55 protein-coding genes (1 of these 55 running past the window's edge) are annotated in these 57,671 nt (G+C 51.6%); 11 read left to right on the plus strand and 44 right to left on the minus strand.

What is annotated here, in order from left to right; all coding sequences use genetic code 11:
* Positions 1–114: 114 nt before the first annotated feature.
* Both QOR82_RS02645 and QOR82_RS02650 read right to left on the minus strand, forming a co-directional pair.
* The gene (locus QOR82_RS02645) at positions 115–321 is read right to left on the minus strand and encodes a hypothetical protein (protein WP_283583221.1); all 207 of its coding nucleotides are present in this window, start codon (positions 319–321) and stop codon (positions 115–117) included.
* Between the two features lie 106 nt (positions 322–427).
* Positions 428–1,165, minus strand: a complete 738-nt coding sequence (locus QOR82_RS02650; RefSeq protein WP_283583222.1) for a hypothetical protein — start codon at positions 1,163–1,165, stop codon at positions 428–430.
* A gap of 197 nt (positions 1,166–1,362) precedes the next feature.
* Between QOR82_RS02650 and QOR82_RS02655 the strand changes: the two genes are divergently transcribed.
* Entirely contained in the window at positions 1,363–1,926 is a 564-nt protein-coding gene (locus tag QOR82_RS02655; RefSeq protein ID WP_283583223.1) for a sigma-70 family RNA polymerase sigma factor, read from the plus strand.
* A 49-nt stretch (positions 1,927–1,975) separates the two neighbouring features.
* Here QOR82_RS02655 and QOR82_RS02660 read toward each other — a convergent pair whose 3' ends face one another.
* From QOR82_RS02660 to QOR82_RS02770, 23 genes are all read right to left on the minus strand, one after another.
* Complete coding sequence (locus QOR82_RS02660) at positions 1,976–3,202, minus strand: NRAMP family divalent metal transporter (RefSeq protein ID WP_283583224.1); 1,227 nt, start codon at positions 3,200–3,202, stop codon at positions 1,976–1,978.
* A gap of 23 nt (positions 3,203–3,225) precedes the next feature.
* The gene (locus QOR82_RS02665; protein WP_283583225.1) at positions 3,226–3,975 is read right to left on the minus strand and encodes a LamB/YcsF family protein; all 750 of its coding nucleotides are present in this window, start codon (positions 3,973–3,975) and stop codon (positions 3,226–3,228) included.
* 1 nt (position 3,976) lies between these two features.
* Positions 3,977–5,338, minus strand: a complete 1,362-nt coding sequence (locus QOR82_RS02670; RefSeq protein ID WP_283583226.1) for an acetyl-CoA carboxylase biotin carboxylase subunit — start codon at positions 5,336–5,338, stop codon at positions 3,977–3,979.
* Positions 5,310–5,741, minus strand: a complete 432-nt coding sequence (locus QOR82_RS02675; protein WP_283583227.1) for an acetyl-CoA carboxylase — start codon at positions 5,739–5,741, stop codon at positions 5,310–5,312. The genes QOR82_RS02670 and QOR82_RS02675 overlap by 29 nt, the downstream gene beginning before the upstream one ends.
* Positions 5,742–5,754: 13 nt before the next feature.
* Positions 5,755–6,765, minus strand: a complete 1,011-nt coding sequence (locus QOR82_RS02680) for a 5-oxoprolinase subunit C family protein (protein WP_283583228.1) — start codon at positions 6,763–6,765, stop codon at positions 5,755–5,757.
* Positions 6,752–7,483 carry a 5-oxoprolinase subunit PxpB gene (pxpB, locus tag QOR82_RS02685; RefSeq protein WP_283583229.1) on the minus strand — a complete coding sequence of 244 codons (732 nt, stop codon included), beginning with the start codon at positions 7,481–7,483 and terminating at the stop codon, positions 6,752–6,754. The genes QOR82_RS02680 and pxpB overlap by 14 nt, the downstream gene beginning before the upstream one ends.
* 258 nt (positions 7,484–7,741) lie before the next feature.
* Positions 7,742–8,506, minus strand: a complete 765-nt coding sequence (fabI, locus tag QOR82_RS02690; protein ID WP_283583230.1) for an enoyl-ACP reductase FabI — start codon at positions 8,504–8,506, stop codon at positions 7,742–7,744.
* Between the two features lie 11 nt (positions 8,507–8,517).
* Complete coding sequence (gene accA / locus QOR82_RS02695; protein ID WP_283583231.1) at positions 8,518–9,291, minus strand: acetyl-CoA carboxylase carboxyltransferase subunit alpha; 774 nt, start codon at positions 9,289–9,291, stop codon at positions 8,518–8,520.
* Positions 9,284–10,132, minus strand: a complete 849-nt coding sequence (locus QOR82_RS02700; RefSeq protein WP_283583232.1) for an acetyl-CoA carboxylase carboxyltransferase subunit beta — start codon at positions 10,130–10,132, stop codon at positions 9,284–9,286. Before QOR82_RS02700 ends, accA begins: the two co-directional genes overlap by 8 nt.
* The gene (accC, locus tag QOR82_RS02705) at positions 10,110–11,504 is read right to left on the minus strand and encodes an acetyl-CoA carboxylase biotin carboxylase subunit (RefSeq protein ID WP_283583233.1); all 1,395 of its coding nucleotides are present in this window, start codon (positions 11,502–11,504) and stop codon (positions 10,110–10,112) included. Before accC ends, QOR82_RS02700 begins: the two co-directional genes overlap by 23 nt.
* Positions 11,505–11,513: 9 nt before the next feature.
* Complete coding sequence (gene fabZ, locus QOR82_RS02710) at positions 11,514–11,948, minus strand: 3-hydroxyacyl-ACP dehydratase FabZ (protein WP_283583272.1); 435 nt, start codon at positions 11,946–11,948, stop codon at positions 11,514–11,516.
* Between the two features lie 2 nt (positions 11,949–11,950).
* Positions 11,951–12,391 carry an acetyl-CoA carboxylase biotin carboxyl carrier protein gene (accB, locus tag QOR82_RS02715; RefSeq protein ID WP_283583234.1) on the minus strand — a complete coding sequence of 147 codons (441 nt, stop codon included), beginning with the start codon at positions 12,389–12,391 and terminating at the stop codon, positions 11,951–11,953.
* A 4-nt stretch (positions 12,392–12,395) separates the two neighbouring features.
* The gene (gene fabF / locus QOR82_RS02720) at positions 12,396–13,625 is read right to left on the minus strand and encodes a beta-ketoacyl-ACP synthase II (RefSeq protein ID WP_283583235.1); all 1,230 of its coding nucleotides are present in this window, start codon (positions 13,623–13,625) and stop codon (positions 12,396–12,398) included.
* 11 nt (positions 13,626–13,636) lie between these two features.
* Positions 13,637–14,371 (minus strand): 3-oxoacyl-ACP reductase family protein, encoded by a 735-nt coding sequence (locus QOR82_RS02725; RefSeq protein WP_283583236.1) that lies wholly within the window; start codon positions 14,369–14,371, stop codon positions 13,637–13,639.
* Positions 14,362–15,294, minus strand: a complete 933-nt coding sequence (locus QOR82_RS02730; RefSeq protein ID WP_283583237.1) for an ACP S-malonyltransferase — start codon at positions 15,292–15,294, stop codon at positions 14,362–14,364. The genes QOR82_RS02725 and QOR82_RS02730 overlap by 10 nt, the downstream gene beginning before the upstream one ends.
* The gene (locus QOR82_RS02735; RefSeq protein ID WP_283583238.1) at positions 15,295–15,549 is read right to left on the minus strand and encodes an acyl carrier protein; all 255 of its coding nucleotides are present in this window, start codon (positions 15,547–15,549) and stop codon (positions 15,295–15,297) included.
* Between the two features lie 26 nt (positions 15,550–15,575).
* Positions 15,576–16,544, minus strand: a complete 969-nt coding sequence (locus tag QOR82_RS02740; RefSeq protein ID WP_408612906.1) for a beta-ketoacyl-ACP synthase III — start codon at positions 16,542–16,544, stop codon at positions 15,576–15,578.
* A gap of 19 nt (positions 16,545–16,563) precedes the next feature.
* Positions 16,564–17,004 carry a MarR family winged helix-turn-helix transcriptional regulator gene (locus QOR82_RS02745; protein ID WP_283583240.1) on the minus strand — a complete coding sequence of 147 codons (441 nt, stop codon included), beginning with the start codon at positions 17,002–17,004 and terminating at the stop codon, positions 16,564–16,566.
* Positions 17,005–17,076: 72 nt separating this feature from the next.
* Entirely contained in the window at positions 17,077–17,523 is a 447-nt protein-coding gene (gene fabZ, locus QOR82_RS02750; protein WP_283583241.1) for a 3-hydroxyacyl-ACP dehydratase FabZ, read from the minus strand.
* Positions 17,524–17,846: 323 nt separating this feature from the next.
* Complete coding sequence (locus QOR82_RS02755; protein WP_283583242.1) at positions 17,847–22,211, minus strand: SEC10/PgrA surface exclusion domain-containing protein; 4,365 nt, start codon at positions 22,209–22,211, stop codon at positions 17,847–17,849.
* Positions 22,212–22,285: 74 nt separating this feature from the next.
* Positions 22,286–24,034, minus strand: a complete 1,749-nt coding sequence (locus QOR82_RS02760) for an SEC10/PgrA surface exclusion domain-containing protein (RefSeq protein ID WP_283583273.1) — start codon at positions 24,032–24,034, stop codon at positions 22,286–22,288.
* A gap of 15 nt (positions 24,035–24,049) precedes the next feature.
* A complete protein-coding gene (locus QOR82_RS02765; RefSeq protein WP_283583274.1) occupies positions 24,050–24,430 on the minus strand; it encodes a YSIRK-type signal peptide-containing protein in 381 nt (126 codons plus the stop codon).
* 211 nt (positions 24,431–24,641) lie between these two features.
* Complete coding sequence (locus QOR82_RS02770; protein WP_283583243.1) at positions 24,642–25,394, minus strand: NADPH-dependent oxidoreductase; 753 nt, start codon at positions 25,392–25,394, stop codon at positions 24,642–24,644.
* A 213-nt stretch (positions 25,395–25,607) separates the two neighbouring features.
* On the opposite strand from QOR82_RS02770, the gene QOR82_RS02775 reads away from it, so the two are divergent.
* The gene (locus tag QOR82_RS02775; RefSeq protein WP_283583244.1) at positions 25,608–26,984 is read left to right on the plus strand and encodes an NAD-dependent succinate-semialdehyde dehydrogenase; all 1,377 of its coding nucleotides are present in this window, start codon (positions 25,608–25,610) and stop codon (positions 26,982–26,984) included.
* A gap of 84 nt (positions 26,985–27,068) precedes the next feature.
* Here QOR82_RS02775 and QOR82_RS02780 read toward each other — a convergent pair whose 3' ends face one another.
* Positions 27,069–28,007, minus strand: coding sequence for a 2-dehydropantoate 2-reductase (locus tag QOR82_RS02780; RefSeq protein WP_283583245.1), 939 nt, complete (start codon positions 28,005–28,007; stop codon positions 27,069–27,071).
* Positions 28,008–28,836: 829 nt separating this feature from the next.
* On the opposite strand from QOR82_RS02780, the gene brnQ reads away from it, so the two are divergent.
* Positions 28,837–30,225 (plus strand): branched-chain amino acid transport system II carrier protein, encoded by a 1,389-nt coding sequence (brnQ, locus tag QOR82_RS02785; RefSeq protein WP_283583246.1) that lies wholly within the window; start codon positions 28,837–28,839, stop codon positions 30,223–30,225.
* Between the two features lie 44 nt (positions 30,226–30,269).
* On the opposite strand, the gene QOR82_RS02790 is transcribed toward brnQ, so the two are convergent.
* The 11 genes from QOR82_RS02790 to QOR82_RS02840 all read right to left on the minus strand — a co-directional run bounded on the left by QOR82_RS02790 (position 30,270) and on the right by QOR82_RS02840 (position 41,245).
* The gene (locus tag QOR82_RS02790) at positions 30,270–31,628 is read right to left on the minus strand and encodes a Fic family protein (protein ID WP_283583247.1); all 1,359 of its coding nucleotides are present in this window, start codon (positions 31,626–31,628) and stop codon (positions 30,270–30,272) included.
* A 165-nt stretch (positions 31,629–31,793) separates the two neighbouring features.
* Positions 31,794–33,077 carry a class II D-tagatose-bisphosphate aldolase non-catalytic subunit gene (locus tag QOR82_RS02795; protein ID WP_283583248.1) on the minus strand — a complete coding sequence of 428 codons (1,284 nt, stop codon included), beginning with the start codon at positions 33,075–33,077 and terminating at the stop codon, positions 31,794–31,796.
* A gap of 78 nt (positions 33,078–33,155) precedes the next feature.
* A complete protein-coding gene (locus QOR82_RS02800; RefSeq protein ID WP_283583249.1) occupies positions 33,156–33,464 on the minus strand; it encodes a PTS fructose transporter subunit IIB in 309 nt (102 codons plus the stop codon).
* Between the two features lie 36 nt (positions 33,465–33,500).
* Positions 33,501–34,580 (minus strand): fructose-specific PTS transporter subunit EIIC, encoded by a 1,080-nt coding sequence (locus QOR82_RS02805; RefSeq protein WP_283583250.1) that lies wholly within the window; start codon positions 34,578–34,580, stop codon positions 33,501–33,503.
* Complete coding sequence (locus tag QOR82_RS02810; RefSeq protein ID WP_283583251.1) at positions 34,573–35,049, minus strand: PTS sugar transporter subunit IIA; 477 nt, start codon at positions 35,047–35,049, stop codon at positions 34,573–34,575. Before QOR82_RS02810 ends, QOR82_RS02805 begins: the two co-directional genes overlap by 8 nt.
* Positions 35,050–35,054: 5 nt before the next feature.
* Positions 35,055–35,486: a PTS sugar transporter subunit IIA gene (locus tag QOR82_RS02815; RefSeq protein ID WP_283583252.1), complete on the minus strand. Its 432-nt coding sequence runs from the start codon at positions 35,484–35,486 to the stop codon at positions 35,055–35,057.
* A 179-nt stretch (positions 35,487–35,665) separates the two neighbouring features.
* On the minus strand, positions 35,666–37,165 hold the full coding sequence (locus QOR82_RS02820) for a BglG family transcription antiterminator (protein WP_283583253.1): 1,500 nt from the start codon (positions 37,163–37,165) through the stop codon (positions 35,666–35,668).
* 300 nt (positions 37,166–37,465) lie between these two features.
* Positions 37,466–38,497, minus strand: coding sequence for a zinc-binding dehydrogenase (locus QOR82_RS02825; protein ID WP_283583254.1), 1,032 nt, complete (start codon positions 38,495–38,497; stop codon positions 37,466–37,468).
* Between the two features lie 139 nt (positions 38,498–38,636).
* Complete coding sequence (locus tag QOR82_RS02830) at positions 38,637–39,443, minus strand: EAL domain-containing protein (protein WP_283583255.1); 807 nt, start codon at positions 39,441–39,443, stop codon at positions 38,637–38,639.
* On the minus strand, positions 39,436–40,758 hold the full coding sequence (locus QOR82_RS02835; protein WP_283583275.1) for a glycosyltransferase family 2 protein: 1,323 nt from the start codon (positions 40,756–40,758) through the stop codon (positions 39,436–39,438). The genes QOR82_RS02830 and QOR82_RS02835 overlap by 8 nt, the downstream gene beginning before the upstream one ends.
* Positions 40,748–41,245: an ABC transporter permease gene (locus QOR82_RS02840; RefSeq protein ID WP_283583256.1), complete on the minus strand. Its 498-nt coding sequence runs from the start codon at positions 41,243–41,245 to the stop codon at positions 40,748–40,750. The genes QOR82_RS02835 and QOR82_RS02840 overlap by 11 nt, the downstream gene beginning before the upstream one ends.
* A 168-nt stretch (positions 41,246–41,413) precedes the next feature.
* Between QOR82_RS02840 and QOR82_RS02845 the strand changes: the two genes are divergently transcribed.
* Together QOR82_RS02845 and QOR82_RS02850 are read left to right on the plus strand one after the other, a co-directional pair.
* Positions 41,414–42,550 (plus strand): GGDEF domain-containing protein, encoded by a 1,137-nt coding sequence (locus QOR82_RS02845; protein WP_283583257.1) that lies wholly within the window; start codon positions 41,414–41,416, stop codon positions 42,548–42,550.
* 38 nt (positions 42,551–42,588) lie between these two features.
* The gene (locus tag QOR82_RS02850; RefSeq protein ID WP_283583258.1) at positions 42,589–43,263 is read left to right on the plus strand and encodes an EAL domain-containing protein; all 675 of its coding nucleotides are present in this window, start codon (positions 42,589–42,591) and stop codon (positions 43,261–43,263) included.
* A gap of 511 nt (positions 43,264–43,774) precedes the next feature.
* Here the strand turns inward: QOR82_RS02850 and QOR82_RS02855 are convergent.
* From QOR82_RS02855 to QOR82_RS02880, 6 genes are all read right to left on the minus strand, one after another.
* Positions 43,775–45,601 carry a Cna B-type domain-containing protein gene (locus QOR82_RS02855; protein WP_283583259.1) on the minus strand — a complete coding sequence of 609 codons (1,827 nt, stop codon included), beginning with the start codon at positions 45,599–45,601 and terminating at the stop codon, positions 43,775–43,777.
* Between the two features lie 102 nt (positions 45,602–45,703).
* Entirely contained in the window at positions 45,704–45,856 is a 153-nt protein-coding gene (locus QOR82_RS02860) for a hypothetical protein (protein ID WP_283583260.1), read from the minus strand.
* 244 nt (positions 45,857–46,100) lie between these two features.
* Positions 46,101–46,634 carry a biotin transporter BioY gene (locus tag QOR82_RS02865; protein WP_283583261.1) on the minus strand — a complete coding sequence of 178 codons (534 nt, stop codon included), beginning with the start codon at positions 46,632–46,634 and terminating at the stop codon, positions 46,101–46,103.
* Between the two features lie 102 nt (positions 46,635–46,736).
* Entirely contained in the window at positions 46,737–48,614 is a 1,878-nt protein-coding gene (locus QOR82_RS02870; RefSeq protein ID WP_283583262.1) for a collagen-binding domain-containing protein, read from the minus strand.
* Positions 48,615–48,854: 240 nt separating this feature from the next.
* On the minus strand, positions 48,855–49,175 hold the full coding sequence (locus QOR82_RS02875; protein WP_408612905.1) for a DMT family transporter: 321 nt from the start codon (positions 49,173–49,175) through the stop codon (positions 48,855–48,857).
* A 207-nt stretch (positions 49,176–49,382) separates the two neighbouring features.
* Complete coding sequence (locus QOR82_RS02880; protein WP_283583263.1) at positions 49,383–50,216, minus strand: alpha/beta hydrolase; 834 nt, start codon at positions 50,214–50,216, stop codon at positions 49,383–49,385.
* A 285-nt stretch (positions 50,217–50,501) separates the two neighbouring features.
* Between QOR82_RS02880 and QOR82_RS02885 the strand changes: the two genes are divergently transcribed.
* Together QOR82_RS02885 and QOR82_RS02890 are read left to right on the plus strand one after the other, a co-directional pair.
* Entirely contained in the window at positions 50,502–51,929 is a 1,428-nt protein-coding gene (locus tag QOR82_RS02885; RefSeq protein ID WP_283583264.1) for a KxYKxGKxW signal peptide domain-containing protein, read from the plus strand.
* A 236-nt stretch (positions 51,930–52,165) separates the two neighbouring features.
* Entirely contained in the window at positions 52,166–53,767 is a 1,602-nt protein-coding gene (locus QOR82_RS02890; RefSeq protein ID WP_283583265.1) for an APC family permease, read from the plus strand.
* Between the two features lie 81 nt (positions 53,768–53,848).
* Here the strand turns inward: QOR82_RS02890 and QOR82_RS02895 are convergent, their stop codons facing one another.
* A complete protein-coding gene (locus QOR82_RS02895; RefSeq protein ID WP_283583266.1) occupies positions 53,849–54,823 on the minus strand; it encodes an Lreu_0056 family protein in 975 nt (324 codons plus the stop codon).
* 207 nt (positions 54,824–55,030) lie between these two features.
* On the opposite strand from QOR82_RS02895, the gene QOR82_RS02900 reads away from it, so the two are divergent.
* The 4 genes from QOR82_RS02900 to QOR82_RS02915 all read left to right on the plus strand — a co-directional run.
* Positions 55,031–55,891 (plus strand): alpha/beta fold hydrolase, encoded by an 861-nt coding sequence (locus QOR82_RS02900; RefSeq protein WP_283583267.1) that lies wholly within the window; start codon positions 55,031–55,033, stop codon positions 55,889–55,891.
* Between the two features lie 126 nt (positions 55,892–56,017).
* The gene (locus QOR82_RS02905) at positions 56,018–56,647 is read left to right on the plus strand and encodes an FMN-dependent NADH-azoreductase (RefSeq protein WP_283583268.1); all 630 of its coding nucleotides are present in this window, start codon (positions 56,018–56,020) and stop codon (positions 56,645–56,647) included.
* A 22-nt stretch (positions 56,648–56,669) separates the two neighbouring features.
* Positions 56,670–57,158, plus strand: coding sequence for a MarR family winged helix-turn-helix transcriptional regulator (locus tag QOR82_RS02910; RefSeq protein WP_283583269.1), 489 nt, complete (start codon positions 56,670–56,672; stop codon positions 57,156–57,158).
* Positions 57,159–57,304: 146 nt separating this feature from the next.
* Positions 57,305–57,671, plus strand: partial view of an SDR family NAD(P)-dependent oxidoreductase gene (locus tag QOR82_RS02915; RefSeq protein ID WP_283583270.1) — the 5' portion only. The gene runs 374 nt beyond the window's last position; the window shows 367 of its 741 coding nt (coding positions 1–367); the start codon lies at positions 57,305–57,307; its stop codon lies off the right edge, out of view.

Genomic DNA, 57,671 nt, shown 5'->3' on the forward strand with positions numbered 1-57,671 from the left:
TCTAGTTGCCTAGAAAAAATATTTATTCAATTATCAAGCCAGAATATTCAACTTCCAACTTTTTGGGTACACGTCAGGGGAGCCGGATCCGCATTTTAATTATTTCGTGTTAGTTTAAGCTGCCGTTGCAAACAAATCATTTACTGAGTTAACGATCTCCTTGCCCGTCATTTGATCCTGGACAACGTGGTCATCAATCCGTAGATCATAGCCCTTGCCGGCGTCATTGATCTTCGTAAGGTCAACTGGCTTATCATCAGCATCAGTCACGTCGAAGTGGTACTTCTCCATGTTCTTGATTGTGTCATTTTGTACTGTCATAATCAGTGACCTCCTTTCACCTTCCGTTATAGTCCTTTTCCCGCCATTGTTAAGCTATTGGCGCTAATCATTTCAAAATGTTTCACAAAAGTGTTACACCACCCGGTCAGTAGGGCGAAAAAGAGGTAAAGGTTCGCTTTAATTCCTGCTCCAAGGCCGTCGACAGGTCTTCCCCGTAGACATGGCGGTAATAGCGGTTGAAACGCCGCCGCTGGTAAATAAAGTCGTAGCGCTCGCGTTGCTGATGCAGCTGCAATAGTCTGGCATAGTCGATCGGCTGCAATGTCGTCGTGGAACAGCCCGCCAGGTACTGGTCGTACTCGATCATCGCCAGCTGGAAAGCACCGACCATGTCAGCGGCCGCCAAATTATTCTTCAACTTCTGGTAAGAAGAATCGATCAGCACCTGGAGTCGCGAATGGGTCGCGTGCTGCCGGCGGAAAATCAGCAGCGATCCCCGGCAGTGGGCATGAAACGAAGTCAGCTGATGAGCCATCACCCAGCACACCTGGTGACTCCGCGGCGCACACGTCGGTACCAAGCGGTAGCGTCCCGCCACGGCCGAGCGGGACCGCCTGTTCAAGGCAAAGAATTGGTAATAAGCCCAGTTATGATCATCATCCAGGCACTGGCTCGCAAAAAACTCGCGGAGCAGCCCCCGCAACGGGCGCTTGACCACCAGCAGATTTCCCCGAACCGTTAACAGCAAGGTCTGTGCGTGACGTGCTCCCGGCCGCTCCATCAACAGCAAAAAATTTTCCCAAGTGAGCTGGTAATCCAAGAGCTCTTCGCTGATCAAATTCGCGTTGAACCGCGTCGCATCAAGGAAATTGTTAATTTCCATAATTGTCCCCCATCTTTTCTACTCTCCCACCAATTTAAAGAGAATTATTTCCAATTCCAAGTTACAGGAGAAAAACGGTCTTGTAAATCTTTTTTTGGAATCTTTTTGGCGAAAATAGAATTCGGAAGGCGATTACATTTTCTTTATCATAAACTCATCCGCGGCCACGGAAATAATGCCAAATGTGAGTGATTTTGATGACCAGAAAACGCAGCCTCAGCGAAGGCTTAGAATTTTTACTGCATAACGACCGCCAGCGTCTCATCCACGGAGTCTTAAAAGGCCTCTACCTGCGCCCCAGCGACTCCTTGTACGATGATTATTTCCAGGACGCCTGCCTGCTCTTTGCGACAGCCTACGTCGATTTCGACCGTGAACCGCTGACGGATACCGAAGACTTCCTGCACTTTGCCTACCAGCGCATCCGCTGGCGCCTCCTGGATCGCATCCGCCGGGCCCGCTGGCAAGCCGACAACAACGAGCTCTCCCTGGACAATCCCCTCCTCAGCGAAACCCAAAAGGAGATCCTGACGATTGATCCCCATTCGGCCGACCCCGCTGCCGGGGCCGCACATAAGGAAGTAATTCGCCAGCTCAAGCAGGTGGCGACCCCCAAGCAGCGTCGCTACCTCCACGCTGTCTTCGATCTCGGACTATCCGATAGCGAGATTGCCCGCCGTTATCACGAATCACGGCAGACCGTCTACGCCTGGCGCCAAGGAGTGATCAAGCGCGCCCGCGCAAACCAAATTCTGCCATAACAAAATGGGATTAGTCAGATGCTGTCTGATTAATCCCATTTTGTTGTTATTAGAACATGTTGATAACCGTTTCAACGCTCGCGTAAGCCATGAAAATCACGACTACCCAGCCGGTGATACTCAGCCAGAGCGGGTGCTTGTAAGTTGCCCTCATGATCTTGCTCCGGTAGGTCGCCAGCAGCAGGATAGCCAGGGCAATCGGTAAAATGAACCCGTTGAGGGCCCCGACGACAACCAGCACTTTGGCCGGCTGGCCGATAAAGTAAAAGACAATCGTCGAGAAGATGATAAAGCCCATCGTCAGATAACGCTGCAGCTTTTCAAAACGCTCTGAGGAGTTGTTCGATACCGCGTAGTTGAGGAAGGATACTGATGTGAAAGTCGAACCGAGAGTGGATGACAGACCCGAAGCCAGCAACAGCAAACCGAAGAACTTGTAACCGAAGTTGCCGGCCGCGTATTTGAAGATCGAGGCTGCCGGGTTGCTAGGATCCAGCTTGTAACCGGCGACGATCACGGCCAGACCAGCCAAGAACAGCATTACCCGAATCACGGAAGCCAGGCCGATCCCGGTGAGGGCCCCTTCGTTAACGTATTTGATGTCGCCTTCCCCTTTAGCGCCACCGGCCAACAACCGGTGCCCACCAGCAAAGGAGATGTAGCCGCCGACGGTCCCGCCGACGATCGTCACGATCGAATAGAAGTTGATCTTGGTCGGCACAAAAGTGTGCTGAACCGCCATTCCATAAGGCACCTTCATGATGCACAAAATATAAACTAAAATCGCAATTTTGATGACCGCCAGCACTTGAACGGTCCGGTCAACCGCGGCCAGAGCATTCTTGATGATCAAGACGATAATGGCAAAGATCCCGACGATGATCGCCCCGTCCCGGGCCGGGATGCCGAAAAGCACGTTGAGCCCGAGCCCGGCCCCGCCGATGTTCCCAATGTTGAAGAACAGTCCGCCGATCGCCACGAGGGCCGACAGCAGGTAACCCAGTCCCGGGAAGACTTCATTAGCGATCACCTGGGCCCGTTTCCCAGCCACAATGATGATTCGCCAGATATTCAGCTGAACGACAATGTCCACTAAAATACAAATCAGAATCGCAAAACCGAAGTTCGCCCCCATCTGACTGGTGAAGGTCGCCGTTTGGGTCAAAAAGCCCGGCCCTACCGCCGACATCGCCATCAGGAAGGCCCCGCCGATCGCGGCGGCCCGGAGTTTATTGTTGTGCGATTGATTTAACTGACTCTTTCCCTCTTCTTTCATTCAAATCCCACCCCTCTTTTTTATCAGCACGCTCGCAGAGCAATGCTGTCTGCTTTCAGCGTTTTGCGCAGTTCCTTGACAATTGCCAGGGCAGCGGCGTTGTCCCCGTGGACACACAGCGAATCCACCTTGAGTGCTACTTTCTCGCCGGTAATGGCCGTCACCGCCTGGTCCTTGATCATCCGGACAGCCCGCTCAGCCACTTCCTGTGGATCCGTCAGTACCGCTCCGGCTTGGGAGCGCGGCACCAAACTGCCATCCGCCTGGTAGGCCCGGTCAGCAAAGGCTTCTGAACGTGACGGAATCCCGACCTCTGCGGCGGCCTTAATCAGATTGCTGCCAGACAGGCCGTAAATCGGCAACTGCGCGTCGACGCGCTTAATCCCCTTGCAGATCGCAATTGCCAGGGCCAGATCCTTCCCGGCTGCGTTGTACAGGGCTCCGTGCGGCTTGACGTGGTGCAGACGGTGCCCTGCCGTAAAGGCTGCCAGGGCGCCGACCTGGTAAGTGATCATATTGGTCACGTCATCTGGATCCATCGCCATCTTGCGCCGACCGAAGCCGTTTAGGTCAGGGTAGCCGGGATGAGCCCCGACAGCCACCTGATTTTCCTGGGCGATGGCAACCGTCTTGGCCATCACACTCGGGTCCCCGGCGTGAAAACCGCAGGCCACGTTAGCCGAAGTGATCAGCGGCAAGACCTGTTCGTCGTTGCCGATCGTGTAACGGCCGAAGCTTTCGCCTAAATCACTATTTAAATCAACTGTTAACACCTTATGATCTCCCTTCTAAGTCATCCAGCCAGTTGACAGTCGTCGTCAGCCGTTGGAAATCCGGTTCCTGCAGGATCTGGACCAGCAGATCCAGGTTGGTTTGAATACCGCCGATCACCGTCTCATCGAGTACAGCCTGCATCTGTTGCAAAACCCGTTGCCGCCGGTCGCCGTAGACGATGATCTTGGCAATCATACCGTCGTAGTTTCCCGGCACCGTATAGCCCTGGTAGAGGGCGGTATCGACCCGCACCCCCTGGCCGCCCGGCAGGTGCAGAGCGGTGATCTTGCCCGGCGTCAATGCGTTCACCCGGCATTCAAGAGCGAAGCAGCGTGTCTGAACATGGCGCTTGCTCAATTCCGCCCCGGCCGCGATCCGCAACTGCAATTCGACCAGGTCAGCCCCGGTCACCAGTTCGGTAATCGGGTGTTCGACCTGGATTCGGGTATTCATCTCCATGAAGTAGTAGCTGCCGTCCCGGTTGTAGAGAAATTCAATCGTCCCGGCGCCCTCATAATGCAGCTGAGCGACGGCCCGTTCCGTCCGCCGCAGCATCTCATCGCGGGTCTTTGGCGGTACCACCAGGGCCGGTGCTTCTTCGATGACCTTCTGGTGACGCGCTTGAATCGTGCAATCCCGTTCCCCGAGGGCGACCACGTTGCCGTACTGGTCAGCGACGATCTGCACCTCAATGTGGCGCGGTTTTGCTAGATACTGTTCCAGATACATTTCGTTACTGTCAAAGGACGCCATGGCCTCTTCCTGGGCCGTCCCGAACTTGGCTTTCATCTCTTCAGGGGAGTTGATGATCCGCATCCCCTTGCCGCCACCACCGGCACTCGCCTTCAGCATCAACGGGTAGCCGATCTCTTCGGCCTGCTCTAGGGCGTCCGACAGGGTCGTGATAGTGTGGGCACTGCCCCGGACGACCGGGAGGCCAGCCTGCTTCATCGTCAGCCGCGACTGCTCCTTGTCGCCCAGCAGCCGGATTACGGCTGAACTCGCCCCGATCAGCTTGATCTGGTGCGTTTCGCACGCCTGGGCAAAGTCGGCACTTTCGGACAGGAAACCGTAACCGGGGTGGATCGCTTCGGCACCGGTCAGTTCGGCCGCCGTGATAATCGCGGAAATGTTGAGGTAGCTGCTGTTAGCGTTGGCTGGCCCGATGCAAACAGCTTCGTCCGCCAGCTTCACGTGAAGGGCGTCACGGTCCGCTTCCGAATAAACCGCCACCGTCTTCAGACCCAGGATGCGGCAAGTACGGATGATCCGCACGGCAATTTCCCCTCGGTTAGCGATCAGCACCTTGTGAAAGGGCCACTTGCTGAGCGAGCTACTTAAGCTGAATAAGTGGTTGTCCATATTCGACCCCCTCTTCGTTATTGACGAGGACCTTCTCTACCGTCCCTTCCCGGTCAGCGACAACGTCTGTAAAGGCCTTCATCACTTCGATGACCCCGACGACGTCTCCCTTCTTGACCTGGTCACCGACCTTGACATAGGGCGGCTCCTGAGGTGACTTGGCAGTGTAAAAGACCCCGACGCTCGGTGCGTTAATCGTGTTATTGTTCGCAACTGTGGCCTTGGGTGCCATGACTGCCTGCTTAGCATCAGCCTGCGCTGGTGCTGGCTGAACATTAAGAGTATTGACATGCGGGTTGAGGGACCGCAATTTGATGTGTTCGTCCTTGTTGGAATATTCGAGTTCAGCAAGGTTGTTGTCTTTCAACAGCTTAATCAGGGCTTCAATATTATCAGTTTTCACGAGAATTCACTTCCTAAAATAATTCTGCCAGCCGTTGACTAGCGGTGCGTTCGATACCGTAAGGACGTTGGTAGCGGGCGTGGCGGATTTGTTGCGCCAGCGCCCCTAACTGCTGTTTTTGCTTTTTCAACAGCTGATTGGCATCTGCCAACTCAACCAGCTGAAACTTGATCTTTTGACCGGGCCGTGACTGGACCAGTTTTGGTAAGTCGACCCCGGCCACTACCGCAATCAGGGGGTAGCCGCCCGTCGTCTGCCGGTCGGCCATCAACACGATCGGTTGACCGCTAGACGTCAGCTGCACCGCTCCCCGAACGGTCGCGGCCGAGAGCATACTTGGCAGCTTGCTGGTTAGCGCTTGACCCGTCAAACGGTAGCCCATTCGGTCGACGTTTTTGGTTACCGTGTATTCCTGAGTGCTAAAGCGCTGTTGGTCTTCCTGGGAAAACTCATCCCATTGGGGCCCTTGCAACACCCGGATCGTCGTCACCTGATCGGGAGCGGGCAAAGCCGGTCCCTGCGTGCGTCGGTGATAGTAAGCGGACAGCAACCAGGATGGCTGGTAGCTAAGCTGATCACCGGCCTGCAAGGCACGACCGTGGAAACCGCCGAGGTGCAGTCGCAGGATCGTCGAGGCACTGTCCATCAAGCGCGGCACCTGAAAGCCGCCCCGGATGGCGAGATAACCAAACATTCCCGCCGCGGCCTGGCCGATCACCAGCCGGTCGCCGGCCTGGACGTGCAGACAGCGGTAATTTGGCACTGCCTTGCCGTTCAGCTGGACGTTGAAATTCCCGCCGGTCACTGCCACAAAGGTGGGTTGGTCAAAGCGAATCGTCGGCCCGGCGATCACAAATTCCATCACCGGGGCCGTCAAGGCGTTGCCGACGAGGAGGTTGGCCATTTGCAGGGCCGGCTGGTCCATCCCTCCCGCTTCCGGGAAGCCGTTGATTTGGTGTTGGGGCCGGCCACCATCCTGGATCGTCGTCTGAGCCCCCGGCTTTTCGATATTAAGCATTGCCATCGTCTGTCACCGCCTTCACTTGGTACGTTCCCGCCTTCACCGCTTGGCGAATGGCACGATACTCTTCTTCGCCGATCGCGACAAAGCGCACCTGATCGCCCGCTGCATAAAAACTTTGCGGGTGGTCGGGACGATAGAGATCAACCGGCGTCCGCCCAATGATTTGCCAGCCACCAGGGGAAGCCACCGGATAAAAGCCCGTCTGCTTGCCAGCAATGCCAACGCTACGGGCCGCAATCTTCAGACGCGGCTTGGCTAAGCGGGGCATTGCGATCTGGTCAGCCACGCTCGCCATATAGGCAAAACCGGGCAGGAAGCCCAGAAAATAGATCAGGTAATCCCGCCCCGTGTGGAGCTGGACCGCCTCTTTTTTGCTGACGTGGGCGAAGTCGGCCAGCTTGCCGAGGTCGGGACCGTACTCGCCCCCATAGCAAACCGGAATCAACCAGGTTTTGGCCGGCGCGGCCTTGGTCTTCAGCGCTTGCTGCACCAATTTCTGGATTGGGGCCTTTAATTCGTTAAAGTCGGTCTGACTGCCATCAAACAGGACCGTTAGGGTGTGGTAGGCCGGCACCACCGTTTGGACAGCGGGGAGGTGGGCTCTCAGGATCAGTCCTCCCAGCTGGTGGATCTGTTGGTTAATCTGCGGATTAATTTCGTTGGCAAAACTGATCTCCAGCGCCTGGTCCCCGACCGGCACAATTTGATAATGATTCATCGACCACACCCCTTATCGTATTAAGTTAAAATTAAAGAATAATTAAATGATAATGAAAATAAGCCCTGGTGTCAATCGTTACCACCCGGCATCAGTGGGTGCTTTTGCAATAATCTTAGCAAGCTTCACCGCTGTCGAAGCTTGACTTAAGATTAGCAAGTTGGCACCCAATCAGGGTTTCGAAAAGAAGAAATTACTAAAAAAAGCCAGCGCAATCATGCACTGGTTTTTTTCTCATTATTTTCCAATTTGGAGAAACTAAATCAAATGAACCCCTTTGTCAACATAGATCACATCACCGACTACTCCGGTGGAAAGATCGCTCATCAAGAAGGCGCAAGTGCCACCAATTTCCGGCAGGGTCACCGACTGATCGTCAACCGTCCGGGACTTGGACATCTTCAGCAGGTCAGCATGGCCGCTAATGCCGGTCACGGCGAGAGTCTTCATTGCCCCGGCAGAGATCGCGTTGACCCGGACCCCGAATTCACCCATGTCACGAGCGAGGTAACGGACGTTCGCTTCCAGGGCCGCCTTGGCAACCCCCATCACGTTGTAACTTGGAATAGCCCGTTCGGAGCCGAAGTAGGTCAGGGTCACGATACTAGCGGGACGCTTCAACAAGTCGAGCTGGTGAGCCGCTTTGGCAACCGCCAGCAGCGAATATGCGGAGACGTCCTGGGCGAGAGCGTAGCCATCCCGGGTCGTATCGAGAATCGAACCAGCCAGTTCCTCCTTGCGGGCGTAGGCGATGGCGTGAACGAGCCCGTCCAGCTGACCAAAGCGCTCCTTGATCGTCGTGAAGGCCCGGTTGATGCTCTCGTCGCTGGCCACGTCGCATTCGATCAGCCGCTGATCATCCTCGGCCAGGCGGGCAACGCTCTTTTTCATCCGTTCATTCTGGTAAGTATAGATAATCGTTGCACCCTGCTTGGCCATTTCTTGGGCACATCCCCAGGCGATGGAGCGCTTGTTGGCAACCCCCATTACCAGGATTTTCTTATCTGCTAAAATTCCTTCCATGATTAGCTCCTTTAAAATTTTCGATATCGTTGTCGGCGGGCTGCTAGTAGCTCCGCCGGTGTTTGCGAACACAACTTGTCCAGCTGGGGCTGCAAAACCGCATCGATGGCTGCCAGCACTGCCCGGTGGTCGTCTGGCTCGTCGATGATCCCTTCGATCACCCGCTGTTTCAGCAATTGTTTGGGCGTCAGCTGCATCAATTCAGCCGCTTCGTCCGCCCGCCGGCTGTCTTTCCAAAGGATCGAAGCAAAACCTTCCGGCGACAAAATGGAATAGGTACTCTTGGCCATCATCCACACCTGGTCACCACAGGCTAGGGCCAAAGCCCCGCCACTGCCGCCTTCACCGTAAATCACCGTGATGATCGGTGTCGGCAATTGGGCGATCTGCAGGAGGTTGGCCGCGATTGCGGCTCCCTGTCCGTTCTCTTCGGCTCTCTGTCCCGGATAGGCCCCCGGTGTGTCGACAAAAAAGATGACCGGCCGCTGGAATTTGGCCGCCTGTTTAGCGAGGCGCAGCGCCTTACGATAACCGCCCGGTGTCGGGCAGCCAAAATGGGTTGCCAGCCGGTCCTTGACGTCTGCTCCCCGGTCGGTGCCAATCACTGTCACTGGCCGTTGATGGAAGAAGGCCAGACCGCCGACGATGGCCGGGTCGTCACTGCCCGCATGATCACCATGCAGTTCAATAAAATGATCGAATAATTGCTGGGTAATTTCGGCCATGGTAATCTTCTGCGTACTCCGGGCCGCAGCGACGATCGCTCCCGCGTCTTCCTTAGTCATGCTGCCCACCTCCGTATTGCAATAATTGCCAGATGGTTGTTTTTTCATCCTGTCGGCGGACGATGCGGTCGACAAAGCCGTGCCTCAACAGGTTCTCGGCATCCTGCAAATCCGCCGGAATCTTCTGGTGAATCGTCTGCTCGATCACCCGTCGCCCGGCAAAACCGACCAGGGCGTGCGGTTCAGCGAGGGTGATATCCCCCTGCATGGCGAAACTAGCGGTGACTCCGCCCGTCGTCGGGTCGGTCAGGATCACCAGGTAGAGCAACCCCGCGGCCGCGTGCTGGGCCACAGCGTTGCTGATCTTGGCCATCTGCATCAGCGAATTAATTCCTTCCTGCATTCGGGCCCCACCCGAAGCAGTGCAGAGGACCACCGGCAACCGCTCTTGCGTCGCTCGTTCGAACAGCCGGGTGATCTTCTCGCCAGTGGCGGTTCCTAGCGAACCCATAATGAAGGTCGGGTCCATAATTCCCAGGGCAAAGTGTTGGCCGCGGATCCGAGCCCGTCCCGTCAGGACTGCGTCGTTCAAACCCGTTTTTCCCTGAGCCTGTTTGAGCTTAGCCGGGTACCCGGGAAAGTTCAGCGGATCGTTGCTTGACAGCTCGGAATCCTGTTCGTCAAAATCGTCGACCAGCCAACCGAGGCGTTGACGGGCGCTGATTCGAAAGCCGTAATGACAGTGTGGGCAGGTAGCGTACTGGTCGAATTCCTTGGTCAGAATCGTTGTCCCACACTTGGGGCACTTGCGCCATAAGTCACTGGGCACCTTCGCATCGGCCTGGCGGTCCGACTTGATGTGGTTGGCCGTCAATGTTTTAAGACGTTTGTACAGCTGCATGTCGTTGTTGCACCCCTTTCCGCCACCGTGGCAGGAATGACCGTTCCAAGTAGGCCGTCGTAAAGCGGCCGCTCAAAAACTGCGGGTCATTCAAAATTGCCAGGTGGAAATTCTGATTCGTCTGGATTCCGACGATCACCATCTCGTTTAAGAGCCGCTTCAACTTCTGGACGGCTTCCTCACGATTGTGACCATAGGCAATCACCTTAGCAATCATCGAATCATAAAATGGCGTCACCTGCGTGCCCGGGTAAAGGGCGGTGTCGATCCGCATCCCCAGGTTGCCCACCGGCAGGTAGAGGTAATTGACTTTCCCCGTCGACGGCATGAAGTTGCGGGCCGGGTCCTCAGCGTTGATCCGACATTCGATTGCCACGCCACGGAGCTGGACGTCCTCCTGTTTAAAAGGCAGTGGTTCGCCCGCGGCAACTTTGAGCTGGGCCTTCACCAGGTCGATTCCCGTCACCATCTCGGTCACAGTGTGTTCAACCTGAATCCGGGTGTTCATCTCCATGAAATAGAAATGGTGCTGCTTGTCCATCAAAAATTCCAGCGTGCCGGTGTTGACATAGTCGATCGCGTTGACCGCCTTGATGGCCAGCTGGCCGAGGTGCCGGCGCTCATCAGCAGTAACCAGTGAACACGGACTTTCTTCCAGTACCTTCTGCCGGCTTCGCTGGAGGGAGCAATCCCGCTCCGGGAAGTAAACCGCATGGCCCTGCGAATCACGGAAGACCTGCACTTCGATGTGCTTGACATCCGTCATAATCTTTTCGAGATACATCCGGTCATCGTTAAAGGACAACCGGGCTTCGGCCTGGGCATCGCTGAAGGCCTGGGACATCTGATTTGCCGAGTTAACCCGCCGAATTCCCTTCCCACCGCCACCAGCGGCTGCCTTCAGCAGCACCGGGTAGCCAATCTCGGCTGCCAGACGATCGGCATCCTGGTAAGTGCGGATGTAACCGTCGCTGCCGGGAATCACCGGCACCCCGCTGCGTTTCATCTGCTCGCGGGCGTGTTCCTTGTTGCCCATCATGTCGATCGTTGCGGCACGCGGGCCGATAAAGGTGATCCCGCACTCCTCGCACATTTCTGCGAACTCGGCATTTTCCGACAAGAAGCCGAAACCCGGGTGGATTGCCTGGGCACCGGTACCGACCGCCGCCGCGAGGATGTTCTTTATGTTCAAATACGAATCCTGGGGCCGGGCCGTCCCGACGCAGACTGCTTCGTCAGCTAACTGGACGTGGAGACTCTCCCGGTCCGCCGTGGAATAAATGGCCACCGACTTGATGCCCAGTTCGCGAAGGGAGCGAATGATCCGGACGGCAATCTCACCGCGGTTAGCCACTAAAACCTTCGAAAACATCTATCTCACCTAGCCAATCATAAAGGTTAATTCGGCCGTGCACGCTTTCTTGCCGTCGACCGTTGCAACACCCTTGCCTTCCCCGATGTGACCGCGAATCTTCGTCATGTGCACTTCGAGCCGCATTGTGTCACCGGGACGCACGACCTTGCGAAATTCAGCGGAGTGAATCCCGCCAAAGTAGGTCGTCTTCCCTTTAAATTCCGGCTGTGATAAGAGGGCTACCGCCCCCGTCTGAGCCAGAGATTCGACAATCAAGGCTCCCGGCAAAACTGGGTTCTCCGGGAAGTGACCGTTGAAAACCTCTTCGTGGATCGTGACATTGCGCCGGGCCACTGCCATCTGCCCGGGAACCAGTTCGTCAACCCGGTCAATCAACAGCATCGGGTAACGGTGGGGAATAATCTTTTGGATCTGAGTAGAATCTAAGTTGACTTTGGCCATCATTAATCCTCCTTAATCATGACGATCGGCTGGTCGAATTCGACCAGGTCGCCGTTTTCAACCTTGATCGACGCGACCGTACCGCTGCAGGTGCTCTTGACTTCCGTCAGCATCTTCATCGCTTCGATGACACAGACGACGTCCCCTTCCTGCACGTGATCGCCAACCTTCACATAGGCTGGTTCCTTCGGCTTGGGCTGCAGGTAGACGGTCCCGACCAGCGGTGCCTTGACCGCCTTGTTACTGCTATTGGTAGTTGTCAGGTGGTGTGGTGCGGCGGTCGCTGTCGCAGCAGCCGGCGCGCGCCCTTGCCCTTGGGTTACCGGCGTTGCTTCCTGATTCTTGCTCAGGTAGAGGTGAAAATCCTGGTCATCGATCTTAAGTTCACGGGTCGATGACTGCTCAAACTGGTTCATCAATTTTTGCACATCGCTGAATTCCAAGAGATTACCTCCATTTCTTAAATGCCAAGACGGCGTTGTGACCGCCGAAGCCAAAGGAATTGCTCAAAGCGTATTCGACCGCGGTGTTCTGGTTGGCCGCGTTAACCAGGTTGACCCGGCACTCCGGATCCTGCTGATCGCAGCCGACGTTGATCGGCAACTGCCCCTTCTCCAGGGCGGCCACTGTGATAACCGCTTCGATGGCCCCCGCTGCGCCAAGCAGGTGACCGGTCATCCCCTTGGTCGAGCTGACCAGCACGTCGCTGTCTTCACCAAAGACCGTGTTGATTGCGAGGGATTCGCCGCTGTCGTTGGCGTGGGTTGCTGTCCCGTGGGCGTTGATGTAGCCGACCTGGTCTGGTTGAATGCCAGCTTCGTCGATGGCTGCTTGCATCGCCCGGGCCGCGCCCTTGCCGGTCGGATCCGGTGAAGTGATGTGGTAGGCATCACCGGTAGCCCCGTAACCGACTACTTCGCCGAGGATCTTAGCACCACGCGCCTGGGCGTGGTTGAGGCTTTCGAGGATCACCGTCCCGGCTCCTTCGCCAAGCACGAAACCGTTGCGATCCTTGTCAAAGGGCCGGGAAGCTTTCAGCGGGTCTTCGGTGGTCGACAGGGCTTTGAGGGCCGCGAAACCAGCGATCCCGATTTCGTTGACTGAGGCTTCGGCGCCCCCGGCGATGATCGCCTCTGCTTCACCCGCCTTTATCTTGCGGAAGGCCTCGCCGATACTATTGGTCCCGGTAGCACACGCCGTCACCATCGCGGTGCAGACGTTCTGGGCGTTGGCCCGGATGGCGATGTTGCCGGCCGCCATGTTGGCGATAGCCATCGGCACGAACATCGGCGACACCCGCTTCGGTCCCTTGTCGTGCATCTTGATAATCTGTTCCTGAATGGTGGTCAGCCCGCCGATTCCAGAACCGAAGATCACGCCCAGGTCTTCGGGTTTGGTGTTGTCTTCGTTGATTCCCGCCATTTCCAGGGCCTGGACCGCCGTCTGGACGGCGTATTGTGAATAGAGGTCCATCCGGCGAGCACTCTTCTTGCCAACGACCGCCTGGGGGTCGAAGTCGTCGATTTCCCCGGCAACGGTGATGCCGGTCTCGGCAGCGTCAAACTTGCTGATCGGTTTGATGCCGACTTTACCGGCGAGGGTGTTGTTGACAAAAGCCTCCAAACCGTTTCCGTTGGGGGCAATTGCACCCATCCCAGTAATTACAACTCTTGTCATCTGAATTCCTCCTAAATTGTCATCCCACCGTCGACCACAATAGTTTGGCCGGTGATGTAGTCATTCTGGGCCAGGAAAACTGCCGTTTGGGCGACCTCTGCCGGTTGGCCCAGCCGTTGCAGTGGAATCTGGCTGATAATTTGCTTTTTGTTGCACTCAGACAAGGCGTTCGTCATATCGCTGGCGATCATTCCCGGCGCGATCGCATTGCAGCGGATCCCCCGGAGAGCCCCTTCGCGCGCCACCGTCTTGGTCAGCCCGATCAGGCCAGCCTTGCTAGCGGCGTAGTTTGCCTGGCCGATGTTGCCGTGCAAGCCGACAACACTGGCCAAGTTGATGATCACGCCGCGCCGTTGCTTGTACATCTTCTTCAAAAGCGCCTTGGTTAACAGAAAGGGTCCCCGCAGGTTAACCGCCAGCAAATCATCAAAGGCGGCCGCTTTCATCCCGATCATCAGCTGGTCCTTGGTGATCCCCGCGTTGTTGACGAGGATGTCGACCTGGCCGTAAAGCTGCCAGGCCTGCTTGGCTAGCTGGGCAACATCGGCGGGTTGCGCCATGTCAGCCGGCAGGTAGTGAAAATCCCCGCCGATCTGCTGGAGTTCTTCGCTAAGAGCAGCTGGCAATTCCTCGTGACGCCCGTTTAAGATCACCCGGCAACCGGCTGCCAGAAAGGCTTTCGCCGTCGCCGCCCCGATTCCCCGGGAACTGCCCGTAATCAAAACAACTTTGTCTGCTAACTCCATGCTTGGTGCTCCTTTACATACTTTTCGTAGTCTTTCAGCTTGCTGATGTGCACGTGAACCGCGTCCGGGGCCACCTGCTTGGCAAAGCGGGTCAAGGTCTTGCCCGGCCCGATCTCCAGAGTGGCGTCGACCCCTTGCTGGTCCATCATGTACTGCAGGTCTTCCCCGAAATGGGTCGGCACTGCTAGCTGGCGTTCCATCACCGGTACCAGGTCATCAGCCGTAAAAGGCGCCACCAGGGTGTTGGAAATCACCGGCACTTTCGGTTCGGCGAAGTGGACCGTCCGCAAGCGTTCGTGCATCTTCTCCCGCGCCTGGTTAAACAAGGGAGTGTGGAAAGCTCCGCTCACCCGCAAAATCACCACCCGCTTGGCCGCCTGCTGGTCCTTGAGCTCTGCGGCTAGTGCTCGAATCTGGTCGCTGACCCCACCGATCACCAATTGCCGGGGCGAATTGTAGTTGGCTACCCAGGCCTGGTCATACTTGGCCAGCAGTTCTTTGACGATTGACAGCTCCGGATCGACCACCGCGACCATCGCACTGGCGACCCGATCAGCATCGTCCTGCATGTATTGTCCCCGGTCGGCCAAGAGCGGCAGTCCTTCCGCAACGGAAAGAGCCCCGCTAGCCATCAACGCGCCATATTCACCCAGTGAGAGGCCAGCCATCGCGGCCACCGGCATCTTCGGCAGGTCCCGCTGCAGCATCCGGTAGATCCCGTAGCTGACGGCAACCAGCGCCGGCTGCACGTTCTTGGTTTTATTCAATTCGCCATGCTCGCTCGCCATGATGGCGGCCAAATCAAGATGACTGTCTTCACTGCCGGCCGAAATTAGCTCTGAAAAAAGGGGATCAGACATAAAATCCAATCCCATTCCTGGCTTTTGCGACCCCTGGCCGCTGAATAAAATTCCTAATTGCATTTACTTAGCGGCATCCTTGGCCTTGAGCTGCTGGTCAACCAGGTCGACCACATCGGCGATCGTCGTGGCGGTTTCGTCACTGTCCAGCTCGATGTCGTACTTGTCTTCCAGCTCGTTCATAATTTCAAAAACGTCAAGACTATCAGCATCAAGGTCATCGTGAATGTTGGCATCCATTGTAATCTTGTCAGCATCCACGTCGAGTTCGTCAACCGTAATCTGCTTTACGTCGTTAAAAATCTGTTCTTTAGTCATTGTTAAACTCCTCTTTCTTAATAAAGCTAGTATTTGAGAATCATCGTGGCGGTAGTCAGGCCGCCGCCAAAACCCGCCAGAGCGATGATGTCGCCGCGGTGGATAATCCCCCGGGCCGCACATTCTGCCAGCAGAATCGCCTCGCTGGCTGCCGAAGTGTTGCCGTATTCGTCGATGTTAAGCGGGAACTTCGCCAGCGGCTGGCCCAATCGTTTGGCCACCTGTTTGATAATGCGGGCGTTGGCCTGGTGTAGTAAAAAGGCACCAATTTGGTCTAAGGTCACGCCGGCCTGCTCCGCAGCTGCCCGAATCGAACGGGGAACTTGGTGCGTGGCAAAGGTGTAGACCCCCCGCCCATCCATCGCAAAGGGTGTTAAGCCCGTCAACGGATGGGGAAAGGCCGTGTTCGCTATAGTATGACCGGCCACAATCTTGTCGCTCAGCTCGCCAAAGGTGTTCAGCTGCTGGGCCAGAACCGTCCCTTGCCGACTCGGTCCCAGCAGGACTCCCCCGGCGCCGTCGCCGAAGAGGACGGCGGTGCTGCGATCATGCCAGTCGACCAGCTTGGATAATACTTCGCTGCCGATCACCATGGCATGCTCATAACCTGGCAGCTGCAACATCCCAGCGGCCACCGTCAAGGCGTAGACAAAGCCAGAACAGGCCGCCGACAGGTCAAAGCAGGCCGCATTGCTTGCTCCGATCTGGCCCTGAACGATCGCTGCCGTCGAAGGGGTGTAGGCATCCGGAGACATGGTTGCCACAATGATTAAATCAAGCTGATCCGCACTCCAACCACTCTGGCGAAGCAATTGCCGTGCCACCCTGCTTGCCAGCACAGACGTGTTTTCTCCCTGGCTGATATGGCGTCGCTTTATGCCGGTCCGTGACCGAATCCATTCATCCGACGTATCCATCAGCCGACTGAGTTGGTCATTTGTGACTACCCGTTGGGGCACCGCCAGCGCTGTTTCTACTATTTGCCAGTTCTTCACAACCCATCGTTCCCTATCGTTAAATGTGTTCATCTAGGAAGTCTTCCAAGTTATGCAAGGCTTTATGAATGACTCCTAGTTCTTCTTTGTTCATACCCTTCAAAAAACTTTTGACCATCATATTGTGGAAAGCGCGGTGGGCCCGGTACAGAACCCGGCCCTTATTGGTCAGGTAGAGGCGGATTACCCGACGATCACCTTCGTCGCGTTTCCGGTAGACATAGCCCTTTCGCGTCAGCCGGTCAGTCATCGTTGTCATGGTGCCCGGCGTCAGATGCAGCTTTTGTGCTACTTGCGACAGGGTCTGGTGGTCATACATTGTAATGGCATCGATGGCATGAAATTCTTTAATCGTCAGGTCACTAAACGTGCTCTTCCGCAACTCCTTTTCTTCCACCCACAAAATGCCATTGTAAACTTTGATTAGTGCGCGATTGATTTTAAGATAGTCATCCGCCATAATGTATTCCCCTTTTTATTTAGTGTTCAAAATTTTTGATATATCAAAATACATTATAGCCGATCCTAATCATTAAATTTTAGCTTTCCGGTCGGCGACGATGAAGACCAGCTCGGCGCTGCAAACTTTCTTGTCGTCAACCGTGGCTACCGCATCAACAATCCCCATCCGGCTGCGCTTTTTTTGCATCTTAATGTGCAGCTTCAAAACGTCGCCGGGCTTGACCATCCGCCGGAACTTTCCCTTGTGAATCGCGCCCAGGTAGGCCGTCTTCTTATAAAATTCCGGGGATTTCAAAATCAGAATCGATGCTGCCTGCGCCAAGGTCTCAATGATCAAGACGCCCGGCATCACGGGATTGCCAGGAAAATGGCCCCGGAAAAACGACTCATTGATGGTGACATTCTTGGTCGCCACAATGCTCTCGCCCGGTTCCATCGAATCGACATAATCGATATAGCAAATGGGATAGCGATTCGGAATTAAGTCCATAACTTCCTGAGCAGTCATTAATGCCAAAGATCACACCAACTTTCTGTTCAAAAGTATTTCGAATATCAAAGTATTCGATGGTCAAAGTATATGCAGAAGTCTTTTGATTGTCAAACTACTTTTTGGCAATTTTGTCTTTTTATGGGGTAAATATTAATAAAATTTTGTAGTACATTTGATTGTTTCGCAATGAGGAACCATTTTACAAAAAATATTGGTGAAAACCTACTATTTTCAGTAGTTTTGAGCACTACTGCTCTTGAGGGTACGAAAAAGGCCCAAACCGTTTTGAATTTTTTCAAAATGGTCTGGACCTTTGATTAGGAGAAATTATTTAGTTTTCTTACAGATTATTCGTGACGCTTCTTAGCTGCCAAGCCGAGCGTTGCCGTTGCCATCACAGCACCGAGACCAGCTAGAGCAAGATCGTTAGAAGTGCTGTTGCCAGTCTGTGGCAGCTGCTTCTGACTCTGGGCGCTCTGAGCAGCCAGGTCGGCATTCAGCTGGGCTTGCAGGGTCTTGGCCTGGTTCAGTTCATCCAGGGCTTGCCGGGCACTCTGCTGGGCAGCGGCGGCATTGCCAGCGGCTAATTGCTGCCGTGCCTCATTTAGCAAGTTCTTGGCATCGCTAATTAAACTGTTGATCTCCATTACCCGAGACTGGTTAATGATGTCGTGAGCTTCCTTGATCAGGGCGTCGATTTCAGCGGTACGGTCTGCGGCAACCGATGATGCAGAGGAAGTTGCACTAGAAACAGCTGATGAGGTCGCACTAGACTGAGCACTTGATGTCGCAGAGCTTTGAGCTGAGCTAGTGGCGCTCGATGCTGCAGAACTTTGAGCCGAGCTAGTGGCACTGGATGCTGCAGAGCTCGTCGCACTGGACTGAGCACTTGATGTCGCAGAGCTTTGAGCTGAGCTAGTGGCGCTGGATGCTGCAGAACTTTGAGCCGAGCTAGTGGCACTCGATGTCGCAGAGCTGCTTGCACTGGACTGAGCACTTGATGTTGCAGAACTCTGAGCTGAGCTCGTCGCGCTAGAAGCTGTGGAAGTTGTTGCGCTCGATGCTGCAGAGCTCGTTGCGCTAGACTGAGCGCTAGATGCCGCAGAGCTTTGAGCCGAGCTAGTGGCGCTTGATGCTGTGGAACTTGTTGCGCTGGACTGAGCACTCGATGTCGCGGAGCTTTGAGCCGAGCTAGTAGCACTGGATGCAGTGGAACTGGTGGCTCCCGAGGTAGCAGAACTAGTTGCCTGCTTAGGAGCAACGTTTAATTTGCTGCTCGTAGTATATGAAGACCCATCCGGAAACGTTAATAGTATCTTTTCGCTGTAATTGCCAACAGTTTTAGCATCATTTTGAACCTTTGCAGGATCCGACCATGCGGCTCGGGTACCCGCCGGAATTTTAATAGATGGGTCGACTGCCAGCATCATAAACTGTGCATTAGCACGTCCCACATGAGTGATCGCAAAGGTCGGATTTTCAATGATCGGATCAGGGACCTGTTCACCAGCCGTAACGTTGGTGTCCTTAATAACAACTTTATCCCCATACTTCTTAGCTTCTGTTTCTTGGGTAGTATCATAAGCAATTTGAGCTCGTTGCTGAGCCTTTTTAGCATTGTCTAATGCTGTTTGTGCCACATTAACTTGTTCTTGAGCCTGATCAACCGCATCCTGTAAAGACTTCGCAGCATTCTTGGCTTTATTCAAAGCAACAGTAGCAGCATTCAACGCCGTCTGTTTTTCCTTAAGATCGCTTTGAGCAGCAGTTAAGTTAGCACTAGCATGCTGCATACTATTATACAGAGCAATTAGCTTGCGCAAAATGGTCTGGTCATCAGCAAGTTGCTTTTGAACAGTTGATAATGTGTCCTTTTTAGAAGCTTCATCCTTTTGGGCTGAGGTTAATTTTTCTTGCTTGTCATTCAAATCGTTAGTCAACTGCGTCAACTTAGTTTGCGCGGTCTTTAATACTTCTTGTGCGTTTTTAACAGCAGCTTCTTTCGTTGCTCGATCAACATTTAGGTTGTCAAGGTTGGCTTGAGCAGTTTCTTCCACTGCCCGGTCAGTTTGGAGAGTCTCCATGGCATTATCTAATACATTTTGAGCAATTCGAACGGCGTTAGTTGCATCATCAGCTGCCACTTTCTTCGCCTGAAGATCTTTTTGGGCATTGTCAAATAGCGTTTGAGCTGATGCTACTGCATCTTTTTTAGTTGCTAAGTTAGTTTGAGCAGCGAAAACATCTGACTGGGCCGCTGTTAATTTATTGTTGGCTGAACTTAACTTGTCGTTTGCATCATTCAGTGCGATTTGTGCACTTGAGAGAGCGCTTTGCGCTGCGTGGTAATTAGCTAAATTATTATCAGCAGTCTGCTTTGTAGCACTGTCTGTCGTCAACTGATCCTGAAGTCTGCTAAGATCATCATTAGCATTATCATAATTGCTTTGCGCGACTTCCATGTTTTTTTTAGCTGTTACCAACATCCTTTGAGCATCTGTATTAGCCGCTTGCTTAATAGTCAAATCATTCTTCGCGCTGTCTAAACTGTCCTTAGCCCTCTTAATAGCTTCTTGTGAAGATGATGAGGATTCGTAAGAGTCGTTAGCAATAATAGACTTCAGCCCGTTAGCCTGCTGTTTTTTAAGCATTTCTGTTTGCTGAGACGAAGTTGCCCTCTGTACTCTTGTCTCAATGTCCCACGGATTAAATTGCATGAAATGAATTAAATGTGCCGGCCAATCAGAAATATGCTGATAGGAAATGCTTGCTCCTAAGTACTCTTGGTTATTAGCACTATTAACAAGGGTGTACATTCCAACCATTGATTCCGCATGTCCCATACTAGATCCCGCGTCATTGATCAGCATGCTGACAATGCTATCAACGATTTCAGCTTTGGCATCCGCCATTGTTTCCGTGCTGGTATAATTTGGAGACATTTTAGTAGCCAAGCTTTCGCCTTGGTCATTGATTCCTCCTGCTTGTTTATCGGCATCTGTTGGAGCTGTTGGATACAAACCATAATCATAATTGGCTTTCTTCAGCGCATAAATGTAGTGACCACTGGTCTCATCTGTACGCGTTGAATATTGCTCACCAACTTCTTGTGCCAGGCCCACAAGGCCCTGAGTAACTACTTCTTTCCCAACAATTCCGCTAACTCCAAGACTATTACGTATTTCATTGATCACCGCTGCAGCAAATTGTGATAGTTCCGTCACTTGTTCTCTGCTTAGATGCATGAGATCAAGTTTTTCATTTTTATCACTAGTGTGAGTGTCGACCCAATTTCCTGTTATTTGTTTAATCGCAGCCTGCGTTTCGTAATAATCGTTTGGATTTTTAACCATTTGCATCGCAGTTTGCCAATTTTCATATGCTGTCTTGGTGATAGCATTAGTGCCAATATCACTGGAATTGAAGTAATGATTATTAGCATCAATATAATTTTTAACCGCTTTAATGAACTCCTGAGTAGCCGTCTTCTGCGCATCTGTAAACGTAAATGTCGGCACTGCCGTAGCATTAGTCAAATTATCATAAGCTACTTGCTGCTGCATCACATTTTCCGAAGCGCTACTGAAAGCTGCACTAGCTGCATCCGCAGATGATTGAGCAACAATTTGAGCAGATTTTGCCTCACTCAGCACAGTAGAAGCCGAAGCTACTTGAGCCTTCTGGGAATTGATTGCTTGATTATCACTAGCAACCATTTCTGAAGCCTCACTAGCACTCTGGGTCAAATCAGCTTCGCTGCCCACTATTGCAGCACTAGCTGAATTATAAGCAATTTGTTTTTCACTTACTTCATGAGAAGCTTGCGCTACATTACTCTGAGCCGCACTAGCTGCTGAATTAGCATTATTAACGGCTGATTGTGCACTTTGCACAGCTGATTTAGCAGTAGTAACGTTGGTTGAAGCATTATTAGCCACTTCTTGTGCAGAATTAACGGCATCACTAGCAGCAGACAAGGCAGATTGTTTACCAGATAAAGCGACTGAGGCATTCGTTACTGCGGATTGATCTGACTGTACTTTAGCTTTCGCATCTGATAAAGCCCGGCTGGCTGATGAAGTATCACTGCCACTCAGAATATTTTGGGCGTTTTCAAGGCTAGATTGGGCAGCACTAACTGCTTTGTTTTGGTTATTAACTGCCACTTGTGCAGACGATACAGTATCAGAAGCACTCTTAACACCCTTTGTAGAAGAATCAACTGCCTGAGAAGCCCTAGTCACATCCGCACTATCGTTAGCAATCTTGACTTTTTGATTCTTAATTTGATTCTGAGTACTAGTCAAATTTTCAGAATTAGCAGAGCCAGCTAATGCCTTAGCAGATAAAACAGCCTTTTGTGCGTCATCATGTGCTTGACTGGCAGTATCATATGCTGATTGGGCAGCACTAACTTTAGTATTTTGACTTTGTGCCGATGACTGCGCATTTGTCAGCGCAGTTTGCGCACTATCCAAGTTAGCCTGGGCACTGGCCGTGTTCTTTTTAGCCGCGTCCAACGCCGCAGAAGCGCTGACCGAGTCAGTCGTCCCCTGACTGTTGGTTGGCGTTGCGGGAGTTTTTTGAGCAGCCGTATTAGCCAACGCCGTTTGCCGTGCTCCTAAGATGGTCATTCCCAGCAAAACTGAGCAGACCCCGATCGACAATTTCCGCAATGACCAACGTTGTTTAGCATTAAACATGCTCTTCATTAAATATTCCTCCAAATAGTTCTTATTCAATCATCATAACCAAGAGACTTGGTTCATCCCCAAGCCCTTTTTAACTAGGCATTCGTCGCCCACGCGTTTACTGCATCAAAGTGGTAAGTCTTGCCATTGATAGTGTGATCGCCCGTCACCGCCCAGGCATTGCTTGGGTCAAAGTAATAGGTATGCCCGTTGATGGTTTGCAAGCCAGACGCAGCTTTACCGTCTTTGGCGAAGTAGTACCAGCGGTTGTTGATCCGCTGCCAGCCCGTCAGTGCCCAGGCATTCGTGTTGTCAAAGTAGTACCAAGCGCCATTGACCTTTTGCCAGCCGGTCTGAGCCCAAGCATTATTGGCGTCGAAGTCATAGACGTGACCGTTGACCGTCTGCAAACCTGAGACGGCCTTCCCGTCTTGACCAAAGTAGTACCAATTCCCGGCACCCGACTTGAACCAGCCAGTGATGGCCCAGGCATTGCTTGGGTCAAAGTAGTACCAAGAATCGTTGACTTTTTGCCAACTGGTCAAAGCCCAAACATTGTTAGCATCAAAATCGTAAACGCGACCGTTGATCGTCTGCAGACCTGAGGCAGCCTTACCGTCTTTTGCAAAGTAATACCAGTGACCATTAATCCACTGCCAACCAGTTAGCGCCCAAGCATTCGTGTTATCGAAGTAATACCATGCGTCATCGACCTTTTGCCAGCCAGTCAAGGCCCAGGCATTATTGGCATCGAAATCATAGACGTGGCCATTGATCGTCTGCAACCCTGACGCAGCTTTGCCATCCTTGCCGAAGTAGTACCAGTTGCCGGCGCCTGACTTGAACCAGCCAGTGATGGCCCAGGCATTGCTTGGGTCAAAGTAATACCAAGAACCATTGACCTTCTGCCAGCCAGTCAGGGCATTGGCATTCGTCTTGGCAAAATCATAGACGTGACCATTAACCGTCTGCAAGTCAGTCAGAGCGTCACCATTATTGTCAAAATAGTACCAGGAACCACGAACTGCCCGCCAAGCATTCTTGACAGTTGCGCCATTCTCAATATATTGCCACTTTCCGTTGGCCGTCTTCCAACCATTCGCAATAGTCGCGGTCCCGCCATTATTGCTGTCACTATTGCTATTAGCAGCAGCTGTCCCATCGCCGTTCACTTGAACAGCATTGGTGGCCAGTTGATTCTTAGCGGCCGTCGTAGCACCAGCATCACTGATGAACTCAAAGTGAATCCGGTTCCGCTTATCAAGCGTCAAAGCCAGGTATTGATTGCCGATGACATTGCCATTCCGGTCCAGAGCAATTGCGTTACCACCGGTTGAAGAATTGACATTATATTCAGGATCGTTCAGCAAAGCCGTCGTGTGACCACCAGCGCCGACACCGCCATTGTAGTCTTCGTACATCATCGCGATGATGGTGCCGTATACTTCCTGCTTCAGCATATCCATGGTGATGTTGCTGATGTAGCCGCCTTGCTTTAATTGAACAGCTTCCAGGCCCTGGCTTGCGCCGCTGATGTTCTCGCCAACCCAAGCGTTGATCCCATAGCTTTTCGCCGCAGCTTCGACTCCCTGCATATTGTGACCATCGCCGCTGTAGTTGTCATAAGCTGAGTGGACGATTGCACTGCCCACTTGCGTAGCATATGGTGACGTCTTCAGATAGCCGGCGCTGACCTTCGTGCCGTTCGGTTGAGCCTGGACCTTTTGCCGGATCTGGTTAATCGTCGCCGCCGCAAAGTTAGTCAACTGCGCTTCTTGAGTGGCCGTTAAATTCTGCGGATCCACAATTTCCTGCTGATCTGCTGAATTAGACTGGTACTTAATGTTGTACTGAACCTGTCAAGCACCCCCATTATGCTGGTACATTTTCACATTTGATACTGGCAAGTTGGCATCCTTAACATTAGCGGCCTTCCCTTCGTAAGAAGCATTGCGGAGTGCTTGTGACTGCGCATCACCAGGCCGGTAGCCATTCAGAGAGTTGGCATAGTTGCTTGGCACCATGGCATTTTGCACGTTTGTCGCTTGTTGACTATTCGTGGCTGCTGATGGTTGAACAGCAACTGCCGTCGTTTGCGCTGGTGAAACAGTCGTAGTGTCAGCAGAAGCCGTCTGACTAGCACCTAGCAATGCCATTCCCAGCAAGACAGAGCATACTCCCACTGACAATTTCCGCAGTGACCAACGTTGTTTAGTATCATTAAGATTATTGACTTTCATCACTTAAACTCCTCCCCAACATTCCTGACAGAATTGGCAGTAGCTACTATCAGCGTTAAATCTGCCAATTACAACAACATTATACAACGTTATTTATAGTTATTTCGGCAATTTTTTAATAATCCCAAAATTGTCGTTGAGGGCTTCTGCATAACCAAAAACGGGATCCGCTGTCAATCACCGAATCCCGTTATGTTTTTTAAGTAGAAACTTAGCCCATCGCCAGCCCCTGGTTAAAGAGGGCCTCGTTGATGTCGTCGCGCTGACTCATCTGGTCGTTGAGCTTAGCCCCGTTGATCTGATGGGTAAAGGAATCGATCCGCTTGTTGGTGTCCCGTAGATCGTAATACTGGGTCACACGGCTGTCGTAATCCTTAAACTGGTCCAGCTTGAATCCCTTTGGATAGTGATCTTCAAAGGCTACCAGGTCGAGCGGCAAGCGCGGCTTCAGCTGCGGCTCCTGGTCCGGATGGCCAAGCTGCAAACCGAGCCATGGCATCGTCATCTTCGGCAGGCCCAGCACCTTGATCAGCTTTACCGGATCATTCTTGATTGAGCCAAGGATCACCCCGCCCAGGCCCATGCTTTCGGCAGCCACCAGGACATTCTGGACTGCCAGGGTTGTATCCTCAACAGCCTGCATAAAGACGTCCATCGTGTGCAAACGCCCGTCGTTATTGCCCAACTGCTGACGGATCTGCTGGTTGCGATAGAGGTCGACGATAAAGATCAGCAGGTCGCCGTTCGCGCCAACATACTTCTGCTTAGCAATATCGCGAATTTGGGCACGGACCTGGGGATCAGTCACGTGCATGATCGAGAATTGTTGGAAAAAGTTGCTCGTCGGCGTCTGACTAGCCACCTGGTAAAGGGTCGTCAGTTCGTCCTTCGTCAACGGTTCATCCTTAAAAGCCCGGATAGTACGGTGGTTGAGTTGCCGATCGATTGTGTCATTGTGAATCATAAAAATCACCCTTCTCAATTTTCTTAACATTTTCATTATAGAATTTCTCACCGCCGAAAGATATACCAATTGCAAATCTTTATTTCACAAGCAAGCCTAGCCGCTCAACGGTTGGCGGCTACAGTGACCGCTTCAGCCGATTTAATTTGCTTGTGCAATTTGATGGGAACGGTTACAATTAAAATTAACAACAGCAGAAAGGGGAAGGTAAACATGGCTTACAAAACTACCAATCCATATACCAATGAAGTTGAACACGAATATCCACAAGCAAGCGACGCCGACATTGAAAAAGCTCTGACTGCGGGTTACGCTCTCTATCTGAAATGGCGCAACGGCGGCGAATTAGAAGAACGCAAACAGATCATCACCCGATTGGGCCAACTGCTCCGCGAAAAGAAGCATGCGATGGCCACCCTGATGACCCATGACATGGGCAAACTGATCGGCGAGGCGGAAGGTGAAGTCGAACTCTGTGCCTCCTTCTGTGACTACTACGTCAAGAAGGCTGACGAATTTCTCGCCCCAACTCCGGTCTACACCACTTCAGGCAACGCCTACGTCCTGCACCAGGCTACTGGTGTGCTGATGGCAGTTGAGCCGTGGAACTTCCCGTTCTACCAAATTGCCCGGGTCTTTATCCCTAACTTCCTGGTCGGTAACCCGATGATTTTGAAGGACGCCTCCAACTGTCCAACCTCGGCCCAGGCTTTCGCCAACTTGGTCAAAGAAGCCGGCGCCCCGGAAGGTAGTCTGACCAATATGTTCATCTCTTACGATCAAGTAGCCGCCGTCATCGCTGACAAGCGCTGCCAGGGCGTCTGCCTGACTGGTTCCGAACGGGGCGGCAAGTCCGTCGCAACCGAAGCGGCCACCAACTTAAAGAAGAACACGATGGAACTCGGTGGCAACGATGCCTTCATCGTCCTGCCAGACGCCGACATCGACAAGCTAGAAAAAGTGATCTTCTTCTCCCGGCTCTATAACGCCGGCCAGGTCTGCACTTCTTCCAAGCGCTTCATCGTTTCTGATAAGCTCTATGATGAATTCCTGAAACGGGCTAAGAAAGTCTTCAGTTCCGTCAAGATGGGCGATCCGATGGACCCAAGCACGACCCTGGCCCCGATGAACTCCAAACGTGCCAAGGAAAAGCTGCAAAAGCAGGTCGACACTGCCGTTGCCAATGGAGCCAAGGTTTACTACGGCAACCAACCTGTCACCGACCAGGAGGGACAATTCTTCATGCCGACAATTCTGACGGACATCAGCCGCGACAACCCGGTCTTCGACCAAGAAATGTTCGGGCCGGTAATGTCGGTTTACAAGTACCATGACGTTGCCGAAGCGATCGACATCGCCAACGACTCCAGTTACGGTCTTGGCAGCACCGTCTTCAGTGAAAACATCCCCGAAGCACGGAAAGTAGCCGCCCAGATTGACACCGGGATGACCTGGATCAACAACGGCTGGGCTTCCCTGCCCGAAATCCCGTTCGGTGGGGTCAAGCATTCCGGTTACGGCCGTGAATTAGCTAAGCAGGGCTTCTTCTCCTTCGTCAATGATCACCTGGTTTACGAAGCCGAAAACTAAGCTGCAAATTAAAAACAAACGGCAATGGACCACTTTGCACGGGTTCATTGCCGTTTTATTTTGGCATTTTTGGCTAATCATTTACTACTGGGCTCCTTGTAGGTCTTCTTTGGTGTGTACCTCTGCCGTCAGCAGGTCACAATAGGGCGTCGCTACCCCATATTTTTTGCCATGAGTCGAAACATAGCCGTTCATGTAGTCGATTTCCGTCCGCCGGTTGTTCTTAACGAGGTCCTGATACATTGACGGATAGTGGGCGCCGATGACATCATAGCTGGCTTCCACATGGTCGACCACTTCAGCGACATCTAAGTTAACCCCTTCCTTGGCACCAACCGCCGCAAATTCTTTGACGATCTTGACCACCATCTCGTGGGCATGTGAGGTCTTACTGTATTCCGTCAAATTACACTCGAAAAGGGTGCATAAAGTATTAAGCGTCCCGTTCACGCATCCCTTGCGGAAAACCGAATAGCGGGGATCGTCGAGCAGCCGCGGTTTCAACCCCGCCGCCTTAAAGACCTTTACTAACTCCTTTGCCTGGCTCCGTTGAGGTTCGCCCGGCTCGACGTTGCTCAATTCACAGGTTCCGTCATCTTCCAGTAAAACATGATCGGGGCGTGTCATTTGGGCAGTCCACATCGTATTTCCCAGGAAAACTCGTTCTTTGGGCAAGTATTTTTCCAGCGTCTTTTCGTGACCGATCCCGTTCATCAAGCATAGTGCTAAGGTATCGTCATCAAAGGCTGGCAGCATATCTCTCACCATCTGTTCCAGCTGCATACTCTTCGTAAAGAAGAGGACCAGGTCAAAATGATGGTCGCGAGGAACTTCCCACTGTCCATAGGCTGGGACTTTCACCGTCACTTCTTGCCCGTCTAGATTAGCTCGCAAGCCATCCTTCTTGAGGGAAGCCACCCGTTCTTGCCAACCATCAACCACTGTCACATTATTGCCAGCCTGCTTTAACTTCAAAGCGAAGCGGGTCCCCATTGCACCAACGCCTGCTACTGCTACTTTCATCTTCAACATCTCCTTAAATTTTTAGGACTTAAATCTAGACGAAAAAAAGCGTCCTTACGTCGCATCACTGCAACTGTAAGAACGCTCACACGCGGTACCATCCTACCTTGGCTAACTGAGTAGCCCACTTCATCACAAACTAACATCTGTGGCCAGGGTAATGGGTGGCAGCCAACCTAAGCTTACTAAATTTCAGCCGGTAACTCCGGAACGATTAACAGCCAATCGCCTTGACTGACTCTCACCACCCGTCAGCTCTCTGCACTTAGTTCTTGGTTATTATTTCCTTCAACGTATTCTCATCTAAATTTAATTATTGGGGGATACTATAAACTGTTCCCGCCTACTTGTCAATCCCGTCAAAAAACTTTTTTGGCGTCCTAAAGCAGAGAAGGATAACAATGAGCGACCCTTATAGCCGATTCAAAATTAAATTTTACTAAGAAAAATGTTGCATTTATGTAATTTTGCTTGTAAAGTAATGACAATCAATTCAACGAACGAAAAACAAACACCGTGAGTAGGAGAGTAGTTTGATCATCGCCTCTGATAGCGAGTCCGGCCAAGTGCAAGCGGACGTGGCAGTGATGAAATGAAAGTAACCTAGGAGTGGTAAGGGCGATCGTTAATGAAAGTCTTTACCGGGTGCGCTCGTTACAGCGCCAACGTATATTTCAGGAAGAGTTGTTATGTACGCGGTGAGGAGTCGCTAGTGATGGCGACTCGAAAAAAGGTGGTAACACGCTGTGGCGTCCTTTAAAGCATTGTGCTTTGAGGGGCGCTTTTTTCGTTCGTTGAATCAAGACCACATTGGAAAGGATCTGTGAACATGGAAAACAAGATGAATCCACGTCGCTTGATGATTATCGCTTCGTTAATTTTTGGGATGCTCTTCGGGGCCGGGAACTTAATTTTTCCCGTTCACCTAGGGCAGTTAGCCGGCAGCCACTGGCTCACCGCGAGTAGTGGCTTCCTAATCTCCGGGGTTCTGATTCCTCTGATGGCACTCCTGGCCATCTCCATTACCTGGTCAAACGGGATCTACGACTTAGCACTGCCTAACGGACGAACTTATGCCCTAATTTTTCTAATCTTGATTCACGCCACCCTGGGATCATTTTTCGCAACTCCCCGGACGGCGACTGTCCCTTACTCCATCGGGATCGCACCACACCTCTCCGCTAGTGCTAACCACATCGGCTTGCTGATTTATTCGGCCTGCTTCTTTGCCCTGACTTACTATTTCTCAACCCGGCAGCAGCGGATCACCACGTTGATCGGCAAGCTGCTCAACCCAGCATTCTTATTGCTGCTCTTCGCAATCTTTTTCCTGGCAATGATTCATCCCCTCGGTGCAGCTTCCGGCACTGCCATCACCGGCGCCTACCAGCATGCCGCCTTCACCAACGGCTTTTTGCAGGGTTACAACACGATGGACGCATTAGCTTCCCTCGCCTTCGGAATCACAGTGATCACCGCCATCCGTCACTTCGGCTTGAAACGCGACCGGACGATCTCATTTGCGGTTGCTAAAAGCGGTATCCTCGGCATGGCCGGCATCACCATTATTTACCTGGCATTGACCTGGTTAGGCGCGACGAGTCTTCACAACTTTGCCCTCTCCGCCAATGGTGGGACGGCTTTGAGTCAAATTGCTCACCATTACATGGGCACGGCGGGTGACGCAATTTTGGCTACCTTAGCAACCATCACTTGCATGACTTCGGCGATGGGTCTCGTCGTTGCGTTCTCCCAAGACTTTCACCGGCGCTTCCCCAAGATTTCTTACAAAGCCTTTCTTCGTTTCAACTGCACCTTATCATTCTTAATTGCTAATCTCGGCCTGAACCAAATCATCGCCTGGTCAACACCGGTTCTAATGTTCCTCTACCCGCTGGCGATCACTTTGATTATCATGAGCATTGCCTCACCCCTCTTCAATCGCGACCCCCTGGTTTTCCGGATCACCACCGTTCTTACCTTGATTCCAGCTTTCTTCGATATGCTCAATGCTAGTCCCGCCATCATCCGCAACACTGGTTTTGCCCAGGCAATGATCTCGCTGGCTAGCAAGTACTTCCCGTTCTTCAGCAATGGTTTTGGCTGGCTGAGTTTCGGCATGGCCGGCATGATCATCGGCCTCGGCATTCATTTTTACCGCCACAACGCGCAAAAAGCTCCTACCAAGCAAACTGCCAGCTCATCTGAAATGGAATAATTAAAACTCCGTCAGACTGCGATTGCCCGGCGGAGTTTGTCCATCTAGATGATATTCAACAAGTGCTGTTTGGGACGTTTGGCTATTAATTTGATTGCTCCCAACTGCTCTAGCTGGGAAATAGCAGCCCGCAGCTTTGTTTTGGGATGGCCATAATCCTTTTTTAATTTTGCTAAAATATCATTGTCTTTAATTCCCAAATCTATCCGGTTAGTAAAGAGTTCGGACTGGGCGAGCACATCCAAAAGATGAAGATACAAATCAGCTGGCAAGAGCAACTGTCCTTGTTTTTCCTGAACCCAGCTTTGATTCAACCAGTGGGCTTTATTCAGTTGAGCCTTTGAGCGCATCATTCGTTCAATAAGATTGCTTTGCTGATCGGTCAGTATTTTTAGTAGCCTTTCGATAAAGAAAGTCAAGTCAGCGCGATTTTCGGCCCGATCAGTTTCTCGAAAAATCTTGTAATACTGTTGAATATTGCTGTGGATCGCAGTTGCCACTGAAAAGCCAGTAAAATGGTCAAATTGGTTCGATAAGTAGGTAGACAATAGGTAACGGCCCATTCTTCCGTTGCCGTCTAAAAATGGGTGGGTATTTTCAAAGAAGAAGTGCGTAACCAATGCCTTGTAAATTGCCGGTGTCTCATCATCGTTCATATAATTAGTTAAGGCGGACAAGGCCGCTTGAATGGCCTCTTCACTCACCGGGGGACGGTGCACCACCTGACTGCCGTTACCAATGGTCAACATTTCACCATTGGGCAATTGATCCCGAAAGAGCTTGCCATTAGGCTGGCGAGACTGATCTATTTCGCCATAAAGTAGCGAATCATAGATCTGCCGCCAATCCGTCAGTGTCGTTATTTGGACTTTCGCGCCCTTTTGCGTTCGCTGGTACATTTTAATGGTTGAGCCGAGCCTGTGCGGTGAAACATAGTCATCATCAGTCCCGTGATTGTTTTCTTGAATGACGGTACTGATTTCGACCTGACTCGTCCGCACCCCCTCAATATCATTGGTGTAGAAGATCTCCGACAAAAGCAGCGAATTTGAAAATTGATCTATCGCTACTTTGGGCAAAGTAGCAACAATTTGTTTAATTTGATTTGAATTGCGCCGCAGCTGATCCGCTAAATTCTGAATCCTCGGTAACGGGAGGAAAAAAATAGGGTATTGACTCGTCTGAACCCTATTTTGAAAACTCAAAAGTGGAAACAACGATGTCTTTTGGACCGTATAACTGTTGATTCGCGCTTGGTATTCATCCTCCACCTTCGAAGGATCGCCCGTTTGGCCAGTAATAAAGTACTTGTATCTCAATAATGGCAGATAGTTCATCGGGATCACGCTCCTCTTAATAGCAAAATCACTGTTTTCGTGATAATCGTCATCATATTTTAACATAATAACCCCCGAAAATAGTTTTTCGGGGGTTATTATTTGCAGCTATCCATTTTTAAGGCCTGAAAAATTAATTTTGAGAATTATTACCAAAAACTCCGTCAGGCTGCGATTGCCCGGCGGAGTTTTGATGTACACCTTATAAAGGAGGAGATGTTTTTAGATTGTTTACTTGTTGTTCAGCTTCCGAACGGCCGTGGTCAAACCGGTCAAGTTCAGCGCTTGGATGTACTGCCGGATTGGCCGCTTGATTGATTCAACGACGAAGCCGTGAACATCAATGTTATTGTCTTCCAGGTTCTTCGTCATCTTGGCAATTTCTTTCTGAACATCTGGGTTATTAAAGGCATAGTGACCACCAAGGTGGAGGATTTCGCCCTTCAGCTTGTCACTCTTCAGCACGTCTTCAACACTCAGGTTGACGTCGTCGCCTTCCATCCACTTGCGCCAACGTTCGGTCCGGACAGCACGGTCAACCAGAACTGGCTTCAGGTTGGACGGGTCATCAACTAAGCCGTCTTCGTGCAGACGCTGTTCAACGTTGTAGAGGGTGACGTAGGCTTCTGTTTCAGCGGTTCCGTATTGTGGAGCAACGTTGGAAGCCGTGATGTTAGCTGGATTGTGGAGCAACAGCTGGTAGTCAGTCATGTAGTCGGCGTTGTGTTCCTTCAGACCAACACCATACTTCTTAGCCATCGTCGTCAGTTTGAGGGTGTTCTTCAGGTTCCAGTGACCCACTTGTTCGCCCAGCCGGGTCAGGGTCCCGGTTTGTCCAACGATGAAGGTTGGCATTGGCAGGTTGTTTTCATCCAGCTTGGCCTTCAGTTTTTGAATGAAGGTTTCGTAACGTTCCGTCGTGGTCAGGCCACCATTTGTCTCTTCGGTCCCCACTTCGTAGCCAATTTCGGGCATCCCCAGCTTCTTACGCTGTTCTTCACAGTATTGAATCAGATCAAAGGTCCACTTCAGGTTCTTGTCCATGTCGATGACCTTACCCATTTCGTACGGGTTCTTGGTCGGGTCGATCATCAATAAGTCAAAACCGCACTTGATGTCTTCAAGGTATGATTCCTTCGCCTTTTCCATGGCTTCGTCAACCGGCAGGTGAGCATTCCGTTCCTCGTCACGTTGCCATGGGCCACCGTGGTCCCGGCAAACATAATAGAGGCCCTTGAAGTTAGCCTTGTCAGCGGCTGCCTTGAGGTCACGAACGAAGGTCTTTTGGTTCCAGCCGTTGACGTAACCACCGCCGAGGTCATCTTTGTCGACCTGGTTCCGGCTCGCAATAAACAGCAACGGGAAGTCATAGTCGCGTCCCAGTTCAAAGGTGGCTTGGAGCAGGTTTGGTGACATTGGTCCAATGCCAATCAGGGTTGAGTGACGTCCCTGTTCCTGAAGTTTCAACATGCTGGTAACGGTTTGCTTAATTGATAAATCATTCGTTTCAGTCATAATTCTTACTCTCTTTCTTTCCAATCTGTTTTTATAATTCAAATTTAATTACAACTTTTAAACCGATCGGCACTCCGCTTAACCGACCATCGACTGGAGTTTCTTCACCAGGGCATCTGAATTAGCAATCATCTGCGTAGTGCTTAATTTGACAGCTTTCTTCCCTTTAAAACGATCCAGCCCTGAAAGGTCCGTATCCGTAGACAAAACCACAAAGTCAGCGTCCTTAATATCATCAGCAGTCAATGTGTTCTCAGTCCCACCAGATCCTTGCGTCTCAATTTTGACGTCGACACCAGCCTTTTTACATGCCGTTTCAACTGCTTCAGCAGCCATGTAAGTGTGAGCTACCCCACTCGGGCAAGAAGTAATACCGACAATTTTCATGAGATCATCTCCCGAAATCATTAATTCAAATTGCATTTACATCGTTTCAATATCAAGGTTTAAGTCGTCGCTGCTATCGTTAGACTGCTTTTCAGGAACATAGTCCTTCTTGATGAAGCCAAGGATGACAGCCGTTACTAAGGAACCTAACAAAACAGCTACAACGTACCAAAGACGTCCACCGACAACTGGCAAGGTGATAAGTCCACCCCAAGGAGCATGACTCACAACGCCCATAAAGGCAGCAAATGCACCAGCAACACAGGAGCCAATCGTGTTAGCCGGAATAACCCGTAGTGGGTCGGCTGTCGCAAACGGGATCGCACCTTCCGTAATCCCACAGCAGCCCATTAGAATGGCAGCGATACCACTATCACGTTCTTCCGGTGAGAATTTCTTCCGGAAAAGCAGCGTGGCAATGCCTAAGCCAATTGGTGGTGTAGCAACTGCAGGACCCATGATTCCCATCAAGAATGGCAGGGTATTAACCTGGGTTTGCGCAAAAGTACATGCGACCTTGTTGATTGGACCACCCATGTCGACCCCGATCATGGCACCCATAATCGCGCCAAGCGGTGCCCGGGCCATACCGCCCATCGTCTTTAATGTATGCGTCATCCAAGTCATGAATGAAGCAACCGGGGTTCCGATAACAAACAGGATGATACATGCCGGAATTAAAGTTCCCAGTAATGGGTAGAGGAAAATACTACCTAACACTTTGTAGTGCTCAGAAATCGGTATTTTCTTTAGCAACATCACTGTCCAGCCGGCAAACAGGCCACCAAGAATGCCACCAATAAATCCCGTATGAATTTGTACCGCCAAGTAGGCTGTAATGAAGCCCGGGCCAATCCCAGCCCGGCCAACCATGCTATAAGCAAGGTAGCCACCCAAGGCTGGAATAAACAGTGCCAAACCAGCGCTACCGATTAAACTAATCTGATAAATCCAACCATCAGAAGGTTTCGGAGCGGCTGCTTGACCAGTCATCATAACTGAAACGGCGTAAATCACCCCACCAGCAACAACAAAGGGAATCATATAGCCAGTAGCTGTCATCAAATGTTTCTGAACAACAGCCCAAACTCCATTGCCTTTTTTCTTCTTAGCCATTGTTTTCACCTCTCAACATGTGTTGATCCATCATCTCAACAACTTCATCTGCCGAAGCAGTTGCTAACTTCTCTCTGAAGTCATCATGAATTAACATCCGCGACAAATTAGCCAGGATCTTCAAATGAAGGTTACCTCGCGCTTCCCGCGGCACCGCGATCATAAAGATCAATTGCACTTGGTTGTCATCGCTCCACACGATTGGTTGCCGTAATCTGCCAACCACCACCGTTGAATGAGTTACATATTGGCTCTGTGAATGCGGCAAGCCGATACCATGACCGATATAGGTGGCCATTTCATCTTCGCGGCGGTAAATATCTTCCTTGAATTTCTTTGGATCGGTAATGTACGACTTCTCAGCCAATGCCGCGATCATTTGTGTCAACGCCTCGTCCTTGGTATTGGCATCAATATCAAAGACCGGTAAAATGCTGACTAGCTTAGTAGCCTTTGCTTCATCTATCACTCTCATCACTTCTTTTCTTTCATCAATTTACTAATCTCTTCTCGGTTTCCCTCATTCGCCATTTGCAAAACGCTATGACGACCTAAGCTGGCAAAAAAATGCTCACATTGTTTTTGAGCAGCGGGCGGAATCGGCTGCGGTAAAATGGTTAAAATTAACCGCTCGATAGAATGATGGTCCTCATCCCAGTCAGTTACCGGTTCTGCCAACTTTATAAAGATGATCATTGCTTTGTTAATATTGATCGAACAAACGTGGGGGATTGCCAAGTGCGGTGCAACGACCGTCGAACCAAGCCTCTCTCGTTCGTTAGCTTCGGTTACAAATCGTTGGACATCTTGAATCGCTTGCTCACGCTGTAAATCCTGTCCGATTGCTTGAAGAAGGATTTCGCGATCACCAGCATGATAGTGTTCCCACCAAATTTTCTTTTCCATGAAGAAACCTTTCTTCCCAAATATTCAGGAAATTCTTCATCGATAGTCAAGAAGAGCAAGTGCTGCAGCAACCCTCAAGGGGTTATCAATTGTTGTTCCTTCTCAACTACAACTTTATTGTATTGGAACTTTACAATAGCGCTTACAGCCAAATGGCCATTGCAATTGCCATTTTCTCGCTAATTGATACCGTGGATCTGATTGATGACCGTTCCCAACCGTTCCTGGTCCTTATTTGTAAATAGGGCGCTGACGACCAGCTCATGAACAGTATCCAAAGCAGGTAACTTTAGTGTGGAGACAATCAATTGGATGTCATGGCGCTCCTGTAGCACCTTAAGGACCTTATCAGCAGAAGTTGTTTGGACGATGTTCAACATTGGAAAGCGATTGCTGATCTTAGTTTTCAGTAATTGGGCTGTCCCCAATCCCGTCGTGCAAACGACAAGGGTATTAATGTTGTGATGAACTTGCTCAATTGCCTGGGCAAAATAGACGGTAATAAAACCCACCTCATCCTCGTTGATGGGGCGCAGGTGAAAGCGCCGGCTGGCCTGGTTAGTGGCCAGCTGAACCGTACTGAATAACTCGGGATACTCCAGCTTGACCTGGTTCAACAAGGCATTTTTGATCTTGATGTTGTGAGAAAGACGGTTCAGCATCGGCCGAATGTGCTTCACCAACATCCCATTCAGTGCCTTTTTGTCGATGTTCTCAATCCGTTCATCGGCCGATACAGTATCAATCAAAAAGCGCGTTACTTGCTTATCCAATGGCGAAGCAGAATCATCCTCCAGCATCGTGACCACCTGCTGATTTTCCAGACGCGAAGCGCTCAAATACTGGTAAAGGTTATAGGCTTCGGACATGGGAATTTGAGTTTGCAGGTATTTGCTGATGTTAGCGATCACCTGTTGAAGCACTTTGATAATTTTTGGATACAAGTGCTCCAGGACCTCCTGGTTGACATTCTGGTGCGCCACTAAGGTGCCCACCTGGTGATAGCGTTCCACCAAGATATAGAGGTGCGAAAAGAGGTTGACGTCATAGGGATAGGGAATGCTCGAAGCCAGTTTTTCCTCGATGTAGTTGATCTGCCGCGTAATAAAAGAAGCATCGGACTGGTGAATATGTTCGTTGCTCTTTAAGAAATGGCTGATGCTGATATCATCATCACTAATCATCAAATCGTTAATGACTGTCCGAATGTCTTGTTCGTCACCAGTGATCCATAAATAATCATTGCGACGGTTTAGTTTCAGGCCGTACTGCCCAATCATCTGCCGAATGATGCGAATATCGCTGGAAATCACCGATTCACTAAGGTAAAATTTGCCAAAAATATCGTTCAGTGCGTGTTTTTCGGGTGCCGTAACTAGCAGCTGCCGCAAAATATGTGACCGGCGTTCGACTGAAGTGAACTCACCAACGTGTTGTTGTCGCGATCGGTTTAGCTCTGGATGTTGAGCCAGATAAGCCGCATAATTCAGTGAATAACCCAACCCGCGTTGTGATTGGATTAATTGCTGCTCCTCATTTTGAGCATTGATGTGTTTAATTATGCGATAAACGGTTTTAGGAGATACGTGGATTGCCGAAGCGATCTCCTTTGCCGAAGAGTAACCGCGTTTGTTAACTAAATAGTTGAGCAAGCGCGCTTGGTTTGATTCGTGAGCCATTCTGTCACCTCCTCAGTTCTATGATATTAAAGGATTAATGGTAGCGCTTCCTTATAAGTGGCCATTGTAACGGCCAAAATGGCAAACCAATCAAACCGTGTCGACCAAGACCGCGCTAAAGAACCGGCGTACAAACCAACCTCACGCCATAACCATTAACAACTGTCACCTCGCCAATAATCGCTAAAAAAAATAAGCCTAAGCTGTTCCGCGCTCCGTTCTCTGAAGCACAGTCAGCTTAGGCTTTTAGCTTTTCTATCAAAAAAGCTCCCCTGTAAGGGAGCTTTGCTTATTTCATTATTAGAAGGTCAGCAAGGACTTGATCGTCTTCCGCTGGTCCATGTCCGCGTAGGCCTGGGCAACATCATCAAACTTGTATGACTTCGTGAAGACCTTGCCAGGGTTGATCTCGCCATCGAGAACCGCCTTCAGCAGAACGCCCTTGTCATAAGTCGTCACAGCTGCCGTCCCGCCGGCGATGCTGGTGTTGTTGGCCCAGGAAACTCCCAGGTCAAACTGCTCATCGTGGGGTACACCAACCCGTCCGATGGTGGCCCCTGGCCGAACCATCTGCAGAGCCTGCTCCATCGGTTGCCGGGCCCCAACACACTCCAGAGCCGCATCGACACCATCGCCATGGGTCAATGCCATGACCTTTTTGACAGCGTCATCCCCGCGTTCTTCAACAATGTCGGTTGCTCCGAATTCACGCCCCAGCTGTGCCCGGTCTTCGTGGTGACTCAGCAAAATGATCTGCTTAGCACCACGCAGCTTGACCGCAATGACAGCACAGAGACCCACGGCACCATCACCGATCACTGCAACCGTGTCCCCCTGCTGGACGTTAGCCGTCCGGGCAGCATGGTAGCCAGTCGGCATCACGTCCGATAAGGTCTGCAAGGATGCCAACATCCCATCGCTGTAGTCTTCTGGCTGACCTGGCACCTTAACCAGGGCCCACTGAGCGTGCTGGTAGCGAACGTATTCGGCCTGGCAGTCACTAGACCAAATATCTTGATAGGACTGGCAGTTACCATCAAAACCAGCCCGGCAGGCAGCACAATGCCCGCAGCCATGGGTAAATGGGGCGATGACAAAGTCACCCTTCTTTACCGTCGTGATGACACTCCCGGTTTCTTCAACGATCCCGATACACTCGTGCCCACTATTATCACTGGATGAAGAGTCGATACCCCGGTAGAACCAGAGGTCAGACCCGCAAACGCTGGCCCGCACCAGTTTCAAAATGACATCGTCGTCTTTCTGCAAGGTCGGCTTGTCGACATCGCGAATCTCAATATCACCCTTTTTAACAAGGAAAGCTTTCTTCATGTCCATTGCCTCCTATATCGGTCATCAGTTAACTCAACTTGTTTCATTATAGAAGAAAAGGAGTCACAATGTGAAATGCCTAAAACAGATCCGCAGCCATAACTCTCATGCATGACCCCCGCCGCCAGCCAGTGCTCAGCTAATGCTTTTTGGGCAACTGACGCGGTTGGCCATAGGCATAGCCCTGCCGCAAACCGATGTGCAGCCGGTTCAGCAGGTGGATCTGTTCCGGCATCTCAACTCGGCTGGCTGTCACCGTAACGTTGAACTGCTGGGCATAGCGTTGCCACTGGGCCAGGGTGATGTCAATCCAGTGGCTTGGTGACTTCTTGAAGGAACGAATGTTAACCTTCGCGTAATCCACGTAGGGTAAAAACTGCCGTAACAGGACATAGATCTTGCGCGAAGAGTCGATGTTTTCCAAGGTGAAGCTGATCTTCGACCCCTGCATGGCCCGCAACACACGCAGTAACTGTCGCCGCCGGAAAAAGCCGGCTTTGACGATATCCTCCGCCCCGATTTCCACCGTTAAATGGGTATCGCCGATCAACCCTTGAACCCAACTGAAGAAGTAGCGGGAACGAAAATCGATCAGCTGACTCACCGTCATGTTGAGGGCCAGGGTGTGAATGGGCTCAGCCAACTTGTCAGCATAGTGCTGGATCGTCGTTACCATTTTGCTGAGTGGGAAATCCACCACGTTGTGGGGCAGCTGCCACTGCCGCGTCTGCCGGTTGAATTCCCGCAGCAACAACTCATAGCCGTAGAGCTGGTCTTTCTGGTCACGCACCGGCTGGCCAAAATATTCGTAACGCTTGCTGAACCCCGCCTCATCATCAATGCCCCGCTTGTGGCGGTAACGTAGGCAGGCCTCGACACAAAAGGCCAGACAAAGGAGGGTGAAGCCAACAAAGATTCGCCAAAGAAAAATTCTTAAATCAGCCATGCAACTCACCCCTCCTGACTGGACTGACCCATTTGCCGCTGCCGTGGCCCATGACCGCTTTGACCGCCTGCGGGAAAGTCGTAATGATCGTGATCGGATTCATCAGCCAGGTAACCAGCAGGTAAAGCGGCGAGAACAGCAAGTACTTCAGCTTGGCTCCGTTAAAGTCGAGGATCAGCGCTGCCAAGACCTGAATGATCCCGGCGATCAGCTGAAAATTGACAAAGATCATGCTCATCACGAAGCCATGCCAGACCCGTTCCCAGTTTCCTGAAACGGCATAGGCCACCATCGTCGCGATAAAGATCAGCGTCGTAATGACGAAGAAAAAGGACCAGATAATCGACAAAGTGGTGTCGGCCAGCATCGGCAGTACAAAACGATGCCGCCATGGATGGCGCATGATCTTCCAGAAGTTTGTCAGCCAAACTTCGCTGCCACCCTGGGCCCACCGCCGCCGTTGCTTATAAAGGTCGCCGACTGTCTCGGGCACGTTCATGTGAAAGACGATGTCGGGCGCGAACTTTGGCGTTACGTTCATAAAGGTGTGGTCCCAGGCGATGCTGATGTCTTCTGTCGCCCGGTCTTGGCGGAAACCGCCGACATCGATCAGAAAGTCGCGCCGATACATCGTGTTGGCGCCACTGTAGGCGTACATCGTGTTATTGATCGCCGTTTGGCTGCGTTTGATAATCCCGACGATACTGGAGAATTCCACGGTCTGGGACTTACCCAGCAACGTCGAGCGGTTGTAGACATCCATGTTGGCCGTAATCGCGGCGTAGTTAATCCCCCGCGGACTGGTAAAGTACCACATATACTTCGTCAGGGCGTCCGGCTCGGGAATCGTGTCAGCATCATTACTCAAGATGTAATCGCCCTTGGCAAAGAAGATGCCGATGTTGAAGGCATGGGCCTTGCCCTGGTTCTTTTCGATGCGGATCACCCGCAAGCGTGGGTACTTGGCCGCCATTTCTCGCAGAATTTCCGGCGTTCGGTCGGTGCTCCCGTCATCCATCACGAGGATTTCATAATTATGGTAGTGCAGCTCGGTCAGCAAAAAAGTAAGCGTCTGCCGAATCACCACTTCCTCGTTATGGACCGGAATCATGATCGTGATGAACGGTTCGTGGATCAGTTTGGGTGCCGTCTTCAATTCCTCATCGTGGCGAAAAATCGTGTAGGATAACGCGCCGAAGAACCAAAACATCGCCCCTAAAATCGGGTAGAGGCACAGGATGACGTTGATGATCACCAGGGCAATCATCAATGGCGAATTGACGTGGAAAACCGAATCAAAGATATTAGACACCATGAGAATCACCGCCTTGGTCGCGACCATTGACAATGGCCTTCAGCTGATTCTTCGTCAGGTTTTGGTCGGGCTGGACCGTATAGAAGCGCTGCCGCTGACGAAAGGCCTGGCTACCAAAACGCGCTTGCATAAAGTCTTCGGCCCGCTGACTCTTCTGCTGATTCTGAATGATGTTAAACATCGGCCAGGTATTCACCAAGCCTTTGGAGCGTCGCCACTGGATGAAACTCATCGCTAGGCAGAAAACGGCAATCATCCCCGCCGCAAAGGTCAAAAAGACCATCAAAAAATCCAGCTCGGCAAATCCTTCGGCGTAATGCCAAAAATCGTAGCCATGACGTCCATGACTGCGATAAGCCCAGTAGGTAGCACCAGTAATAATAATCGGCACGAAAAAGGCCAGCCAAGCTAACAGCATGACCACGGTCTGGACGATTTTTAGCCACCAGTGGCCCTTTTCAAAGTAGTCATCTTGATAATTCCGCATGAACTTAACCCCCCAGTCATGTTTAGCTTGCGGTTGCAACAAAATAGTATTTTGTCATATCAGCTGTCCAACGTTCTACCAAAATGTTAGCTTATCTGGAAATGAATAAAAGTTCATAGTACACTAGTCTTGTTTATCTTAATATAAAGGAAATAAAGGGATGTATGAATGGTGCTATTTCATCTTTTTGCGGCAGTGATCTATTTCCCAGCCATTGTGGCTTCCATGATCATGAGCCAAATTTACTTTGAACGTTTCTGGACTTCCTACAATAACTCCTCGCCTTCAAAGCGCTGGCTGCTTTCCCCAGCCATCGTGGTCAGTTATCTCATGCAGGAATTCTGTCTTATTCAATTGTCGGTTCTCAACCTCCAAGAGGTAAGTTTCACCCTCGTGGTACCGATTACCATGATTTTTCGGGAACGCAAGTACAAAATCTGGTGGTGGTTACTGGGGATCACCCCATTGTTCGTTGCACTTGTCGAAACCTACACCCGCTGGTGGCCGCTTAATTACTGGGCTTATGGTATTTTAGAATCAATTATCTTCCTGGCGATTTGCTGGTTCCTGACCAAGTGGCATTCGCCTCACCAACGCGTACGTTATTATATGGCCCTCGCTTGCCTAGCCGTCTTTGAAGTGGCAACACTGATGTTTATGCATCGTGTCACATTCGTGCACATCGTCTCCGCAACCGTGGGCTTGTTGGTAATCGCCCTCATCGAAGAACGCCGCCATGTCAGTGAAGCTTACAATATCCGCAAACTCAAGACGCTGCGCCGCGACAGTGAACGTGATGATCTAACTGGTCTGCTGAATTACCGAGCGCTGAACCGGGAAGTGTCACTGCTGGAACACCGTGACAACTTCAAGTCGGTGGTCATCGGGGCGCTAGATATCGACCACTTTAAACGTGTCAATGACACCTACGGTCACTTCGTCGGCAACGAAGTCCTCAACTACTTCTCGACGATCTTCATGAACCGAATTCATACCGCCTTTCCTAACCAGGGTTATGTCTACCGTTTCGGTGGTGAAGAGTTTTCGATCGTTGTTGCCAATCACTCGCTCCAGGAAGTGTACGACGTCGTCCAGTCGCTGGAAGACTACTTCGGTCACACCACCATCGTGACTAAGGAAAAATTAAAAATTAAAATCAGCTTCTCCTGCAGTCTGACGGTTCGCAATAGCGATGAACCGTTGGAGCAGACCTTGAAACGGGCCGACAAAATGTTGTACGGTGTAAAAAACAATGGCCGGGGCTGGATTGTCACTGACCAGCATGGTAAACAACGATTCAAATAAATTATGTCAACTAATTTGGAATCAAGACAGGTGACTATATGAAAAACAAACTCTACAATATCTTTCAACCAATCTTTTCTGTTGACTCAGGCATGAACGCCAAGATCAACACTTACGAAATGCTGTTGCGCGACGAAGGGGACCGCTTCCCGGGCCTGGAATACCTCGACACCCTCATCACGGATAAAGGTAATGACCGTTGGCTCCAGATCAGCCGTCAGTCGCTTCATGACTTTCTCTATCACCATCCTGAACGGCGCGTCTACATCAACCTTGAACCCTGCCAGTTCAACCTGGAGGGCACCTGGTCGTTTCTGGATGATGTCCGGCAAGCCTACCAGCAGCAAGTAGCTGTTGAAATTACCGAGCGGCGCAAAGCCATCCATGATGTCGACTTTCTCGACAATCAGATCCAAAAACTCAAAAAGATGGGCTTTGATATTGCTATCGATGACGTCTGCGCCGGCAGCAACAGCTACACTTTCATTGCACGGCAGTTGAACGCCATCAAGCGAATCAAGCTGTCCCTGTTCACCTTCAAAAATGAGGATCAGAAAACACGGCGCAGCTTCATTCAATCCTGGCTTGATTTTGCGACGTCCCACAAGCTCGACTTTGTGATCGAAGGCATCGCCAACCAACAGCTAGCCCAAGAATTTGCGGGCAACCCAACGATCCTGCAACAGGGCTACTACTGGGGTAAAGAAGCCTAAAAGGACTTATGTCGCCCCCTCAAATGGGGATTGTGGCATAAGCCCTTTTTGGTTCGTATGATAAATATCAACGGGCTGAAAGTGATGGGTCGCTCCCTTCACCGCAGGCTTAGCAGTTAATGTGGCTATTCACCTCTCAAATAATCTGAACTGTGGAGGTGGAAGGCATGTTAATTAGGAAAAGACTGGAGGAGTGGCAATTACTGCCGCCATAGTTATCGTAGCAATCGGCCAGTTAATTATCGACTGTGCCAAAGCTTACGTGATAATTAAAAAAGCTAACCATAATGGTTAGCTCAACTCCAGTCACCTGAACTGCGTTTGAGAGTAACGAGGTACCTCTCGTTGCTCTCTTTTCATTTACAATGATATCTAATCTATTTTGATTTTTCAACCTTAAGCAGCGTCACCGCTCAAGCAATTTAAACCAAAAGACCCATTCAGAACTTTCGCCAAAGTCCGAATGGATCTTGCTATTTTAGGACCAATATCGTAGCCCCGTTTTTTGTCCTTAAGCTTTTCGCATCACCATCAGCGGTGCCGCAACGAGCACCAGCAGTCCCAAGGCGACGAGCGCCAGTTCATCGTGCTGGTTTCCCGTCTGTGGTAGTCGTGGGCTCTGCTGAGGCTGAGCAGCCTTTTGCAAAGCGGCAGGCTTAGCCGGTTGGGCTGTCGGCGTCAATGGCGTCGGCTGGTTCGGTTGATCCGGCTGTTGCGGTGACGTCGGTTGGCTAGGCTGAACTGGCTGAACCGGGGTGACCGGATTGGTTGGCGTCGTTGGTGTCGTCGGCGTTGTTGGCACGTTCGGCTGATCCGGTTCATCGTGCGGACTTGGCTGGTTCGGTTGATCCGGCTTGCTTGGCTGCACCGGTTGGACTGGCGTCACCGGAGTAACTGGCGTCGTCGGCGTGTGCGTGTTGATGATCACACCGCCATGAACCGTTGCCGTGTAGCCAGCTGGAACATTAGCTTCCTCCCAAACGTAACAAATGGCGCGGCCGTTAGCATCAAAGCGACGTAAGTAGCTGACCGTTGCTGTCCAATTGTTAGCATCGTTCAGCAGCACTGCTTGTGCCAGCTTGCCATTGGCTAACAGGTAAACCATGATACCGGTTGGCCGGATGCCATCCCGATTGTCGGCGTCCTGCCAAACCTTACGTACAGTGGCACTGGTCGTTTGCGGCCGATCCTGAACAGTCAGGGCCAAGTTGTGGTCGCTTCCCGCGTCGATCGTCACGTCGCGATCAGCTGCCAGATTGTAACCAGCAGGCGCCTGGCTTTCGTGCAGGACGTAATGGCCGTAGTGCAAACCGCTGAAGACAGCTTGACCGTTGGCATCGGTTGTCGCGGTTGCAACCACCCGGCCGTTCTGCAGGAACTGGAACGTGGCGTTAGCTAACCGTTCTCCGTCGGCACCGGTCTTCGTAACCGTTACCTTGAAGTTGTGGAAGTCGCCCGTTCCGCCGTAATCAACGATGACCAGTGTCTGGGTCTTCGTGATCGTCTGGTGGTTCATCCCAGTCAAACCAACGGTGTTGCTGATCACCGTCCCGGTTGCCGGCCGGTCCGCAGCGCTGAGCTGGTTAACCGGCTGACCCTTGTACAAAACATCATACAAGATGAGGTAACCCGTTCCCGGTTGGATGAGATTGCCGAAATCAATCGTAAAGCTCGTGTCATCCGCCGAGAAAGTCGGTTGCAGATTCAAGGTCCGCACCGTTTGGTTATCCCAACCAGAACCGTTCCAAGTCCACTTAACTTGGCGAATCTGAAAACTCGTCTTGTCATAAGTGAAACCCTTCGTGTTCAAGTGATCGCTCACCATAGCATCGGAATAACTGGCCTGGCCACTGGCATTCAACCGCACGGCATATTGGATGTTGCCTTTTTGCAAGTTATTGTTCATCGCATACTTGCTCAGGACTTCCGTCGGCCCCTGCTCTGGATTTGGTGCGTAGTTGGCGTTGATCCGCAGTTTCTCCGTTTCATTCACGTTGACGTAAATCGGCACGGTCGTGGAAGTCTTCGTCACGTTCACTTGATTCGTCACGTAGAAGTAGCCGTTAGCATCACTTCCGCCGTGACCCTGGAAGGTGAAGCGGCCAGTGTTGCCGTTAATTTGAATCACCCCTTGGTTCGTCGTGAACCGGGTCGGTCCTAACGCCCGTAAGGAAGGTGAAAAACTAAAGGTAAAGTAGTCTCCCGGTTCCACGTTCTGACCCGTAAAGTCATAGTAGAAATTAATCCGCAGCGGCGTGTACTGGCTGACCGTATCGCTTGCCGACAGTTGCCGGTGACTGGCCAGGTCCTCAGCAGTTACCCGAAAACTGGACGTCAACCGCTGGTGAGCATCGGTTTGCTGGCTATCGGGTTCCTGCTTCGTCTCCCCACTGACTGGCGTGGTTCCTGGCTGGTGCTGACTAGCAGTCTCCGTCGGCGTTTACGATGCCGAAGTTGCCTGCTGCGTCCGCGCTGCCGGTTGTGAACCTGGCTGCTGGCTAGTTGCTGGCTGCTGTGTTTGCACAGTCGTAACGTTGGCAGCAGGGTTGGCATCGGCAGCCATCGCCGTTTGTGAAACGCCAGCAACGGCCAAGCAAAGCACTGCTACTGTCAGTAGTAACCATTGATAAAATTTTCTGATGATTTTCGCCTCCCTTCACACCAATTATTTTACCACTTTTATGATAGAAAAATATTTTATTATTTGATCATTTGATAGCAGTATAACGATAATATTATTAACTTATTGGGCATGAGATAATTTATACCGTCATTCCCTCGATCAGAAAATAAAAAACTCCGGCGCCATGCCGGAGTTACTGACTTGCGATGAGCCCCTATTTTGTCTGGAAAGAAACGACTTTAGCCAACCGCCAGGCGACGAGATAGATCAAGTAAATCTTGATCAATCCCGGAATGATGAAGGGCACAAAACCGATCAGCAATGCGTGAATGAAGGTGATGTGGTTAAAGGCCATCAGCCAAGCGCTCCCCACCAGTAATTGGACTGCCGCCCCAAGCAGGTTGGTCCACATGATATTGAGCCGGGAAAAACCACGCCATTGCAAAAGAGCGCTAATGATCAACCCTTCCAGCAAAAAACCGATGATGTAACCGCCCATCGCGCTGTAAATCACACCTAGCCCCGCTGTGTAGTTAGCGAAAACGGGCAGGCCGAGTCCGCCGAGGACGATGTACAAGGCAATGACAATCAAGGTGTCAGTGACCGGTAACAGGGTCGCGATGAGCCCAACCGCAAAGGTTTGTAGGGTCAGCGGAACCCCAGGCAGCGGAATCGAAAGCTGTGAGCAGATGATGAGCAAGACGAGCATGACGGCATCGAACGTCAGCCGCCGAGAATTGATGTGCATAAATGATGCCTCCCCTAATCGATCTAGAGTAATAGTGTTTAGCATTTTTATCATAATAAAACAGACACCCAGCTGACGGCAAGCTGGATGTCATTTTTTGTCCTATTCCTCTTCTTCTTTTTTCCTGCCCACCAGTAGGAAAGCTAGTGATTGCAGAGCCAGCAAGATCCCCAGTGCGGCTACGCCCAGGTGACTCTTGGCCGCCCCAGTTGCCGGCAAGGCCTTTGCAGATACCTCGCTCTTGGCAACGGCGCCGCTGCTAGTAGCAGTGTCCACTGGCATGGCAGTCTCTACCACTTTGGCGGCACTGGCCGGAGAAGATCCTTCAGCGTCACTGACCGGTGTCTGTACATCTGCTGCGCTCGGTGGAGTCGTTTCTTCAGCAGAACTTGGCGGAGTCACTTCTTCAGTGCTTTCGGATGAAGACGGCAGATCTGGTTCCGGTGTCGGGTCCGGATCTGGATCCGGAGTTGGTTCCGGGTCTGGATCTGGCGTCGGTTCTGGATCCGGAGTTGGGTCTGGATCTGGATCTGGCGTCGGGTCCGGTGTCGGCGTTGGGTCTACCGGGTGAATGTCCCAGCGGTGGGATTCCCCGCCGGCAATGTTAACTACGTTGGCAATAATGTCGCCATCGACGTTCACGTTAGCCGTGAAGGTCGCATTCGGCGCCAGGACGCTACCCATGAAGCGGCCACTCGTCACCTTGATCTCCGCCTTGGTGTCGCCAAAGTTCCACAAAGTGTGGTTCGGCACGGCGTGACTCTCACTATTGGCGAGCGGGTTTTGCCGGTCGTCGCCGTAGTACAGTAGCGTCTGCGTTTGAATATTGATCGTCGCGTTCCCGCTCGGTAAGCCCGTCACGTTGATCACGATGGTTGGTCCGTCCGCCTTTTGTGACAAGCCGTAGATCCTGATCGGTTGCGGTTGTTCCAGGTATTCGTATGGTAAGTTCACGTAAATCACGTTGTCAGTTGCCTGCGCATTTGAGACGTCGATGAAGCGGTTGTTTTGGTCGCTCATGTCGATGATCACGCCCGCCGAAGTCCCTTGTTCAGCGTAGAAGTTGGAAGCCTTCAGCAAACGGCTGAACACCGCGCCAAAGTCGATGTAGGTCGTCGCATTACCGTCCTTAAAGACTTCTTCCGGTTTCAAATTCGGCATCAGCATTCCGTTGACGTACACTTGGCCGTCCTTGATCTCCACGTTAACGTCCTTGCCGAAGACAACGTGGTTAAATTCCGGGTTGCGGAAGGAACCTGATTGCAGCCCCGCCGCTAATTGTTGGATGTAGTAGATGTCGCCTTTTGACAGGTGAATCGAGTCGCCGCGAGTCCCGAAATCAATGCCGCTGTTTAGAATGCCCACCGCGATGTTGCCATTGACATCCGCGCCGAGGTTCGCTTCGTTGGCAAAGATGTGGAAGAGTGAAGCCAGTAACAGCACACTCTTGGCGTCCAAGTTATTGATGTCGATGTTGTACTTGTCCTTCAGAATTTGGTCATTGAGAATCGTGCCAGCAGTGTTAACTTGACTCTTTTCCGGCATCGTTGCGACCGAAGACGGAGCGGTTGCCATAGCCGCGGAACTCATTATGGCACTATCTGCACTCGCCGCAGTGGATTCACTGTTCACGGCTGAATCGGCGGCGCTCGCAATGCTATTCACGCTACTCGCTGCACTATTCACACTGCCCGCACTACTCACGGCGCTAGTGGCACTGCTGGCCGCAACAGATTCAGCGCTGGCTTCACTTGGATTACTCACCGCAATGTCAACAGCCGTGCTGGTCCCGCTAGTTACCGTACTCGCCGTTGTTTGCGTGCTTTGGGCAATGCTCGGCAGACTGCTGGTTGGCGTCGCGTCATCTGCCATGGCCGTCGTTCCCATAAAGGTCACCGCCAATAAAACGGAAGCCAGGCCGACGGTTAGTTTGCGGAAACCAAAACGTTGTTTCCAGTCCTCCATTTTGACGGTCATCATCCGGTTATTTTTCCTTGATAGCATCGTATTATTAACTAAGTTATTCAAAACTTGGTAAGTACTAAAAGGGTAATTCGGTTATCAGAACCGCTTTATTATTTTTTCTTACAATTTTATTATACATAGTAATTAATAATTTACAATAAGTTAAATTGTAGCTTTATAATTTGTTAATCTTTTTAGTAATTTATTAAAACTATGCAAAACAGCGTTATATCAAGGAAATTAAGGTGACGATGATTAGTGAGTACCGGCAACATTTGCCAGGACAACACCGACGACAATCAAACTGATCCCGAGCAATTGCAAACCTGACACGCCTTCATGGAAGATGAAATAGGAAACCACGGTGGCGAGGACAATGCCCGCACCACCCCAAGTGGCGTAGGCCACGTTTAGTTTGATGCCCCGCAGCGACAGTGACAAGAAAAAGAAGCAGCAGCCATAAGCAACAAAGGTCCCCAGGGCAAACCAGAGCCGGCTAAAACCATTCGACAGTTTCATCAGATTGGTGCCCAGCAGTTCCATCACAATGGCCAAAGCTAGTTCAACATAGTACATCAGTTTTCCTCCTCACAATATCTTTTTAATCGTGAAGCTTATTATATCGGGCCCTTTTCGTTAAAAACAGCCTTGAAAATAATCATTCTCTCACGAGGTCCAGAGAAAAAGCGGGATCACAAAAATGGCAGATAATGCGCAAACCAAGCGACACTATCTGCCATTTTCATTATTTTGGGATCATTTAACGTCAGCCAGATGCGAATCCTATTTGCCCCACAGGAAGTTGATCAAGACGCGGTCGACCTGCGGGTTAGAGTGCAGGCGACTGTGCTGAGCACGCCGGCCAGTAAATTCATGTTCCTGATAGGAAGCCGCGCGCGGCCCAACCAAGTATTTCAGCGTCTGGGCTGACTTGACCGGTACCTGTGAATCAGAATTAGTACCATCCCCCAGGTTACCATAAAGGTTCAAGACCTTCGTGCCGCGGGGATACGTAGCCCGCAGTTTCTTCAACTCGGTAAAGTTCTTCTCCTCTTTGTTTGGCCGGCCATCTTTGGCTAGCGTCGTACCGCCCTTCGGATAGCCAAAGCCAATACCACCGTTAAAGTGGCCGGCGATATTCACCTGCTTCTTGAGCTGGGGCAGATTGGCTGAGTTGCCGTGGTCCAGCAACATAAACATCAGATCAAGGTTACCCATCGAGTGCCCTTCCAGGTTCATCGTCTTAAAATGCCATTTCTTCGTAGCCGCATTTACCACGTCATAAGCATAATCACTGTCGCGATGGTAGTTGCCGTTTTTATTGTCAGCGAAGTTCACCTCAATAATCGGGTTGCGGGCACCGTGAGGAATGTTCCCGTGGAACGTCACCTTGCCGGATTTGGCCACATTCGCCCAGATGATCGTGTCCGTCGCCCCTGCCCGGCGAGCCGCATTTGCCATGTGCTGCTCAGCATGGTAGGAACTACCCCAGCCATGGAAAAAGAAGGTGGGAGTAGTTGAATCAACATAGTTCTTTGCGGCATGAATACGATAAATTGATTGGACGCCCCAAACTATCACCAGCGTTGCCAACAAAGCAACAATTGCCCGGAGCAATCTGCCATTCTTCGTCACTGCACGGCGTAAGCGGGCTGGCCCCTACCCAGTTTTTTTAAACATTTGATCACCTCATTGATCGATTTTTACTTAGTGTAGCCGACTCTGGCCATGATGTGAAATGCTTAGATATGATTGATTCATATGTTAATAAGCTATGGCAAGCGCGGTGGAATTGGAGCTGAGCCAAAACTTACCAATCAGACTCATTCCATCCTGCCAACAACGTGTATAATAAAGGCCGTGATAAAACACAATTTTGGTTATTATTGGAGGAAATTGATAATGTTTAAGGAACATAAGAAGCTCTATAAGGCCGGAAAAAACTGGCTCACCGCAACGCTAACGGTGGCAGCAATGACACTGTTGATGGGCCTGGGCGCTCAAACCGCCTTCGCTGACAACGTGACCGCGACAACAACACAACCTAGTCAGGATCAGGCAGTTACTGCCCCTGCAGCTCCTAGTCAGAGTCAGGATCAGGCCGTAAGTGTCCAGCCGGCCGCCGCCAGCACCACGAACCAGCCCGATGCAGTCGCCCAGTCCGATAACATCACCACCTGGAAAGTCAACCGCTATCAGTGGACCCGCTTCAACGACGGCTGGTCTTACACCGACGGTCAGGGCAATTGGGTCTACAATCAATGGCAAAACATCAACAATAACTGGTATTATTTCAATAATGATGGGTACGCGCAAACCGGCTGGTACCGCTCCGGTGCCGGCAATTGGTACTACTTCGACTGGAATAACGCCTGGGCGCTGAAGGGCTGGCAAAGTATTAACAACAATTGGTATTACTTTGACCCCGCCAACGCGTGGGCCGATCGCGGCTGGTTCCGCTCTGGTGCCGGTAACTGGTACTACTTCGACTGGAACAATTCCTGGGCGCTGAAGGGCTGGCAAAAGATTAACAACAATTGGTATTATTTCGACCAAAATAATGCCTGGGCATTGACCAACTGGCAAAAGTTTGGCAATACCTGGTATTACTTTGACCCGACGAATGCCTGGATGTTGACCGGCTGGCACAACATCAACGGCACCAACTACTATTTTGAACCATCGGGTGCCTGGAATGGCCAATCTTCCAACAACCAGCAAGCCAATACGCCGGGCCACTGGATTTTGTACGATCGTGTCAACAACATGTGGCAGTACCAAAAAGCCGATGGAACAATGGCCAAGAATGAGTGGCTGACGATCAACGGCAAACGCTATTATTTCAATGGCAGCATGATGGCCCATGACGGCTGGAACTACACCTATCCGACACCAGCCGATGCCGATCGCGGCCGCCATAGTGTTCAGTACTACTTTGACGAGGATGGACAAATCGTGCGCAACCGTTGGACTGTGTACGATCGTGCCAACAACATGTGGCAGTACGCAAAAGCTGATGGAACGATGGCCAAGAATGAGTGGCTGACGATCAATGGCAAGCGCTATTACTTTAATGGCAGCATGATGGCCCATGACGGCTGGAACTACACCTATCCGACACCAGCCGATGCTAAAAATGACCGCCATTGTACCCAATACTACTTCGATGAAAATGGGCAAATCGTACATAATCATTGGGCTGTGTACGATCGTGTCAACGATATGTGGCAGTACGTGAAAGCCGATGGAACGATGGCCAAGAATGAGTGGCTGACGATTGACGGTCAGCGCTACCACTTTGACGGCGAAGGGATGACAGCACGCTACTAATATGATCGGATTGGGTAATATGGTTAGGGGCCACAAACTAAGCAGCAACGTACTAGCCATCAACCGATCCAATCCAACAAAACCTTCAGCAAGATTTTTGAGTCGCTGAAGGTTTTTTTATGGCCTTTATTTATACGCGAACAGCCCGAAATATTTTCAAAGCCGCCAACTAGCATCCAGCCCTACCCCCAGCAGCGTGCTAGAATAGATTTATCACACTCTTGGGAGGATCATTTATGGCGAAACGACCAATTCATAAAATCACCCTTTTTTCCGGTATCATGCTGGCTCTCAACTCCTTGATCGGCTCCGGCTGGCTCTTCGGAGCGGGAACTGCTGCCAAGGTTGCCGGACCCGCTGCCATCCTGTCTTGGATCCTCGGGGCGGTCATTATCATCAGCATTGCCCTGAACTACGTTGAGCTAGGGGCCATGTTTCCCGAAAGCGGGGGGATGTCCCGCTACGCGCAGTATAGTCACGGCCAATTGCTTGGTTTTGTCGCTGCCTGGGCCAACTGGATTTCCCTGATTACCCTGGTTCCGATGGAAGCCGTTGCCTCCGTCCAGTACATGAGTTCCTGGCCCTGGTCGTGGGCCAACTGGACCAGCCGCTTTCTTCACCATGGGCAGGTGACCACCAGTGGGATCGGCGTCGTGATCTTGTTCATGATCGTCTTTACCCTCATCAACTTCTGGTCCGTCAAGCTGATGACCCGCTTCACCAACCTGATCTCCTTCTTTAAGATCGGCCTGCCGGCCCTGACCATCCTGGCCCTTATCATCAGCGGCTTTCATCCAGGCAACTTCCACGCTAGTGCCGTGGGCGGCTTCATGCCCTATGGCAGCCAATCGATTTTCGAAGCCACGGCCGTCGCGGGAGTCATCATGTCCTACGACGCCTTCCAAACCATCATCAACATGGGCGGTGAAATGATCCACCCCCACAAAAACATCGTACGCGGGGTAATCATCTCCATGCTCATCACAGCCGCCATCTACATCCTGCTCCAGGTGGCCTTCATCGGCGCCGTCAACCCGACGACCCTGGCTCGTGACGGTTGGCACGGGATCAACTTCACTTCGCCTTTCGCCGACATCGCCATCATCCTCGGCCTGAACTGGTTGTCGATCCTGCTCTACATCGACGCCTTCGTCTCGCCATTTGGTACCGGGGTGGCTTTCGTTGCCACTGCATCCCGGGCCTTAGCCGCCATGACGCGCACCAAGCATATGCCCCAGTGGCTTGGCCGGCTCGCCCGCCGCTACATGGTTCCCCGCTTTGCAATGGTAGCTGATCTGTTGCTGGCGATCATCATCGTCAACGTCTTTCGGAACTGGTCGCTGCTGGCCACCGTGATCACCGGCTCGACCCTGATTGCCTACCTGACCGGCCCGGTAATCGTTATCTCGCTGCGCAAGATGGCGCCGAACCTGAAGCGGCCTTTTGCTCCGGCCTACCTTTCCTGGCTGGCGCCCGTCGCCTTCATCCTCGCCAGCCTGGCCATTTACTGGACGATGTGGCCGACGACCATCCAGGTGATCTTCGTGATCGCTCTCGGTCTGCCGATCTACCTCTACTACGAAATCCGCTATCAACACCGGCCGTGGCGCGGTCAGATCAAGAGCGCCCTCTGGCTGATCGTCTACATGGTCTTCATTTCGTTTATGTCCTACCTCGGCAGCAAGAGCTTTGGCGGCCGGGGAATCATCAATTACCCCTGGGATATGATCGTGATTGCCATTATCTCCTACCTCTTCTTCCGCTGGGGTGTGGCGAGCCGCTTGCCGCACGTCGACCCGGCAGCCCAGCAATTGAACGAACGGGTGAAGGACGATTAAACTCTGTGCTGGTTCAAATTCCCATGGCCTTCAAAGATACAAAAATGGCTGATGCCGCGTCCCGGCACCAGCCATTTTCTATTAGTCGTCGTTATATTCGCTTTCCGGCTTCAACTTGTCCGCATAGCCGTTCACTTCGTTCTTTTGCGACTGATTCGTGTAGTAGTCCGCCTTCAAGCGATCCACGGTCAGATGCTTGACTGTCTGTGGTGTTTCGGCCACCGTTTCGTCACCTTCGGGATGGACATACTTGATCGTGACGTCATTGCCGTTTTGCTTGAAGTAAACCCAGCTCGTCGGATCCCCATTAGCCGTTACGAAACTATAGCCACTCTTGTCAGTGCCGTAGTACATCGCATCGCTTTTCACGCCAGCCTTAAACCAGTCCGGCTGGGCATACAGGGCGACTAGCGTCCCCAGCTGCTGAGTAGTCAGGCCGCCGCTCGCGTTCGCCTGGTTGCTTGCGGTGCTTTGGCCCCGCAAATCCTGAACCTTCGTGTTCTTCGCTACGTTCAGGATCCGGCTGACCCCGCCGTGTTTTTGGGCATAGGCCACCATCTGGCTGGTCGTGACGCCCTCATGGGTCAAGCCGGCATCACCGTCAGAGAAATAGAACTGGTCGCCGGAAATCGTGTAATAGATCGAGTCCAGGTGACCGTTATTCGTCGGGTTGGTCAGCTGCATCGAATAGAGCAGGCTCGCCCCGGCCGGGTAGGTCTTGTAGAGCAGACCGACTTTCTTCGGCACCGCGTCCTTGTCGTAAATTTTGACGACCGCGCCCTGCCCGCTCCGGGCCATGTGGGACGAATAATCATTGCTATCCGCACCCGGCATGTGCGCATCCCCGTAGTAGAGCACCAAGGCCGCCGTTTGGGCTGGCGTCAGATGCGCCGCATTCAGCGTTCCCGTCGTCGCTGATTGTGATGACGAATTAGACGTCAGCTTGGTACTGTGCTGCTTGCTCGTCGACGAAGTGCCTCCTTGCGAGCTATTGCCACAAGCTGCCAGCGTCAGCGCTGTCACCGCTAGGGCCAAACTCAAAACCAATTTTTTCATAACTATTCCCCCAATTAGTCTGAAATAACTACTACATTATATCCCAAATCACGGTGAAGCGACAGACCTGCGCTAAAATCCACTAACTGCCCGAATACTCGCGTCTAAACAACTGCTTTGGCGAGTTCTTCTCCAAATTAAAGCGCTCTCGCCAAGTTACAAACCCGTATAATAGACGTAGATCATTAAAAAGGACGGCAGAAACAAATGGAGTCGATTCTCACAGCACCACACTCGCGGACAGTCGTGATTTTCGTGCACGGCATGCAGGAATATAGCGACCGCTACCGGGCCTTTTGCCAGGACCTGGCAGATCACGGCTACAGCAACCTCCGCTACGACCTGATCGGTCACGGCCATCACCTCCCCGCTGATCAGCGTGGCTACTTTGGCCATAAGGGCTGGCACAACTTCAATGCCCAGCTCCACCACTATATCGGAGTCGTCCATGACAAATTTCCGGGACAGCAGGTTGTCCTCTTCGGCCATTCGATGGGGACCATCATCATCCGCAGTTATCTGCAGCATTACCAGGACTTTGACGGACTGATCTTCTCGGGAGTTCCCTATTACAACCCTTTGTGGCGCGTCGGCAAAGCTATCAGCCAGCTGATGATTTGGCGAAAGGGTGAAAAAGGAACCAGTCACCTCCTGGACCAGCTGACCGTCGGCGGCTATAATCACCAGATCAAGCACCCGGCGACGGATTTTGACTGGCTATGCCGCAACCCCCGCGATGTCCAGGCCTATATTCACGATGAGGCCTGCGGTTTTCCTTTCACCAACCAGGGCTACAACGATCTCTACGAGGGGATGCAGGACATGGGCCGGCTGCGCCATTTTCGCAGTCCCCGGCCGGTGCCGTTACTCTTTCTCAACGGGCACGACGACCCCTGCGCTGGTAGCACGCGACAGGTTTGGGGATCGATTAAGACCTTGCAGCGGGCCGGTTTTCGCGATCTGACCTACCGCCGCTACCCACATATGCGTCATGAGATCCTATTCGAAAAAAATGCCGACAGGGTCGAGGCCGACATCATCCACTGGTTGAATAAGAAGTTTGGCTAAGTTGCAAGTAGCGAGCAAAGGACTCGCTAATTTTTTGCTAATTATGTTGACAAGCAACAAAATCCACCGTAAGATAATGGCACAGAATGTTGACAAGCAACAAAATAGTAAAGGAGTCTGATTCATATGCCAACCCTCTTAGTAATCCAAGCTCATCCCCATATCGACAACAGTCTGTCACTGACGGTCGGCCAGCAATTCATCGACAGCTACAAGGCCGCCCACCCGGCTGACCAGGTCATCATTCGCGACCTCTATACTCCGGAAGGCGTGCCACCGTTGAACGACCAGACGATGGAAGCCTGGCGTAAGCAAAAGTTCAGCGAAAAATTGACCGCGGATGAAGAACAGCTGCTCAACCGCCACGCAAGCTGGCTGACTGAATTCATCAAGGCTGACAAGTACGTCTTCATCAACCCGATGTACAACCACTTCCTTCCCGCGGAACTGAAGCAGTACCTGGACCTGACCGCGGTCGCTCACAAGACCTTCAAGTACACCGCGGAAGGTCCGGTTGGCCTGCTCAAGGGTAAAAAAGCCCTCCACATCCAAGCGGCCGGCGGTATCTACCACCGCGATGGCGGCGACCCACGGGGCGATCTGGGCGACCTCTATCTCACTAAGATGCTGAACTTCTACGGGGTAAACGACGTCGACAAGCTCTTCATCGAAGGTGCCGACGCCCACCGTGACCAACGGCAGGCGATCTTGGACCAAACCCTGGCAGACGCCAAGACTCTGGCTGCTAAATTCTAAAGACAACATGGGAGTTGATTCAATGGCCAGCGCAAACACAAGTGAACTTTTCCAAACCATTCAGCGACTGCGAATGGAGCACAACAACGCCCAGGGTTCCCGGGAACAGCGCTGGATTCAGGCCCACCTCACCGATTCTGACTTATGCGATGCGGTAAGCCGGTGTTCCGTCGTGGCCTTTCACATCCTCTCAGCCCTGGAAAAGCAAGAACAGACGGGAATCGAACTGGCAGAACAGCTGGACGTGACCCGCGGCGGAATCAGCCGGGCCGCCAAGAAGCTGACCACGGCCGGCCTGGTGCAAACGGAGAAGCACCCGGACAATCAGAAGGAGATTTATTATGTACTGACCGCCAAGGGACGGGAGCTGGCGGCCATTCACGACCAGATGCACCAAGCCATCAAATGTGAAATTGTCGACCGCTTGACCGCCAAGTATTCCCCAGCCGAGCTGAAACTGGTCAATCAATTTTTGAGTGATCTCTTGCAACTGGAAGAAGAATTCAAATAAGTACCAAGCAAAAAGCGACCGGGTAAAGCCGATCGCTTTTCGTGTTGAATCTGCTATGTCCTTACTGCTCCAAGCATTATTAATAGCTAAAGCGCGACGAACATGTCATAATGTTGGCGCAAACAGTTAAGAAAGGACTCGATAAAATGCCAACAGTTGTTATTACCGGTGGGACTTCCGGGATCGGTTACGCTGCCGCCGAAACTTTTCTCCAGCATCAATGGAACGTCATGTTAATCGGCCGCAACGAACAAAAAGGGATAGTTGCAGTCCAAAAGTTGGGCGCTACTTATTCGTCTGAGCAGATCGGTTTTGTCGCCGCCGACGTCAGCAAAGCTGCTGACGTGGCTAGGGCACAGCAAGCGACGCTGGCCAAATTCCAGTCAGTGGATACGCTGGTGAACAACGCCGGCATCGCTGCTCACGGCGCGGTGCACGAAACCAGTGAGGAAGACTGGGACCAAATCTTTGCCGTCAACGTCAAGGGAACTTTCCTGGTCAGCAAAGCCTTTT

The organism is Limosilactobacillus difficilis (assembly GCF_947387495.1).
Classification (GTDB): Bacteria; Bacillota; Bacilli; order Lactobacillales; family Lactobacillaceae; genus Limosilactobacillus; species Limosilactobacillus difficilis.

Coding starts and splice junctions, on each gene's coding strand:
- QOR82_RS02645 (WP_283583221.1), bottom strand. CDS start 321: ATGACAGTACAAAATGACACAATCAAGAACATGGAGAAGTACCACTTC.
- QOR82_RS02650 (WP_283583222.1), bottom strand. CDS start 1,165: ATGGAAATTAACAATTTCCTTGATGCGACGCGGTTCAACGCGAATTTG.
- QOR82_RS02655 (WP_283583223.1), top strand. CDS start 1,363: ATGACCAGAAAACGCAGCCTCAGCGAAGGCTTAGAATTTTTACTGCAT.
- QOR82_RS02660 (WP_283583224.1), bottom strand. CDS start 3,202: ATGAAAGAAGAGGGAAAGAGTCAGTTAAATCAATCGCACAACAATAAA.
- QOR82_RS02670 (WP_283583226.1), bottom strand. CDS start 5,338: ATGGACAACCACTTATTCAGCTTAAGTAGCTCGCTCAGCAAGTGGCCC.
- QOR82_RS02680 (WP_283583228.1), bottom strand. CDS start 6,765: ATGGCAATGCTTAATATCGAAAAGCCGGGGGCTCAGACGACGATCCAG.
- pxpB (WP_283583229.1), bottom strand. CDS start 7,483: ATGAATCATTATCAAATTGTGCCGGTCGGGGACCAGGCGCTGGAGATC.
- fabI (WP_283583230.1), bottom strand. CDS start 8,506: ATGGAAGGAATTTTAGCAGATAAGAAAATCCTGGTAATGGGGGTTGCC.
- accA (WP_283583231.1), bottom strand. CDS start 9,291: ATGACTAAGGAAGACGCGGGAGCGATCGTCGCTGCGGCCCGGAGTACG.
- QOR82_RS02700 (WP_283583232.1), bottom strand. CDS start 10,132: ATGCAGCTGTACAAACGTCTTAAAACATTGACGGCCAACCACATCAAG.
- accC (WP_283583233.1), bottom strand. CDS start 11,504: ATGTTTTCGAAGGTTTTAGTGGCTAACCGCGGTGAGATTGCCGTCCGG.
- fabZ (WP_283583272.1), bottom strand. CDS start 11,948: ATGGCCAAAGTCAACTTAGATTCTACTCAGATCCAAAAGATTATTCCC.
- fabF (WP_283583235.1), bottom strand. CDS start 13,625: ATGACAAGAGTTGTAATTACTGGGATGGGTGCAATTGCCCCCAACGGA.
- QOR82_RS02725 (WP_283583236.1), bottom strand. CDS start 14,371: ATGGAGTTAGCAGACAAAGTTGTTTTGATTACGGGCAGTTCCCGGGGA.
- QOR82_RS02730 (WP_283583237.1), bottom strand. CDS start 15,294: ATGCAATTAGGAATTTTATTCAGCGGCCAGGGGTCGCAAAAGCCAGGA.
- QOR82_RS02735 (WP_283583238.1), bottom strand. CDS start 15,549: ATGACTAAAGAACAGATTTTTAACGACGTAAAGCAGATTACGGTTGAC.
- QOR82_RS02745 (WP_283583240.1), bottom strand. CDS start 17,004: ATGGCGGATGACTATCTTAAAATCAATCGCGCACTAATCAAAGTTTAC.
- QOR82_RS02755 (WP_283583242.1), bottom strand. CDS start 22,211: ATGAAGAGCATGTTTAATGCTAAACAACGTTGGTCATTGCGGAAATTG.
- QOR82_RS02765 (WP_283583274.1), bottom strand. CDS start 24,430: ATGAAAGTCAATAATCTTAATGATACTAAACAACGTTGGTCACTGCGG.
- QOR82_RS02770 (WP_283583243.1), bottom strand. CDS start 25,394: ATGATTCACAATGACACAATCGATCGGCAACTCAACCACCGTACTATC.
- QOR82_RS02775 (WP_283583244.1), top strand. CDS start 25,608: ATGGCTTACAAAACTACCAATCCATATACCAATGAAGTTGAACACGAA.
- QOR82_RS02780 (WP_283583245.1), bottom strand. CDS start 28,007: ATGAAAGTAGCAGTAGCAGGCGTTGGTGCAATGGGGACCCGCTTCGCT.
- brnQ (WP_283583246.1), top strand. CDS start 28,837: ATGGAAAACAAGATGAATCCACGTCGCTTGATGATTATCGCTTCGTTA.
- QOR82_RS02790 (WP_283583247.1), bottom strand. CDS start 31,628: ATGTTAAAATATGATGACGATTATCACGAAAACAGTGATTTTGCTATT.
- QOR82_RS02795 (WP_283583248.1), bottom strand. CDS start 33,077: ATGACTGAAACGAATGATTTATCAATTAAGCAAACCGTTACCAGCATG.
- QOR82_RS02800 (WP_283583249.1), bottom strand. CDS start 33,464: ATGAAAATTGTCGGTATTACTTCTTGCCCGAGTGGGGTAGCTCACACT.
- QOR82_RS02805 (WP_283583250.1), bottom strand. CDS start 34,580: ATGGCTAAGAAGAAAAAAGGCAATGGAGTTTGGGCTGTTGTTCAGAAA.
- QOR82_RS02815 (WP_283583252.1), bottom strand. CDS start 35,486: ATGGAAAAGAAAATTTGGTGGGAACACTATCATGCTGGTGATCGCGAA.
- QOR82_RS02820 (WP_283583253.1), bottom strand. CDS start 37,165: ATGGCTCACGAATCAAACCAAGCGCGCTTGCTCAACTATTTAGTTAAC.
- QOR82_RS02825 (WP_283583254.1), bottom strand. CDS start 38,497: ATGAAGAAAGCTTTCCTTGTTAAAAAGGGTGATATTGAGATTCGCGAT.
- QOR82_RS02830 (WP_283583255.1), bottom strand. CDS start 39,443: ATGGCTGATTTAAGAATTTTTCTTTGGCGAATCTTTGTTGGCTTCACC.
- QOR82_RS02835 (WP_283583275.1), bottom strand. CDS start 40,758: ATGGTGTCTAATATCTTTGATTCGGTTTTCCACGTCAATTCGCCATTG.
- QOR82_RS02840 (WP_283583256.1), bottom strand. CDS start 41,245: ATGCGGAATTATCAAGATGACTACTTTGAAAAGGGCCACTGGTGGCTA.
- QOR82_RS02845 (WP_283583257.1), top strand. CDS start 41,414: ATGGTGCTATTTCATCTTTTTGCGGCAGTGATCTATTTCCCAGCCATT.
- QOR82_RS02850 (WP_283583258.1), top strand. CDS start 42,589: ATGAAAAACAAACTCTACAATATCTTTCAACCAATCTTTTCTGTTGAC.
- QOR82_RS02865 (WP_283583261.1), bottom strand. CDS start 46,634: ATGCACATCAATTCTCGGCGGCTGACGTTCGATGCCGTCATGCTCGTC.
- QOR82_RS02870 (WP_283583262.1), bottom strand. CDS start 48,614: ATGATGACCGTCAAAATGGAGGACTGGAAACAACGTTTTGGTTTCCGC.
- QOR82_RS02875 (WP_408612905.1), bottom strand. CDS start 49,175: ATGTACTATGTTGAACTAGCTTTGGCCATTGTGATGGAACTGCTGGGC.
- QOR82_RS02885 (WP_283583264.1), top strand. CDS start 50,502: ATGTTTAAGGAACATAAGAAGCTCTATAAGGCCGGAAAAAACTGGCTC.
- QOR82_RS02890 (WP_283583265.1), top strand. CDS start 52,166: ATGGCGAAACGACCAATTCATAAAATCACCCTTTTTTCCGGTATCATG.
- QOR82_RS02895 (WP_283583266.1), bottom strand. CDS start 54,823: ATGAAAAAATTGGTTTTGAGTTTGGCCCTAGCGGTGACAGCGCTGACG.
- QOR82_RS02900 (WP_283583267.1), top strand. CDS start 55,031: ATGGAGTCGATTCTCACAGCACCACACTCGCGGACAGTCGTGATTTTC.
- QOR82_RS02905 (WP_283583268.1), top strand. CDS start 56,018: ATGCCAACCCTCTTAGTAATCCAAGCTCATCCCCATATCGACAACAGT.
- QOR82_RS02910 (WP_283583269.1), top strand. CDS start 56,670: ATGGCCAGCGCAAACACAAGTGAACTTTTCCAAACCATTCAGCGACTG.